The 46,352-nt window shown below is 65.7% G+C and carries 41 protein-coding genes and 1 tRNA gene; 14 read left to right on the top strand and 28 right to left on the bottom strand.

The window, feature by feature from the left end; genetic code table 11:
• Nucleotides 1–173: 173 nt before the first annotated feature.
• The 7 genes from scpA to H8S47_RS14235 form a co-directional block, all read right to left on the bottom strand.
• The gene (gene scpA, locus H8S47_RS14265; RefSeq protein WP_187504494.1) at nt 174–2,444 is read right to left on the bottom strand and encodes a methylmalonyl-CoA mutase; all 2,271 of its coding nucleotides are present in this window, start codon (nt 2,442–2,444) and stop codon (nt 174–176) included.
• 130 nt (nt 2,445–2,574) lie between these two features.
• Nucleotides 2,575–3,360, bottom strand: coding sequence for an enoyl-CoA hydratase-related protein (locus tag H8S47_RS14260; RefSeq protein ID WP_187504493.1), 786 nt, complete (start codon nt 3,358–3,360; stop codon nt 2,575–2,577).
• Between the two features lie 10 nt (nt 3,361–3,370).
• The gene (mce, locus tag H8S47_RS14255) at nt 3,371–3,796 is read right to left on the bottom strand and encodes a methylmalonyl-CoA epimerase (protein ID WP_187504492.1); all 426 of its coding nucleotides are present in this window, start codon (nt 3,794–3,796) and stop codon (nt 3,371–3,373) included.
• Complete coding sequence (locus H8S47_RS14250; protein ID WP_187504491.1) at nt 3,793–4,296, bottom strand: hypothetical protein; 504 nt, start codon at nt 4,294–4,296, stop codon at nt 3,793–3,795. Before H8S47_RS14250 ends, mce begins: the two co-directional genes overlap by 4 nt.
• The gene (locus H8S47_RS14245; RefSeq protein WP_187504490.1) at nt 4,293–4,511 is read right to left on the bottom strand and encodes a hypothetical protein; all 219 of its coding nucleotides are present in this window, start codon (nt 4,509–4,511) and stop codon (nt 4,293–4,295) included. Before H8S47_RS14245 ends, H8S47_RS14250 begins: the two co-directional genes overlap by 4 nt.
• A complete protein-coding gene (locus H8S47_RS14240) occupies nt 4,508–4,795 on the bottom strand; it encodes a hypothetical protein (protein ID WP_187504489.1) in 288 nt (95 codons plus the stop codon). The genes H8S47_RS14245 and H8S47_RS14240 overlap by 4 nt, the downstream gene beginning before the upstream one ends.
• A gap of 57 nt (nt 4,796–4,852) precedes the next feature.
• Complete coding sequence (locus H8S47_RS14235; protein WP_187504488.1) at nt 4,853–6,379, bottom strand: acyl-CoA carboxylase subunit beta; 1,527 nt, start codon at nt 6,377–6,379, stop codon at nt 4,853–4,855.
• Between the two features lie 100 nt (nt 6,380–6,479).
• Between H8S47_RS14235 and H8S47_RS14230 the strand changes: the two genes are divergently transcribed.
• On the top strand, nt 6,480–7,874 hold the full coding sequence (locus H8S47_RS14230) for a helix-turn-helix domain-containing protein (RefSeq protein WP_187504487.1): 1,395 nt from the start codon (nt 6,480–6,482) through the stop codon (nt 7,872–7,874).
• Nucleotides 7,875–8,005: 131 nt separating this feature from the next.
• On the opposite strand, the gene H8S47_RS14225 is transcribed toward H8S47_RS14230, so the two are convergent.
• Nucleotides 8,006–8,407, bottom strand: a complete 402-nt coding sequence (locus tag H8S47_RS14225) for an acyl-CoA thioesterase (RefSeq protein ID WP_328805552.1) — start codon at nt 8,405–8,407, stop codon at nt 8,006–8,008.
• 180 nt (nt 8,408–8,587) lie between these two features.
• Here H8S47_RS14225 and clpB point away from each other — a divergent pair, with 180 nt between their 5' ends.
• Nucleotides 8,588–11,164, top strand: coding sequence for an ATP-dependent chaperone ClpB (gene clpB, locus H8S47_RS14220; protein WP_187504485.1), 2,577 nt, complete (start codon nt 8,588–8,590; stop codon nt 11,162–11,164).
• 230 nt (nt 11,165–11,394) lie between these two features.
• Here the strand turns inward: clpB and H8S47_RS14215 are convergent, their stop codons facing one another.
• A complete protein-coding gene (locus H8S47_RS14215; RefSeq protein ID WP_187504484.1) occupies nt 11,395–11,658 on the bottom strand; it encodes a hypothetical protein in 264 nt (87 codons plus the stop codon).
• Between the two features lie 126 nt (nt 11,659–11,784).
• Nucleotides 11,785–14,724 (bottom strand): TonB-dependent receptor domain-containing protein, encoded by a 2,940-nt coding sequence (locus tag H8S47_RS14210; protein ID WP_187504483.1) that lies wholly within the window; start codon nt 14,722–14,724, stop codon nt 11,785–11,787.
• Between the two features lie 176 nt (nt 14,725–14,900).
• Between H8S47_RS14210 and H8S47_RS14205 the strand changes: the two genes are divergently transcribed.
• Nucleotides 14,901–15,512: a hypothetical protein gene (locus H8S47_RS14205; RefSeq protein ID WP_187504482.1), complete on the top strand. Its 612-nt coding sequence runs from the start codon at nt 14,901–14,903 to the stop codon at nt 15,510–15,512.
• Here H8S47_RS14205 and H8S47_RS14200 read toward each other — a convergent pair.
• The 3 genes from H8S47_RS14200 to xseA are packed head-to-tail and all read right to left on the bottom strand — an operon-like array spanning nt 15,486 to nt 18,013.
• On the bottom strand, nt 15,486–16,367 hold the full coding sequence (locus tag H8S47_RS14200; protein WP_398457569.1) for a M23 family metallopeptidase: 882 nt from the start codon (nt 16,365–16,367) through the stop codon (nt 15,486–15,488). The genes H8S47_RS14205 and H8S47_RS14200 overlap by 27 nt on opposite strands.
• Nucleotides 16,364–16,564 (bottom strand): DUF2093 domain-containing protein, encoded by a 201-nt coding sequence (locus tag H8S47_RS14195; RefSeq protein WP_132897415.1) that lies wholly within the window; start codon nt 16,562–16,564, stop codon nt 16,364–16,366. Before H8S47_RS14195 ends, H8S47_RS14200 begins: the two co-directional genes overlap by 4 nt.
• A gap of 12 nt (nt 16,565–16,576) precedes the next feature.
• The gene (xseA, locus tag H8S47_RS14190; RefSeq protein ID WP_187504481.1) at nt 16,577–18,013 is read right to left on the bottom strand and encodes an exodeoxyribonuclease VII large subunit; all 1,437 of its coding nucleotides are present in this window, start codon (nt 18,011–18,013) and stop codon (nt 16,577–16,579) included.
• Here xseA and purD point away from each other — a divergent pair.
• The 3 genes from purD (at nt 18,012) to H8S47_RS14175 (ending at nt 21,676) form a co-directional block, all read left to right on the top strand.
• Nucleotides 18,012–19,274, top strand: coding sequence for a phosphoribosylamine--glycine ligase (gene purD, locus H8S47_RS14185; protein ID WP_187504480.1), 1,263 nt, complete (start codon nt 18,012–18,014; stop codon nt 19,272–19,274). The two genes, xseA and purD, sit on opposite strands and share 2 nt — an antisense overlap.
• 202 nt (nt 19,275–19,476) lie before the next feature.
• Nucleotides 19,477–20,244: a hypothetical protein gene (locus tag H8S47_RS14180; RefSeq protein WP_187504479.1), complete on the top strand. Its 768-nt coding sequence runs from the start codon at nt 19,477–19,479 to the stop codon at nt 20,242–20,244.
• Nucleotides 20,245–20,389: 145 nt separating this feature from the next.
• Nucleotides 20,390–21,676 (top strand): MlaA family lipoprotein, encoded by a 1,287-nt coding sequence (locus H8S47_RS14175; protein WP_235982903.1) that lies wholly within the window; start codon nt 20,390–20,392, stop codon nt 21,674–21,676.
• A gap of 369 nt (nt 21,677–22,045) precedes the next feature.
• On the opposite strand, the gene H8S47_RS14170 is transcribed toward H8S47_RS14175, so the two are convergent.
• On the bottom strand, nt 22,046–23,347 hold the full coding sequence (locus H8S47_RS14170; protein WP_187504478.1) for a hemolysin family protein: 1,302 nt from the start codon (nt 23,345–23,347) through the stop codon (nt 22,046–22,048).
• 183 nt (nt 23,348–23,530) lie between these two features.
• Here H8S47_RS14170 and H8S47_RS14165 point away from each other — a divergent pair, with 183 nt between their 5' ends.
• Nucleotides 23,531–24,202: an OmpA family protein gene (locus tag H8S47_RS14165; protein ID WP_187504477.1), complete on the top strand. Its 672-nt coding sequence runs from the start codon at nt 23,531–23,533 to the stop codon at nt 24,200–24,202.
• Nucleotides 24,203–24,345: 143 nt separating this feature from the next.
• Here H8S47_RS14165 and H8S47_RS14160 read toward each other — a convergent pair whose 3' ends face one another.
• The 6 genes from H8S47_RS14160 to H8S47_RS14135 form a co-directional block, all read right to left on the bottom strand.
• Entirely contained in the window at nt 24,346–24,693 is a 348-nt protein-coding gene (locus H8S47_RS14160; protein ID WP_187504476.1) for a tRNA-binding protein, read from the bottom strand.
• Nucleotides 24,680–25,354 carry a glutathione S-transferase family protein gene (locus H8S47_RS14155; RefSeq protein ID WP_187504475.1) on the bottom strand — a complete coding sequence of 225 codons (675 nt, stop codon included), beginning with the start codon at nt 25,352–25,354 and terminating at the stop codon, nt 24,680–24,682. The genes H8S47_RS14160 and H8S47_RS14155 overlap by 14 nt, the downstream gene beginning before the upstream one ends.
• A 338-nt stretch (nt 25,355–25,692) precedes the next feature.
• Nucleotides 25,693–30,195 carry a glutamate synthase large subunit gene (gltB, locus tag H8S47_RS14150; RefSeq protein ID WP_187504497.1) on the bottom strand — a complete coding sequence of 1,501 codons (4,503 nt, stop codon included), beginning with the start codon at nt 30,193–30,195 and terminating at the stop codon, nt 25,693–25,695.
• Between the two features lie 20 nt (nt 30,196–30,215).
• Nucleotides 30,216–31,658 carry an NAD(P)-dependent oxidoreductase gene (locus tag H8S47_RS14145; protein ID WP_187504474.1) on the bottom strand — a complete coding sequence of 481 codons (1,443 nt, stop codon included), beginning with the start codon at nt 31,656–31,658 and terminating at the stop codon, nt 30,216–30,218.
• A 151-nt stretch (nt 31,659–31,809) separates the two neighbouring features.
• Nucleotides 31,810–32,619 (bottom strand): undecaprenyl-diphosphate phosphatase, encoded by an 810-nt coding sequence (locus H8S47_RS14140; protein ID WP_187504473.1) that lies wholly within the window; start codon nt 32,617–32,619, stop codon nt 31,810–31,812.
• An 87-nt stretch (nt 32,620–32,706) separates the two neighbouring features.
• Nucleotides 32,707–33,660: a complex I NDUFA9 subunit family protein gene (locus H8S47_RS14135; protein ID WP_187504472.1), complete on the bottom strand. Its 954-nt coding sequence runs from the start codon at nt 33,658–33,660 to the stop codon at nt 32,707–32,709.
• A 112-nt stretch (nt 33,661–33,772) separates the two neighbouring features.
• On the opposite strand from H8S47_RS14135, the gene H8S47_RS14130 reads away from it, so the two are divergent.
• The 4 genes from H8S47_RS14130 to H8S47_RS14115 all read left to right on the top strand — a co-directional run bounded on the left by H8S47_RS14130 (nt 33,773) and on the right by H8S47_RS14115 (nt 38,350).
• A tRNA-Leu gene (locus tag H8S47_RS14130) sits at nt 33,773–33,859 on the top strand.
• A 474-nt stretch (nt 33,860–34,333) separates the two neighbouring features.
• Complete coding sequence (locus H8S47_RS14125; RefSeq protein WP_187504471.1) at nt 34,334–35,407, top strand: hypothetical protein; 1,074 nt, start codon at nt 34,334–34,336, stop codon at nt 35,405–35,407.
• Nucleotides 35,404–35,715 carry a hypothetical protein gene (locus H8S47_RS14120; protein WP_187504470.1) on the top strand — a complete coding sequence of 104 codons (312 nt, stop codon included), beginning with the start codon at nt 35,404–35,406 and terminating at the stop codon, nt 35,713–35,715. The genes H8S47_RS14125 and H8S47_RS14120 overlap by 4 nt, the downstream gene beginning before the upstream one ends.
• Nucleotides 35,716–36,124: 409 nt before the next feature.
• Nucleotides 36,125–38,350, top strand: coding sequence for a GAF domain-containing hybrid sensor histidine kinase/response regulator (locus H8S47_RS14115; RefSeq protein WP_328805549.1), 2,226 nt, complete (start codon nt 36,125–36,127; stop codon nt 38,348–38,350).
• A gap of 185 nt (nt 38,351–38,535) precedes the next feature.
• Here H8S47_RS14115 and H8S47_RS14110 read toward each other — a convergent pair whose 3' ends face one another.
• Both H8S47_RS14110 and H8S47_RS14105 read right to left on the bottom strand, forming a co-directional pair.
• The gene (locus tag H8S47_RS14110) at nt 38,536–39,168 is read right to left on the bottom strand and encodes a DUF1826 domain-containing protein (RefSeq protein ID WP_187504469.1); all 633 of its coding nucleotides are present in this window, start codon (nt 39,166–39,168) and stop codon (nt 38,536–38,538) included.
• Nucleotides 39,165–40,427 carry a GTP-binding protein gene (locus H8S47_RS14105; protein ID WP_187504468.1) on the bottom strand — a complete coding sequence of 421 codons (1,263 nt, stop codon included), beginning with the start codon at nt 40,425–40,427 and terminating at the stop codon, nt 39,165–39,167. Before H8S47_RS14105 ends, H8S47_RS14110 begins: the two co-directional genes overlap by 4 nt.
• Nucleotides 40,428–40,533: 106 nt before the next feature.
• On the opposite strand from H8S47_RS14105, the gene H8S47_RS14100 reads away from it, so the two are divergent.
• From H8S47_RS14100 to H8S47_RS14090, 3 genes are all read left to right on the top strand, one after another.
• The gene (locus H8S47_RS14100) at nt 40,534–40,959 is read left to right on the top strand and encodes a MerC domain-containing protein (protein ID WP_235982902.1); all 426 of its coding nucleotides are present in this window, start codon (nt 40,534–40,536) and stop codon (nt 40,957–40,959) included.
• Between the two features lie 44 nt (nt 40,960–41,003).
• Nucleotides 41,004–41,762: an acid phosphatase gene (locus H8S47_RS14095; protein WP_187504467.1), complete on the top strand. Its 759-nt coding sequence runs from the start codon at nt 41,004–41,006 to the stop codon at nt 41,760–41,762.
• A 201-nt stretch (nt 41,763–41,963) separates the two neighbouring features.
• Nucleotides 41,964–42,458 (top strand): Hsp20 family protein, encoded by a 495-nt coding sequence (locus H8S47_RS14090; RefSeq protein ID WP_187504466.1) that lies wholly within the window; start codon nt 41,964–41,966, stop codon nt 42,456–42,458.
• 101 nt (nt 42,459–42,559) lie between these two features.
• Here the strand turns inward: H8S47_RS14090 and H8S47_RS14085 are convergent, their stop codons facing one another.
• The 6 genes from H8S47_RS14085 to H8S47_RS18680 all read right to left on the bottom strand — a co-directional run.
• On the bottom strand, nt 42,560–42,820 hold the full coding sequence (locus H8S47_RS14085; RefSeq protein WP_187504465.1) for a hypothetical protein: 261 nt from the start codon (nt 42,818–42,820) through the stop codon (nt 42,560–42,562).
• The gene (aqpZ, locus tag H8S47_RS14080; RefSeq protein WP_187504464.1) at nt 42,817–43,677 is read right to left on the bottom strand and encodes an aquaporin Z; all 861 of its coding nucleotides are present in this window, start codon (nt 43,675–43,677) and stop codon (nt 42,817–42,819) included. The genes H8S47_RS14085 and aqpZ overlap by 4 nt, the downstream gene beginning before the upstream one ends.
• Nucleotides 43,678–43,786: 109 nt before the next feature.
• Entirely contained in the window at nt 43,787–44,071 is a 285-nt protein-coding gene (locus tag H8S47_RS14075) for a CsbD family protein (protein WP_187504463.1), read from the bottom strand.
• Nucleotides 44,072–44,111: 40 nt separating this feature from the next.
• Nucleotides 44,112–45,503, bottom strand: coding sequence for a mechanosensitive ion channel (locus H8S47_RS14070; RefSeq protein ID WP_187504462.1), 1,392 nt, complete (start codon nt 45,501–45,503; stop codon nt 44,112–44,114).
• Nucleotides 45,504–45,591: 88 nt separating this feature from the next.
• Nucleotides 45,592–45,957: a hypothetical protein gene (locus tag H8S47_RS14065; RefSeq protein ID WP_187504461.1), complete on the bottom strand. Its 366-nt coding sequence runs from the start codon at nt 45,955–45,957 to the stop codon at nt 45,592–45,594.
• A gap of 129 nt (nt 45,958–46,086) precedes the next feature.
• A partial coding sequence (locus H8S47_RS18680; RefSeq protein WP_214655099.1) for a hypothetical protein occupies nt 46,087–46,352 on the bottom strand: 266 nt, incomplete at its 5' end.

Raw genomic sequence — 46,352 nt, 5'->3', positions numbered from 1 at the left:
CCCGCGGGCGCGTAGCCCCGGCGGGGCCCCCCCCCCCCCCCCCCCCCCCCCCCGGGGGGGGGGGGGGGGGGGGGGGGGGGCGCCCGCCCTCGGCGTCGCGTCCGGCTGATGGCGCGAGCCCACCCCCGGCCCCTCCCGCGTGCAGGAGGGGAGGAGGTCTGGCATTGCATTCGTCATTCGGCGGCTTCCTCTTGCGGGGCCATGTTGTGGCCGAGGAGTTTCAACACGTCCTCGGCGGCCTGGATCAGGTTGGTGCCGGGTCCAAAGATCGCCTGGACCCCGGCATCGCGCAGCGCCTGATAGTCCTGTGCGGGGATAACGCCACCCGCGATCACCTTGATATCCGCGCGGCCTGCCTCGCGGAGATAGCCGATCAGCTCGGGGATCAGCGTCTTGTGGCCGGCGGCGAGTGACGAGGCACCGACGATGTCGACGTCCTTTTCCAACGCGAGCGCGGCGGCTTCGGCGGGGGTCTGGAACAGCGGGCCGGGGACGATCTCGAAGCCCAGGTCGCCGAACATCGACGAGACGAGATTGGCGCCTCGGTCATGGCCGTCCTGGCCCATCTTGGCCACGAGCATGCGGGGTTTGCGGCCCATCCGGCGCTCGGTGGCTTCGACGCCGTCGGTGAGACGGGTCCAGCGCGCGTCGTCCTCGTACGCGCCGCCGTAGACGCCGGAGACGGGGGTGGGCTGCGTGCCGTAGCGGCCGAACACGTCCTCCATCGCGGAGGAGATTTCGCCAAGCGTGGCGCGGGCGCGGGCGCACTCGACCGCAAGCGCGAGGAGGTTGTTCTCAAATCCTCCCCGTTTCGGGGAGGTGGCGGCCGAAGGCTGACGGAGGGAGGCTTCCACGAGAGGGTCCGTTTGTGGGACGCCCCCTCCACCAGCCGTTGGCTGGTCCCCCTCCCCGTTCCGGGGAGGAATTCGCGCGCCTTCGCGGAGGGCGTTCAGGGCGGCTTGGCACGCAGCTTCGTCGCGTACCGCCTTCACCCGCGCGATGCGTTCGATCTGGCCTGCCCGCACCGCGACGTTATCCACGTCGAGAATCTCGATCGCGTCCTGTTCGGCGAGCTTGTACTTGTTCACGCCGACGATGACGTCCTCGCCGCGATCGACGCGGGCCTGGCGGCCGGCGGCAGCTTCCTCGATCATTGCCTTGGGCCAGCCTGCCGCGACCGCCTTCGCCATGCCGCCCTCGGACTGGATTCGCTCGATCAGCGCCCACGCGCCGTCGACCAGCGACTGCGTCAGGCTCTCGATATAATAGCTGCCGCCGAGCGGATCGACGACCTTGGTCATCCCCGTCTCTTCCTGGATCACGATCTGCGTGTTGCGGGCAATGCGCGCGGAGAAGTCGGTCGGCAGCGCGATCGCCTCGTCGAGCGCGTTGGTGTGGAGCGACTGCGTGCCCCCCAGCATCGCCGCCATCGCCTCGATCGTGGTGCGCATGACGTTGTTGTACGGATCCTGCTCGGTGAGCGAGACGCCGCTGGTCTGGCAATGCGTGCGCAGCATCTTCGAGCGCTCATCCTGTGCACCCAGTTGCGTCATCGCGCGGTGCCAGAGGACGCGGGCGGCGCGGAGCTTGGCGATCTCCATGAAGAAGTTCATGCCGATCGCGAAGAAGAAGCTCAGCCGCCCCGCAAACTTGTCGATGTCTAGGCCGCTCGCGACGCCGTATTTCACATATTCCATGCCGTCGGCGATCGTGAAGGCGAGCTCGTGGAGCTGCGTCGCTCCTGCCTCCTGCATGTGATAGCCGCTGATCGAAATGCTGTTGAACTTGGGCATCTCGCGGCTGGTGTAACCGAAGATGTCCGAGATGATCCGCATGCTCGGCTCGGGCGGGTAGATATAGGTGTTGCGGACCATGAACTCCTTGAGGATGTCGTTCTGGATGGTCCCGTCGAGCAGTTTTCGGTCGACGCCCTGCTCCTCGCCCGCGACGATGAAGAAGGCGAGGATTGGGATCACCGCGCCGTTCATCGTCATGCTGACCGACATCTTGTCGAGCGGGATGCCGTCGAAGAGGATCTTCATGTCCTCGACCGAATCGATCGCGACGCCTGCCTTGCCGACATCGCCGGTGACGCGGGGGTGATCGCTGTCGTAGCCGCGGTGCGTGGCGAGATCGAACGCTACCGACAGGCCTTTCTGGCCGGCGGCGAGGTTGCGGCGGTAGAACGCGTTGGAGGCTTCGGCGGTGGAGAAGCCGGCGTATTGGCGGATCGTCCAGGGCCGGCCGGCGTACATCGACGCGCGGACGCCGCGGGTGAAGGGCGCGAATCCGGGGAGGCCGGGGTCGGCGGTGACGTCGTTCGCGGTGTAGAGCGGCTTGACGTCGATGCCTTCCGGGGTCGGCCAGGTTAGGTCGGCGCCCTTTACTTCCTTGGCGGCAAGCGCCTGCCAGTCTGCGAGAGTTGGGTTCGGTTTATCAGTCATTACCTAGCACCTAGTTCCCCGGCGAAGGCCGGGGCCCAGCCCCTCGAATACGCCGCGCGCGGGAGCGCGTTCGATGCTGCGCATCGAGTCTGGGCCCCGGCCTTCGCCGGGGAACGAGAAGAGCGGCGGGTCATCGCCCCGTGAACACCGGCTTGCGCTTTTCAAGAAAAGCCCGGCCGCCCTCCATCGAGTCCGCAGACCCGCGCGCGTCGCGCTGGTTCGCCGCCTCGGCCTGCATCGCGGTGGGGTAATCCGTCTCGTACGCTGCGGTAATCGCTCGCCGCATCAACCCGAGCGCGATCGTCGGCATCGCTGCCAGCCGCTCGGCCAGCGCGAACGCCTCAGCATCCAGAGCGTCGTCCGTAACGACCTTGTGCACCATGCCCCAATCGAGCGCCTTGCCCGCCGGTACGCGCTCGCCGAGCATCATCATCTCCGTCGCCCGCGCGCGCCCGATCAACCGCGGCAGCATCCAAGACGCGCCGCCGTCCGGCACCAAGCCGATGTTCACGAACGCCTGAAGGAAATACGCGCTCTCGCTGGCGACACAAAAATCGGCGGCGAGCGCGAGGCTGCAGCCGATCCCCGCCGCCGGCCCGCGCACCGCGCTCACCACCGGCACCGACAGGTCGGCGATCGCCGCCATCGTCGGATTATAGCTCTCGGTCAGCGCCGCGAACGTCGCCTCGCCCGGATTGTCCGAGCCGAGCGCCCCGCCGCCGACATCCGCCCCCGAACAGAACGCCCGCCCGGCGCCGGCGATCAGCACAGCCCGCGCCCCATCCAGGTCACCAAGCGCCGCGCGCAATTCCTCGAACATCGCCGGCGGTGCGGCGTTCAGCCGGTCGGGCCGGTTCAGCGTCAGCACCAGCACGTCGCCGCGCCGATCGCTCAGGATATGCTCGTACGCGGCCATCAGATCTCTCCTAGTGCGCGCCGGTATCGCCCGGCGTCTCCATCAACTCGACCAGCATGCCGCCAAAGTCCTTCGGGTGCACGAACACGATCGGCGTGCCATGCGCCCCGATCCGCGGCTCGCCCAGCACGGTCGCGCCCTTCGCCTTCAGATCGGCGACGGCGGCGGCGATGTCGGCGACCTCGAAGCAAACGTGATGCTGCCCACCCGCCGGATTTTTCCGCAGGAACCCCGCGATCGGCGAACTCTCGTCATACGGCTCGATCAGCTCGATCTGCGTGTTGGGTGCGTCGATGAAACACACTTTCACGCCCTGCGCGGGCAAGTCGAACGGCTCGCCGATCGCGGTCGCGCCGAGCAGCAGGCGGTACGTCTCGACCGACTTCGCGATCGACGGCGTCGCGACCCCGACATGATTGAGGCGGCCCAGGCTCATGGCGCGTCTTTCGGTGGCGGCGGCGGCGTGGGAACGACACCCAGCGTGTAACCGCACACACCGAGCACCTGCCGGATCATCGCGTCGCCGGTCGGCGCGACGAAGTTAGCCTGCACCGCGAAGTTCGCGCCGTTGGTCGTCTCGACCCGCACCGTCTTCGACTTCACTAGGAACGTCGTCAGCCTGGTGATCGCTTCGGGGTCGGCGGTGTACGTACCGGTCCCCGGAAACTGCCAGTTGTAGGTGAACGCCGGCCCGCCATCGAAGCGCACCGCCACCGGCTTGTCCGTGCCCGACCCGAGCGGCTGCGGCTGGATGAACTGGATCGACACGATCGGCTCCGAGCCGACGTCACACTTCACGACGAACCGCGAGAGCCCGTCATTGCCGGTGACCGATGCGGAGATGCTGCGCACACCCGCCGCGTTAGTGCGATCGGCGAGTTTCCAAGCGGGCGCGGGTGCAGGCGTTACAGCCTGCAGCAGGAGAAACGCGATCATTCCTCGATCCGCCGCTGCTGTCGGCTAGCCGCCATTGCTGCGCCTTCTATAATGCCCTCAAGCCGTGAAATCCGGTCGCGCAGCAATGAGATACCGTCGGCAAGACCATCGATGTCGCCTGCCATCCGGGTCATCCGCACATCGAGTTGGTCCAGGCGTGCTTGCGTAAGGATCACCTGCCGCATCGCACCGAAGATATCGCCGAATGTGCTCATGAACGCACGCCCATGTCACGGAGCAGCGCGTCGATTCGCATATGTGACGCGTCCATCGTCGCGATCATCGAGTCGATCGACGCGTTCATCTTCGGGATCGCCTCGTTGACCTGCTGCACGAGTACGGCAAGCTCGGCTTCCTCGTCCGCTGTCGGCTTGCCGATATACTGACTCGACGCCTCGCGCAAAACATGCCCGACCGACTGGCCGTTGCTGCTCGCAAACGCGTCCAGCGCTGCCTTGTGGTCGGGGGTAGTCAGAAACGTCACGCGTTCGGTCTGCATGTCACGACTCCTTCGCATGACATGATAATGTGCTTATCATAACCGAACAAGCATGACTCACAGCGGGATGTTATCATGCTTCTTCCACGGATTCTCCAGCGCCTTGCCGCGGAGTTTCCGTAGGCCGAGCGCGATGCGGCGGCGGGTCGAGTGGGGCTGGATCACCTCGTCGATGAAGCCCTTCGACGCGGCGACGAACGGGTTGGCGAAACGCGCCTCGTATTCCGCGGTGCGTTCGGCGATCTCTTCCGGAGTCTTGCCGCGGAAGATGATCTCGACTGCGCCCTTCGCACCCATCACTGCGATCTCGGCGGTCGGCCAGGCGTAGTTGAGGTCGCCGCGCAGGTGCTTTGAGGCCATCACGTCGTACGCTCCACCATACGCTTTCCGCGTGATGACGGTGATCTTGGGCACGGTCGCCTCGGCATAGGCGAACAGCAGTTTCGCGCCGTGCTTGATGATGCCGTTATGCTCTTGGGCGGTGCCGGGCAGGAAGCCGGGGACGTCGACGAACGTCACGATCGGGATCTCGAACGCGTCGCAGAAGCGCACGAACCGCGCCGCCTTCTTCGACGAATTGATGTCGAGCACGCCGGCCAGCACCATCGGCTGGTTCGCGACGAAGCCGACCGTTCGGCCTTCGATGCGGCCGAAGCCGGTAATGATGTTGGCGGCATGCGCCGGCTGAGTCTCGAAGAAATCGCCTTCGTCGACCGTCTTCCGGATTAGCTCGTGCATGTCGTAGGGCTGGTTCGCCGACGCCGGGATCAGCGTGTCGAGGCTCTCCTCGATCCGGTCCCATTCGTCTGCGGTCGGACGCTCGGGCACGCCGTCACGGTTCGACGCGGGCAGGAAATCGAAGAAGTCGCGCGCCGCAAGCAGCGCTTCGATGTCGTTCTCGAACGCGTTGTCGGCGACCGACGTCTTGGTCGTGTGCGTCACCGCGCCACCGAGCGCCTCCTGCGTCACGACCTCGTTGGTCACCGTCTTGACCACGTCGGGGCCGGTGACGAACATGTAGCTCGAATCCTTCACCATGAAGATGAAGTCGGTCATCGCCGGGGAATAGACCGCGCCGCCTGCGCACGGCCCCATGATGAGCGAGAGCTGCGGCACGACGCCCGAGGCAAGCGCGTTGCGCTGGAACACCTCGGCATAGCCGCCGAGCGAGGCGACGCCCTCTTGGATGCGCGCGCCGCCGCTGTCATTGAGGCCGATGATCGGTGCGCCGACCTTCATCGCGCTGTCCATCACCTTGCAGATTTTTTGGGCGTGACGTTCGCTCAAGGACCCGCCGAACACGGTGAAATCCTGGCTGAAGACGAAGACGAGGCGGCCGTTGATCGTGCCCGAGCCGGTGACGACGCCGTCGCCGGGGATGACCTGATCCTGCATGCCGAAATCGACGCAGTTGTGCTCGACATACATGTCGAGCTCCTCGAACGATCCCTCGTCCAGCAGCACGTCAAGGCGCTCCCTCGCGGTGAGCTTACCCTTGGCGTGCTGCGCTCCGATCCGCTTGAGGCCTCCGCCGACTCTTGCGGCTTCGCGGCGGCGTTCAAGCTCTTCGATCGTCGATGACATCGTCTCTCCGTCCTGCTGATTGCCTTCACAGAGCGGGATGCGATGGGCAAATGCAATGTTGCAAACTTGTTGGGTGGAGGTTTGCAAACTAGGCGGGGGCATGACCCTCCCCGCACGTCGCCTCTTCGTCGGACACCGCCTGCGCGACCTGCGCCGTGTTCTCGGGATCAGCCAGGCGGCGATGGCGGCGCGAATCGGGCTATCGGTGAGCTATTTGTCGCAGATCGAGAATGGCGACCGGCCGGTGACCGAGGGCGTGCTGATCACGCTCGCGCGCGAGTTTCCGGCGGATTGGGGCAGCATCGACGCGGCGGACGATACCGCACTCCTAATCGCGACGCTGGAGGCGGTGTCGGACACGAGCGTGGAGGCGCCTGCGCTTGACGAAACGGCAGTGCGGCGCGCGGTGAAGCACCAGCCGTTGCTGGCGCAGCGGCTGGTCGCGATGCACGATGCGTATCGCCGCGCGCAGGAGCAGTTGCGCGCGCTCGACGACCGGCTGGTGGCCGGGTCTGGGGCGCCGGGGTTGCTGCCGTGGGAGGACGTGCGCGACTGGTTTCATGCGGCGGGCAATTATGTCGATGCGCTCGACCGGCGCGCGGAGGAGATCGGCGAGGCGCTGGGGGCGGATCGGATCGCGGCGCTGGAGGCTCGGCTGGCGGCGCGCGGCGTGTCGGTCGCGATCTCGGGCGCGCTCGCCGCACCGTTGCGCGACTATGACGGCGCGACTCTGCGGCTCGATGGGTCGCAGCCTGGCGAGACCACCCTGTTCTCGCTCGCGCATCAGGTCGCCCGGCACGAGTTCGGTGACGTGATCGGCGGGATCGTCGCGGCGTCGGAAATGGCATCGGAGACGGCGCGCGCGCTGCTGACCGCGGGGCTGACCAACTATGCGGCCGGGGCGATCGTCATGCCCTACACCCGCTTCCGCACCGAAGCGCGGAGCGTGCGGCACGACATCGATCGGTTGCGGCGGATCTTCGGAACGAGCTTCGAGCAGACGTGTCACCGGCTCTCGACGCTCCAGCGCCCCGGCGCGCTCGGCATCCCGTTCTTCTTCTGCCGCGTCGATATGGCGGGGAACATCACAAAACGGCATTCCGCCACCCGGTTGCAATTCGCGCGTTTCGGGGGGGCGTGTCCGTTGTGGATCGTCCACGAGGCGGTGGCGATCCCCGATCGCATCCTGACTCAGCTGATCGAGACGACCGACGGGATCCGCTACGTCTCGATGGCGAAGGGTCTGGTGAAGCCGTCCGAGACCTACACGCGGCCGGCGCGGCGCTATGCGGTCGCGCTGGGGTGCGAGGAGGCGAACGCGTCGGAGTTCATCTATGCGGATGCGCTGGGGACGGGCGGGATCGCGACGCCGATCGGGTCTTCGTGCCGGGTTTGTTTGCGGACGGACTGCGACCAGCGCGCGTTTCCGCCGGCGGCGAGTGAGATACGAGTCGATCCGGACCGGCGCGGGGCCGTGCCGTATGAGGTGGTGTGAATTTCCCCCTCCCTGGAAGGGAGGGGTCGGGGGTGGGTCGGTTTCTGCATGATCCAACCAGTGAGGCTCAAGCGGACCTACCCACCCCCGCCCCTCCCTTCCAGGGAGGGGAGCCAGAAGAACCAGAAGGATCAGTCCTTCGGAAAGAAATGCTCCACCACGTTGTTCGCCAATCGCGACGGCCGCAGCGTTTCCGCGTCCAGGCAGCACCAGCTCGACTTCACCTCGGCCAGCACGTCCTCGCCGCGCTTGATGATCGTCTCGTAGAACGCCCGCGCGCCCTGGACCTTCTCCAGCAGCACCGTCGCGATCACGTCGTCGTTGAGGAACGCCGGTTTCCGGTACGTGATCTCGTGTTTCAAGGCGACCCACAGGTGCCCGGCGACCGCCTCGGCCGGCGCAAGGCGCTGCCAATGGTCGATCACGGCGGCCTGCACCCACTTCAGATAGTTCGCATTGTTGACATGACCCATGAAGTCGATGTCGGCCGGCTCGATGCCGATGGCGTAGCTATGGGGAATGGCTGTTGTCACGCGTGACATATAGCATGCGAACCTGAACATAGCGATGACGGCGAGGCTTAGATACCGAGAATAAACGCTATTTCAGCCACGCCGCGCACGCCCTAGCATCCGACCAGCGTCGCCTCTTGTGTTGCTCAAATACAACACCATCTCTCGGCCAACACCGAAACAATCCCACAGGAATTCGTCATGAACATCGACAAATTCACCGACCGCGCGAAGGGCTTCCTGCAATCCGCGCAGACCGTCGCGATCCGCATGAACCACCAGCGGATCGCGCCCGAGCATCTGCTGAAGGCGCTGCTGGAAGACGAGCAGGGCATGGCCGCCGGGCTGATCGCAGCCGCGGGTGGCGACGCCAAGCGTGCGACGTCCGAGACCGATCTGGCGCTCGCGAAAATCCCGGTCGTGTCGGGCTCGGGCGCGCAGACCACGCCCGGGATCGACAACGACGCCGTGCGCGTGCTCGATCAGGCCGAGCAGATCGCGAACAAGGCGGGCGACAGCTTCGTCACCGTCGAGCGGCTGCTGGTCGCGCTCGCGCTGTCGCTCAACACCGCGGCGGGCAAGGCGCTGAAGGCCGGCGGCGTGACGCCCGAGGGGCTGAACACCGCGATCAACGGCCTGCGTCAGGGCCGCACCGCCGACACCGCGGGCGCCGAGGACCGCTATGACGCGCTCAAGAAGTTCGCGCGCGACCTCACCCAGGCGGCGCGCGACGGCAAGCTCGACCCGGTCATCGGCCGCGACGAGGAGATCCGCCGCACCATTCAGATCCTCGCGCGGCGGACCAAGAACAACCCCGCGCTGATCGGCGAACCCGGCGTCGGCAAGACCGCGATCGCGGAAGGGCTCGCCCTTCGCATCGCCAATGGCGACGTGCCCGATACGCTGAAGGACCGGCGGCTGATGTCGCTCGATCTCGGCTCGCTCATTGCCGGAGCGAAATATCGCGGCGAGTTCGAGGAGCGGCTGAAGGGCGTGCTCGACGAGGTGAAGGCCGCCGAGGGCGACATCATCCTGTTCATCGACGAGATGCACCAGCTGATCGGCGCAGGCAAATCCGAGGGCGCGATGGACGCGGGCAATCTGCTGAAACCGGCGTTGGCGCGGGGCGAACTCCACTGCGTCGGCGCGACCACGCTCGACGAATACCGCAAATACGTCGAGAAGGACCCGGCACTACAGCGGCGGTTCCAGCCCGTCATGGTCGGCGAACCGACCGTCGAGGACACGATCTCGATCCTGCGCGGACTGAAGGAGAAATACGAACTCCACCACGGCGTGCGGATCACCGACGGCGCTATCGTCGCCGCCTCGACGCTGTCGAACCGCTACATCACCGACCGCTTCCTGCCCGACAAGGCGATCGACCTGATGGACGAGGCCGCCTCGCGAATCCGCATGGAGGTGGAGTCGAAGCCCGAGGCGATCGAGAACCTCGACCGGCGGATCATCCAGCTCAAGATCGAACGCGAGGCATTAAAGCGCGAGACCGACGATGCGTCGGTCGACCGGCTCGACACGCTGGAGGGCGAACTCGTCAACCTGGAGGAGCAATCCGCAGAACTGACGACGCGCTGGAAGGGCGAGAAGGACAAGATCAACGCCGAAGCGCGGGTGAAGGAACAGCTCGATGCCGCGCGGCTCGAGCTGGAACAGGCGCAGCGTTCGGGCGATCTCGCCAAGGCGGGAGAGCTTTCCTACGGCACGATTCCGGGGTTGCAGCGCCAGCTCGACGAGGCGGCGGGGGCGACCAAGGGCGCGATGCTGCGCGAGGAAGTGACCGCCGACGACATCGCCGGCGTCGTCAGCCGCTGGACCGGCATCCCGGTCGAGCGGATGTTGCAGGGCGAGCGCGACAAGCTGCTGGCCATGGAAGCGACGATCGGCAAGCGCGTGATCGGGCAGGCGCACGCGGTGAAGGCGGTTTCGACCGCAGTTCGCCGTGCGCGCGCGGGGTTGCAGGATCCGAACCGGCCGCTCGGCTCGTTCCTGTTCCTGGGGCCAACCGGCGTCGGCAAGACCGAGCTGACCAAGGCGCTCGCCGAGTTCCTGTTCGACGACCCGAGCGCCATGGTCCGCATCGACATGAGCGAGTTCATGGAGAAGCACGCGGTCGCGCGGCTGATCGGCGCCCCGCCGGGCTATGTCGGCTATGAGGAAGGCGGCGTGCTGACCGAGGCGGTGCGCAGGCGTCCGTACCAGGTGATCCTGTTCGACGAGGTCGAGAAGGCGCATGGCGACGTGTTCAACGTGCTGTTGCAGGTGCTCGACGACGGGCGGCTGACCGATGGCCAGGGACGCACGGTGGATTTTAGCAACACGCTGATTATCCTGACGAGCAACCTCGGCAGCCAGTATCTGGCGAACATGGCGGAGGGCGACGACGTGTCGTCGGTCGAGCCGCAGGTGATGGAGATCGTCCGGTCGCATTTCCGGCCGGAGTTCCTCAACCGGCTCGACGAGGTAATCCTGTTCCACCGCCTCGGCCAGTCGCACATGGCGCCGATCGTCGATATCCAGGTGAGCCGCGTCGACAAGCTGCTGGCGGATCGCAAGATCGTGCTAGACCTGACGGACGCCGCGCGGGCGTGGCTCGGTCGTGTCGGCTATGATCCGGTGTACGGTGCACGGCCGTTGAAGCGCGCGGTCCAGCGCTATCTGCAGGACCCGCTCGCCGACATGATCCTGCGCGGCGAGGTGAAGGACGGCTCGACGGTGCACATCGACGAGGGCGACGGGAAGCTGGTTCTGGTGGTCTGAGGCGGGCCGCGATTTCCCCCGCGGCAATCCAGGCAGACGCGGTCGTCGCTGACGACGCGGATACACCATCGCCGGATAGTTAGCGGGAACCTGCTAAAGGACCGTGGTGAAGATAACCGACAAGGTTAGGTTCACCACGGTCCCGTGGTCGTCGCAGCGCATCGATCCGCCGTTTGCCTATCGCGCGGTCCGCCTCCTAGGAGGTTGGACGGAGCAACGGCATGTGCCTATTACTGAGCGCCAGGAGCCGTCAGGGCGGGTAGCATGCTTCGTCCCAGCGTTTGGCTGGAGCGGGCCACCTGGTCCCACTCGGCCTTGCTCATGCAGACCTTACGCCGCGCGATGTTCGATCCCACTTGCGCATAGCGACGGCAGATCGGCTTTGGCTCGTCTTTAGCCGCTTGTGCTGCCGGTTCATTGGACGAGGCGCTAATTTGAAGCGCTGGCGGCGCGCCGGCCATGGTCAACGCCAACAAGATAATGCCGATCGTCATCGCTATTCCTTCGATTACGCCATCTGACATCGAAGACTATCAACGCCGATCGCCACGCTCAAACAAAAACGGAGGCGGGACTGGCCCACCTCCGTCGTATAGTTGGTTAGTCAGATCCGCCTCAGATCAGAACCGAAGGCGGGCACTTGCTGCGAAACGGCGACCCAGGGCGTCGTACGTCGAGGGATAGACGTTGCCGCTGTTGAAGGCGGTATCGCCGATCGACGCACCGACAACCTTCGGCTTGTTGTCGAGCAGGTTCATTGCCGACAGCGTCAGATCGAAATTGTCCGTGACACCGAACCGGGTCGTCAGATCGAAATAATGCTCCGCACCGATGCGCTGGAACTGCTCCAGCGGACCGCCACCGGCAGCAATGTCGTCTGCAAGAGCGAGCGGCTCGTACTTCACCTTATCGACGTAGCGCCACAGCAGCGAGACGTCTGCCGCACCGATGGTCAGCGTGGTCCGCTGGTTGAAGCTGAACTCCGGCTGGATCGAGGCGCAGTTGACGCTGTAGAAGCCGACGCATTCACGGTTGACCGAAGTTGGCGTCGCCTGGAACTTGTTGCTGTTGGTCCAGGTTCCGATGAACGACAATGCGAGCTTAGCAAAGCCCATGTCGGTGCGATAGTTCGCAGCCAGATCGATACCATCCGTCGCGATGCGACCCAGGTTCGAAAGCGGCAGCGCCAAGCCATCGGCGGTACCGTTCAGGCTGCCGTCGATCGGGTCACGCGAGACCGCCTGGCAGGCAGCCGACGTTGCAGCCTGAAGCGGCGTGTAGCAGGCCGAGAACACATCGCCGACCGTCGGGGACGTGATCGCATCGCGAACCTTGATATTGAAGTAATCGACGCTGATGTTGAAGCCGCGGACAAAATCTGGCTGGAACACAGCACCGATCGTCCAGGTATTCGCTGTCTCGACACCCAAAGCAGCGTTACCGCCCTGCGTGACGTTGACCTGACCCGCCGACGGCAAAGGAATGGTACCGATGAGAGCATTGGCCTGAGCCTGCGTGCCACCACCCGCAACGATCTGTGCGGCGCAGACGCCGCCCAGAGCGCTGCCAGCCGTTACACCAGCACCCGCGCAAGGGTCGTTGGCCGAATTACCGAGCCCCGTGACCAGCGGCGAGAACAATTCGCCGATGTTCGGCGCACGCGCCGCCTTCTGGTAGTTACCCCGGATCTTCAGGCTGCGGACGGGCTCCCAGGAGCCGCCGACCTTCCAGGTCCAGTTGGTTCCTGCCGTCGAATAGTCGGAGACACGGCCACCGGCTTCCAGCGTCAGGCTGTGGAAGAACGGCTTGTCCTCGACGATCGGCATGATCAGTTCGCCGAACGCTTCCTTGACGTTGTACTGGCCGGAAACGTCGGGCGATGCCGCGCCGTTGCCCAGCACTTCGTTCGGGCGCTGCGTCAGTTCGTCCGAGATCACCGCGGCGGTGTACTTGCGATATTCGGCACCGAGCGCGAACGAAATCGCCTGCGTTGCGAACGGGCTGGACACGCCGAAATCGCCATTCAAAACGCCGTGAACCTGCGCGATCGTCGTGCGGGTGAGCGTGCTGTTCGTGACACCAAGAAGATAGCCGAGCTGATCGGTGGTGATCGTTCCGGCGTCACCGAACAGGTTGATCGGCACGCAGCCATTGGACGGATCGACGCACGCGGTGGTGCTGGTCGCGAGCGACGCCTGGCGCAAACGTGTCAGCGTGCCGTTGCCGGTCTGACGCTGAACATTCTCGCTCTCGCCGTAGTTACCGCCAAAATCGAAGCCGATCGTGTCGGTGATGTCGCCGCGGACGCCCGCAGTATAGTCGAATACCGTCGTGGTGTAGGTCGACAGGCGCGGCCCGGCCTCGACGAAGCGCCGTGAGGCGTTGGTCGTGAAGGTGCGGTAGTCTGCGCTTCCGGGAGCGGCGGACGCCGCTGCATTACACTGTGCCACGGTCAGACCGTTCGCCGCGCAGATCTGGCCACGCGCGCCGGCCGGCAGGTAGGGATTCGAATAGTTGATCGTCAACGCGTTACCGAACGTACCGGATGACGCGATGACAGTCTGAACCGTGTTCCGCGAGAAGAGGCCACGATTATAAACTTCGATGCCTGGCGTCACTTCATAATGCGCCGCGCCGAACATGTTGTAGCGCGTGAACGGCGTTTGAAAGATGTTCTGCGGGTTGAAGTTGAACAGTGCAAAGGTCGGCACCAACCGACCGGAAACCGGATCGATCTGATTGTTCGCGCCCAGACCCAGGCCGGTGAAGCGCCCGGGAACGGCCGTGCCCGACCCACCCGGCAGACCGGTGTACGAATCGATGTTGTTGATCGAAAAGTCGCGCTCGCCCTGCGTGACCGGGTCAGCCTGCTGGTAGCCGACACTGAACACCGCGTTGCCGCGCCCATCCCCGAAGTTCGCGCCGATCGTCAGATCCGCGCGGAAGACGTTGCCGTCGCCACGCTGCGTGATCTGATTGCTGATATTTGCTTCCACGCCGGAAAAGTCGCGCTTGGTCACGAAGTTCACGACGCCTGCCACTGCATCGGCACCGTAGGTGGTCGAGGCACCGCCCGTCAGGATATCGGTACGTTCGACCAGTGCTAGCGGGATGTTGTTGAGATCGACCACCCCGGACAGACCCGATGGCGCGATACGCTGACCATCGAGGAGGACGAGGTTACGGTTGTCACCCAAACCACGAAGATCGACGGTCGATGCACCGCCGTTGCCGTTGTTCACCGAGCTGCCGATCGAAGGGACGACACCGGGCAGTTCGCGCAGGAACTGTTCGGCGACGTTGGTCTGGCGCAGCTGCAGCTCTTCCGAGGTCACCGAATTGATCGGCGACGACTGCACCAGGTTCGGATTGCGGACCAGCGTGCCGGTGACGACGATATCGCCACCATTCGCAGTCGCGTCCTGGTCGCCAGCCGGCGCGGCGCCGTTGGGCGTGGAGATCTGGCCGGCGTCCTGCGCCTGCGCAGCACCGCTCGCAACCAACGCAATGCCTACCAAGAGACTGGACGCGAGCAAGCGCCCCCGGAAAATGTTCGTCATGCAAAACCCCTTATATCTGCCCGCGCTCTTCGGATTTGCCCCGAATGGTCGCACCTGCGGCATGCCGCGGTTGGTATAAGATTGCTGATATTGGTCCGGATGCACAACGGCGATTGTATCGTCCGTGCCAATTTGTGAACGATTGTACCATTTGTGTCACACTCCGTTCACGCACGGTGATCGGTACGTCGAACGTCGGATACGGCCCTCGACTTCGAGCACCAAAGCCGACAGACAACGGTTTTCCCGCAAAGGCCGGATACAACGACATGGGTTCCTTAAGACCGCTTGGGCTCGCCAGCCTTCTGTTCTCCGTTCCCGCCGTTGCGCAGGATGGCCGGTTGGCCAATCCTCTGACGGACATCGCCCGCTGCCGGACGATCAAGCCCGACGCTAAACGCCTCGCCTGTTTTGACGCGGCCGCCGTGTCGGTGAGCATCGCCGAGCGTTCTGGCGACATTCTCGTGATCGACCGCAAGCAGGTGGTGGCGGACAAGCGGGCGGGGTTCGGCCTGCCCCGGACTCCGACCGACGTCTTCGGAGGAGGCGCCGCGGACAAGGCGACGAGAGTAGACCAGCTGGACTCCACGATCCGATCTGCCGTGCCCTCCAACAGCTTCGGCCGCTGGAACCTGCGACTGGCGGACGGCAGCGAATGGCAGACTATCGACGCGATCCCCGTCCCCCCCAAAACCGGTACCGCGATCGTCGTTAGACAGGCCTCGCTGGGCGGTTATCGTGCGACGATCGGCAAGGGACGCTCAGTTCTTGTGAAGAGATTGCGCTAAGCCCGGCATCGCCCCCGCCACCAGCATCGGGTCGAGTTTCGCATCACCCCATTTGAGACTCCAGTGGAGGTGCGGGCCCGTCGCGCGGCCGGTCATGCCGACGGCGCCGATCGGTTGGCCTTGGCGCACGTGATCGCCGGGTTTCACGTCGATGCGGGACAGGTGCAGGAACGCGCTGTTGAGACCCATGCCGTGGTCAAGCATCAGGAGGTTGCCCTCCAGCGTGAAGGGGCGGTCGGCGGCGAGGATCACGACGCCGTCGGCGGGGGCGGTGACGATCGCGCCGGTCGGCTTGGCGATGTCGGTGCCCGAGTGATAGCTGCCGGGCTCGCCCTTGTAGACGCGTTGCGAACCGAACAGGCCGGATATGCGACCGGTGGCGGGCCAGGCGAACGTTTGCCGCCAGCCCTGCGCATCCGTGCTGCGAGCGCGGGCGGCGACGATCTGCGCGAGTTCGGGCTGGCGGAGTTTCGCGAACACCGGGTCGGGCGCGGGGAATTTCGGGAGCGTGTCGAGGCGCTCGATCCGCCAGGCGCGCGGCGCGATCGTGAGATTTTGCGTAACACTGCGACCATCGGCGAGCGTCGCGGTCAGTGAGGCTTGCGGGCCGGCGTCGCGGTCGAAACCGGCGAGGAAGCGCCCGTCCGGGGATAGCGCGATCGACTTGCCGTCGAGCGCGACCGAGCGCGTACCGGCGGGAGCGGTGCCGAGGATCAGGCCACCCTGGCTGAGCGTGCCGGTCCAGCGGAAGGCGGATTGGCTTGCGGTAGTCGGCGGCGGCGCTTGCTGGGCGGTGGCGCTGGTCGCGGCCAGCAGGACGAGCACCGCCGCGCGGATCACCGCCACTTGGATCACCGGGGCGCCATCGCTTCGCTGGCGGCGGCGGCGGTGGAATACGCCTCCTGACGGGCGACGCTCCAGTAGCGCAGATCCTCGAGCGCGATGCGGTGGCCGGTCGCGGCGCAGGGGACGTGGTCGCCGGGGCTGAGCACGCGGAATCCGTTGGCCATATAATGCAGGCGCGCGGCGCGGTCGGAGTTGGACATCAGCATTGCGGGTCTTCTCTACAGCAGGGTCGGCTGGCGCGGCGCCGGATCGGGCGCGGCCTTCGCCTTGGGGGCAGCATAGGTTTTGGCGGCGGGGCGCTCAAGGCCGGTGTCCGTCACCGCGTCGACCACGCCGTCGCGGAAGTGGAGCGTCAGCGTCCCCGCGTCGCGCGCCGATTTGGCGGAGGCGAGCGTCTCGCCGCCGGGTCGGGCGGTGACGCGGGCATAGCCGCGGTCGAGGATCGCGTCGGGGTTGAGCGACTGGACGAGGCGCCACGTCGCGTCGAGCTGCGCGCGCTTCGCTTCGAGTTTGCGTTCTAGGGTGGCGGGACGGAGCGCGGCGCCGGAGCGGTCGAGGCTGCCGCGTGCGAGGGTCAGGCGACGCTCCAGCCCACGATCGAGCCGCTGGCCGAAGTCGTCAGCGCGCTGGCGTTGCGGCCCGAGCAACTGGTCGCGCTTCGGCAGCAACCGCGCCAGCGCATCGAGCCGCTCGCGGCCACGCTCGACATGACGGCGGGCGCAGCGTTCGGTGCGGTTGCGGTGGCTGTCGATCGTCAGGCGCAGGTCGGCGAGCACCGGTACCGCGATCTCGGCCGCCGCGGTCGGCGTCGGCGCGCGCAGGTCGGCGGCGAAATCGCACAAAGTGGTGTCTGTCTCGTGGCCGACCGCGGAGATGATCGGGATCGTACAGGCGGCGACTGCGCGGACGACGACCTCCTCGTTGAACGACCACAGATCCTCGACCGAGCCGCCGCCGCGCGCGACGATCACGAGGTCGGGGCGCGGCACCGGGCCGCCGGGGACAAGCGCGTCGAACCCGCGGACCGCGGCGGCGATCTCCGCGGCCGAGCCCTCGCCCTGCACCTTGACCGGCCAGACGATGACGTGCGTCGGGCAGCGATCCTCCAGGCGGTGAAGGATGTCGCGGATCACGGCGCCCGTCCCCGACGTGACGACGCCGATCACCTTCGGCATGAACGGCAGCCGCTTTTTCCGCGTACCGTCGAACAGCCCCTCGCCCGCCAGTTTCGCCTTCAATTTCTCCAGCAGCGCCATCAGCGCGCCGGCGCCCGCCAGTTCCATCCGCTCGATGACGATCTGGTATTTCGAGCGCCCGGGATAGGTGGTGAGCTTGCCTGTGGCGATCACCTCGATGCCGTCCTGCGGCACGAAGGCGAGGCTCGACGCATTGCCCTTCCAGATGACGCCGTCGATCACCGCCTGGTCGTCCTTGAGCGACATATAGCAATGCCCGGAGGCGACACGCTTCCAGCCCGAGATCTCGCCGCGCAGGCGGACATGGCCGAACTCGCCCTCGACCATCCGCTTCAGCTTGAAGGCGAGTTCGCCGACCGACATGGCGAGTGCGTTGTCGCCGGGGACTTGCTCGGCTACCAGCCGGCCCATGTTTGCCAACATGTCGCTGGACACATCATCGGAAAAGGGATCGGGCATGAACGTCCTGCTGCTGGGCTCGGGGGGGCGCGAACATGCGCTCGCGTGGAAGCTGGTGCAATCTCGCGGCCTCGATACGCTGTATGCCGCGCCGGGCAACCCCGGGATCGCGCGTGTTGCGACGCTCGTGCCGCTGGATGCGACGGATCATGCCGCCGTCGTGGCGTTCGTGCGCGAGCATGACGTCGGGCTGGTCGTGATCGGGCCCGAGGCGCCGCTAGTCGACGGGCTGGCGGACACTTGCCGCGCGGCGGACATTCCGGTGTTCGGGCCCTCGAAGGCGGCGGCGCAACTCGAGGGGTCGAAGGGCTTCACCAAGGATCTGTGCCTGCGCGCCGGCATCCCGACCGCGGGCTATGTCCGCGTGAAGAGCCGCGCAGAGGCGGATGCCGCGCTTGCCCGCACCTTCTCGTTGCCGGTCGTCATCAAGGCGGACGGCCTCGCGGCGGGCAAGGGCGTGGTTATCGCCTTCAGCACGGCCGAAGCCGAAGCCGCGCTCGACGCGCTGTTTGCCGATGGCGAGGCCGAGGCGGTGATCGAGGAATTCCTGGAGGGCGAGGAGGCGAGCTTCTTCGTGCTGACCGACGGCGTGGCGTTGATGCCGTTCGGCTCCGCGCAGGATCACAAGCGCGTCGGCGAGGGCGATACCGGGCCCAATACCGGCGGGATGGGCGCATACAGCCCAGCGCTCGTGCTGACGCCAGCGCTGGAGAAGCGTGCGATCGACGAGATCGTCGCACCGACGGTGGCGGCGATGGCGGCGGAGGGCGCTCCGTTCTCGGGCGTGCTGTATGCGGGGCTGATGCTGACGCCGAAGGGGCCGAAGCTGATCGAATACAACGCGCGGTTCGGCGATCCCGAGACGCAGGTGCTGATGATGCGCTTCCAGGGCGACCTGCTCGCGACGATGCTGGCGGTGGCGGAAGGACGGCTCGGCGAGATGCCCGCGGCGAAGTTCAGCGACGAGACTGCGCTGACGGTGGTGATGGCGGCTGAGGGCTATCCGGGTACGCCCAAGTCGGGCGGCGCGATCGTCGGGCTGGATTCGGCGCGGGCGGCTGGCGGTACGGTATTCCATGCGGGGACGCGGCTCGAGGACGGCGGACTGGTAGCCTCGGGCGGGCGCGTGCTCGCGGTGACGGCGACCGGCGACGACGTCGCGACGGCGCAGGCGAACGCGTACCGCGCGGTCGAGGCGATCGATTTCGCGGAAGGCTTCTACCGCCGCGACATCGGCTGGCGCGAGATCGCGCGGGGGTGATTCGACTTGATCCTCCCCCGCCAGGGGGAGGTGGCTGGCTCTTGCCAGACGGAGGGGGAGGCATGCGAAACGTACGTTCCGTGTCCTCCCCCTCCGTCACCTTCGGCGACACCTCCCCCTAGCGGGGGAGGATCAGTGAGTCATGGCCGAGGCCGCCAATTACCGCTCGCCGCCTTCCTCGCGTGGCGCTACGAGTATGAGCATGAACGAAACTTCCGCGACCTCCGCCTCGGGCATGAGCCTGCTGCCCGACGGCATCGCCACGCTGACCGCGATCCACTTCACGATCATCGCCGCGGTGGCGGTGCTCGTCGTGATCGGCCTGATCTGGGGCATCAAGGCGAAACGCAGCCGGGTGAAGGCGTCGCGCGACGTGATCGCGAATGCCAAGGAAGCCGGCGTTGCTCCTGTGCCGGTCGAGTCGCCGCGCGCGCCGGCTCCCGAGCCGGCATCCGTCGCGCCGGCTCCAGCCGAGGCGCACGGGGCCGAGCCGCGCAGGGCCGAGCAGTCCCAGACGCAAACGCGAACGGTCGCTCCCACCCCGGCACCATCGCCATCGCCCTCGCCCACGATCGAGCGCACGGCCCCGCCCGCCGCGCCGCAGCCGCCAGTTATCGACGAACCGGCCCCCGCCCCCACCCCGTTGGCGCCCAGCCCGGCTCCCGAACCCGCTGCTCCGGCACCGGCCGAACCCGCCCCGATCGCTCCTCCCGTGTCCGCGCAATCCTATGCCGATGGTCCGGTGACGCAGTTGAAGGGACTCGGCCCCAAGGTCGCGACGCAGCTCGGCGTGCTCGGCGTCACGACGGTCGGCCAGATGGCCGCGCTGTCGGAGAGCGAGGCGCAGTCGATCGACGCACAGCTCGGCATTTTCACCGGGCGGATGGGGCGCGATCGCTGGATCGAACAGGCGCGGTTGCTGGCGGCCGGCGACAAGGCGGGCTTCGAGGCGGTGTTCGGCAAGCTGTAACCCGCGTCGGTCGATCGACCGGCAGCACGACATGCGCACGCGGCGGATGTCGATTGGCTCTATGCCGCGCGGGCCGCGACGGGCATGTCACGCGGTGTCGCACCTCGAAGTATGAGGGCGGTATCAGACAGGGTGATGAGTGCACATGCTGGCAATGATGAGTGCGATGCTGCTGACCACCGCGCCGGTGCTTCCGACGAGCGGGCCCGTGGCGTTGCCCGGCGCGACGCGATCGCCGTTCGCCGGCGATTTCCCCGTACCGGCGTCGATCCCCGTAACACTTCCCGTATCGTTGCCGATATCGATGGCGACGTCCCCTTTGGCCCTGATCGGCTCGCTGTCAGCCGTCGAGTTTTCGCCGCAGGGGCTGCCCACGCAGGCGATTCCTTCGGTCGGCCCGCCACCGTTGCGCACGCCGGCGACCGAGCGTGGCACGCAGACCGACATCATCGTCACCGGTCGCAAGGAGAGCGCGGGCGACCCGCTGCGCGCGGCCAACGCCGAATCGTTCGCGGTGACGCAGAAGGTCGACGACGCGGTGATCGGCCCGGTCGCGCGGACTTACAAGAAGACCGTGCCGAGCCCGATCCGGCGCGGCATCCACAATTTCCTCTACAATCTGCGCGAGCCGATCGTCTTCCTGAACTTCCTCCTGCAGCTCAAGCCGGGCAAGGCGGCGGAGACGGTCGGGCGGTTCGCGATCAACTCGACGATCGGCGCGGTTGGCGTGATCGACATGGCCAAGCGCAAGCCGTTCCGCCTGCCTCGGCGCTCGAACGGGTTCGCCAACACGCTCGGCTATTACGGCGTCAAGAACGGCCCGTTCCTGTTCCTGCCACTGGTCGGACCGACGACAGTGCGCGACCTTCTCGGCGGCGCGGTCGATCGCCTGATCCTGCCGGTCGGCGTCGGCAAGCCCTTCACCAGCGCGACCTACACGATCCCCGCGGGTATCCTGGGCGCGCTCGATCACCGGTCGGAGTTCGATCAGACGCTGAAGGACCTGCACGACAATTCGCCCGATCCGTATGTGGCAACGCGGGCCTTCTATCTCAATCGGCGCCAGGCGGAGATCGACCATCTCCACGGGCGCGTCGAGGGCGATCCGGCGGGCATGTCGGGGCCGCCGCCGAGCGTGGTGCCGTTCGTGCCGAAGTATCTGGAGCCGGGGGCGGCGGCTGATTCGGGGACGGTTTCGGCGGTGCCGGCCGAGAGTTCCAGCGGTGCGCCTGCCCCCGATGTGCCGACGGCAGCGCCCGCGGCAGCTGCTCCCGGTGGCGATATGCCCGCGGCGGCGCCCGCGGCGGCGGCTCCCGGCGTCGATGTACCTGTGGCGGCGCCCGCGACTGCTCCCGGCGTCGGTGTACCTGCGGCGGCGCCCGCGACTGCTCCCGGTGGCGACGCGACCAGCGGATCCGAAGCTCGCCCCTGAACGAAGGAGGAGCCTTACCGCCCCCCCCCCCCGTTCGTGCTGAGTAGAGACCGAGTAGCTCCGGCAGGAGCGTATCGAGGGCTCATATCGAAGCATGGGTTCCGCGCGCCCGTCCTTCGATACGCCGCTTCGACTACTTAGGACGAACGGATGGTGGGGGGTCGGTGCGCCTTCCATAGGCAAGGCATAAGCAAGTAACTCAACCCTGACCACCACCCCGGCGGAGGCCGGGGCCCAGTTGGGGGACGTTGCAAACTGAGGGCAGCGCTCCGTTACCGCGACCTCACCACCTGGGCCCCGGCCTTCGCCGGGGAGGTGGAATACCGGGGAGCGTCTAGCCACTTTTACCCGCTACTTCGCGCCGAACCCTCAGACTTCACTCACCAGCAGCTTGTCGATCCGCCGCCCGTCCAGGTCGACGATCTCGAACTTCCAGCCCTGCTCGACGAAGCTCTCGCCCTCGCCCGGCAGGTGGCGGAACACCGACAGCGCCAGCCCGGCGACCGTCGCGTAGTCGCGGTCCTCGGGCAGGTCGATGCCGAGGCGGTCGGCGAGCGAATCCGCCGCCATCGTTCCCGCCACCAGCAGCGAGCCGTCGTCGCGGACCACCACCGACGGCGCGTCGTCCGGATCCGAGTCCGACTTGAACTCACCGGCGATCGCCGCGAGCAGGTCGGCCGGCGTGACGATGCCTTCGAAATGGCCGTATTCGTCGTGGATCAGCGCCATCGGCACCTCGGCCTCGCGCAGTGCGAGCAGGGCGTCCATCGCATCGATCTGGTCGATCACGACCGGCGCCTTGCGCATCAGCGCGCGCAGGTCGATCGCTTCGCCGCGGAACAGCGCCGCAGCGATGTCGCGCGCCTGGACCACGCCCTTGACCGCATCGATCGAGCCTTCGCCAACCGGCAGGCGGGTGTGCTGCGACGCGAGCAAAGTCTCGCGGATCTCGTCGGGGCCCCAGTCGCAGTCGAGCCAGTCGATCTCGGTCCGCGGCGTCATCACTTCGCGCACCGGGCGATCCGCGAGGCGGACGACGCCCGAGATGATCGAACGCTCATGCTCCTCGATGATCCCCGACTTCGACGCCTCGGCGACGATCATGTGGAGCTCTTCGGCGGTGACGTGCTCTTCCGATTCGCGGTTGAGCCGGAGTAGCTTGAAGATCAGCGCGCTGGTCGAATCGAGCACCAGCACGATCGGCGCGGTGCCGATCGCGAGCCAGCGCATCACCGGCGCCATGAACGAGGCGATCGCCTCAGGCGCCCGCAGCGCGAACTGCTTGGGGACCAGCTCGCCGATGATCAGCGACGCGTAGGTCGTCAGTCCGATGACGATCGCGAACCCGACGGTCTCGGCGGTCGAGGCCGACAGCCCCCAGGCCTGCAACCGCGCGGCGGTCGGCATGCCGAGGCTGGAGCCCGAATACGCACCCGCGAGAATGCCGATCAGCGTGATGCCGATCTGGACGGTCGAGAGGAACTTGCCCGGGTCTGCCGCGAGGACCAGCGCGGCGCGCGCGCCCTTCTTGCCTTGGCGCGCCATCGCTTCGAGCCGAGCTTTGCGCGCGGAGACGATCGCGAGTTCGCTCATCGCGAACACACCGTTCAACGCGACGAGCGCGAGGATGATCGCGACGTCGATCCAGGGGAAGGGGGGAAGCGGTGCCATTGGCTCGCAGCCTCTTTGGAGGACAACGGCCCGTCGCACAACCGTCCTTGCGCATGCTCGACATTACGCCGCCAAGATGGTCAGGCTCGGTTCAGTGCGCAGGCGGAACAATCGTCGCTACACCGGGTTATCGGCCGTATCGGGTATAACGCCGTCATCGATCATGTCTCAGGGAGTTTATCTATGAAAACCAAGATGTTCGCAGGTGCCGCAATCGCCGCACTGATCGCCACCAGCGGCTGCACCACCGATCCGGAGACCGGTCGCCAGACGATTTCAAAGACTGCCTTGGGCGGCATCGGCGGCGCACTCGGCGGCTATCTGCTCGGCGACGTGGTCGGCGGTCGTCGCGACCGGACCGAAAAGCTGCTGGGTGCCGGCATCGGTGGCCTCGCGGGTGCGGGCATCGGCGCGTACATGGACAAGCAGGAGCGCGATTTGCGTGCGCGCACCGCGGGCACCGACGTGCAGGTGATCCGCCAGGGCGACGATCTGGTCCTCAACATCCCGTCGGGCATCACCTTCGCCTATGATAGCGCGACGGTGCAGCCGCAGTTCCAGCGTACGCTCGACCAGGTCGCGGATACGCTGTCGCAGTATAACCAGACCTACATCGACGTGTACGGCCACACCGATTCGACCGGCAGCGACGCGTACAACCAGACGCTGTCGGAGCGCCGGGCGCGCTCGGTCGCGGATTATCTGGCTGGCCATGGCGTCCAGACGGCCCGCATCGGCACGCGCGGTTACGGCGAGACGCAGCCGATCGCGTCGAACGATACCGATGCGGGTCGCGCTGCGAACCGTCGCGTCGAAGTGAAGATCGTCCCGATCACGCAGAGCGACATGCGGTAATAAGCTCCCTTGCGATCCTCCCCCGCAAGGGGGAGGTGGCGCCGAAGGTGACGGAGGGGGAGGACACGGAACAGCGGTTTCCCTTTCCTCCCCCTCCGTCTGGCAAGCGCCAGCCACCTCCCCCTGGCGGGGGAGGATTCTTTTTAGAACAGCCGCCCGCCGTTCGGGACGTGTCCGGTCGGCGATATCAGCACCACCTTTCCGTCCGCGTCGGGGAAGCCGAGCGTTAGGGCTTCGGACATCACCGGACCGATCTGGCGCGGCGGAAAGTTGACCACTGCCGCAACCTGGCGGCCGACCAGAGTCTCCGGGGTGTAATGTTCGGTGATTTGGGCGGAGGAGCGCTTCACGCCGATCTCCGCCCCAAAATCGATCCGCAGCTTGAACGCGGGCTTGCGCGCTTCGGGAAAGGGTTCGGCCTCGACGATCGTGCCGACGCGGATGTCGACCTTCTCAAAGTCGGGATAGGCGATCTGTTCAGAAATCGACATTATCGTAGTGCGCCGGGGGTGAGATCAGCTCCATCCGTTCGGACAGCAGCGGGCGGAAGCTCGGACGGCTCTTGAAGCCGCGATACCAGCGGGCGGTCTGGTCGTGGCCCTTCCAGTCGATCCCGCCGAGATAATCGGTGACCGAGATCTGCGCGGCGGCGGCGAGATCGGCAAGGCTCATGGTCGCGCCGCCGAGCCAGTTCCGGTGATCGAGCAGGTAGTCCATATAGTCGAGATGCCCGACCGCGGCCTTCATCGCCTCCCGCAGGCCCTTGGCGTCGGGCGCGGCGCGGTGCGCTAGACGCTTGACCATGCGCTCGTGGAGCAGAGGCCCGGTCACGTCGCGGTAGAAATGCGTATCGAACCACGTGACCAGCCGGCGAATCTCGGCGCGGTTGGTCGCGGTGCCGTTGATCATCGCCGCCTTCTCGACGGTCTCCTCGAAGAATTCGCAGATCGCCATCGAATCGATGAGGGGGGCGACGCCGCGCGACGCGTCGACCATCACCGGGGTCTGTCCGGCGGGGTTCATGTCCATGAACTCGTCGCGGCGATCCCAAGGCGATTCGCGCACCAGCTCGTAGCCGACCCCCTTCTCGCCCAGCAGCAGGCGCACCTTTCGCGAGAAGGGACACAGGGGGAATTGATAAAGCTGCCACATGCCATCCGTTTAGGCGGTGGGGGGCGGCTGTGTCACTAGCGCGGGTTGGTCGGTGTGGCGTTTGTGGCGATAAGATTTGTTCGCGCAGAGGCGCAGAGGTGTTGCGCTTGTCGCGAAGCGAGCATTTCTCCAACGCGCGTTGGAGTGCAAGCAGCCCGTACCGGGGGAGCCCCCCTCCGCGTCCTCTGCGCCTCTGCGCGAAACCAACTTACTACCCCACCCCGGCGAAGGCCGGGGCCCAATTGGAAAGGTCGCAGTAACGGAGTCCTGCCCTTCGTTAGGGACGTCCCCCAATTGGGCCCCGGCCTTCGCCGGGGTGGTGTTTGTGTGGTGCCGCTCTACTCCGCCGCGACCAGTTCTGCGCTGTCGTCCAGTGGGTGCGACAGGCGCGTCAGCATTTCCTTCGGCACGATTTGCCAGAAATGCGGCGCGACGCGGTCCCAGTCCTCAAGCAAGCCCTTCGACCATTTGCTGTCGGTGGTGTCGGCATGGTCGCGGACCAGGTCGAGCAGGACGTCGGCCCAGTGGAGTGACTTCACGCGGTCCCAGGTGATGTTCTCGGGGTTGGCGCGCTTTTCGAACGTGCCGTCGGGATCGTAGACGAACGCCATCCCCCCGGTCATGCCCGCACCGAAGTTCGCGCCGACCTTGCCCAGCACCACCGCGATGCCGTTGGTCATGTATTCGCAGCCGTTCGCGCCGCAGCCCTCGACGACCACGCTCGCGCCCGAATTGCGCACCGCGAACCGCTCGCCCGCCTGCCCCGCCGCGAACAGCCGTCCGCTGGTCGCGCCGTACAGCACGGTGTTGCCGATGATCGTGTTGTCCTGCGACGCCAGCGGCGAACTCACCGCCGGGCGGACGATGATCGTGCCGCCCGAGAGCCCCTTGCCGACATAGTCGTTCGAATCGCCGAACACTTCGAGCGTGATGCCCTTGCACAGGAACGCGCCGAGGGACTGGCCCGCAGACCCACGCAGCCGGATCGTGACGTGATCGTCCGCCAGTGTCGACATGCCGAACTTCCGCGTGATCTCTGACGACAGCCGCGTCCCCACCGCCCGGTGCGTATTGCGCACCGAATAGGTCAGCTGCATCTTCTCCCCGCGCGAGAACACCGCCGCCGCGTCCTTGATGATCTGCGCGTCGAGGCTGTCGGGGACTTCGTTGCGGAAGGTCGAGAGCGAGAACCGGCGCTGCGAATCGTCGGCATCGACCTTCGCCAGGATCGGATTCAGATCGAGATCGTCGAGATGCTCCGCCCCGCGGCTGACCTGCCGCAACAGCTCGGTCCGGCCGATCACGTCGTCGAGGCTCTTCACGCCCAGCCGCGCGAGGATGTCGCGGACTTCCTCGGCGATGAATGTCATCAGGTTGATCACCTTCTCGGGCGTCCCCACGAACTTCTGCCGCAGCGCGTCGTTCTGCGTGCAGATGCCCACCGGGCAGGTATTCGAATGGCATTGCCGCACCATGATGCAGCCCATCGCCACGAGGCTCAGCGTGCCGATGCCGTATTCCTCCGCGCCGAGGATCGCGGCGATGACGATGTCGCGGCCGGTCTTGAGCCCGCCATCGGTGCGCAGCCGCACGCGACCGCGCAGCCCGTTGAGCGTCAGCACCTGGTTGACCTCCGACAAGCCCATTTCCCAAGGTGTGCCGGCGTACTTGATCGACGTCTGCGGCGACGCGCCGGTCCCCCCGACATGCCCCGCGATCAGGATAACGTCGGCATGCGCCTTCGCCACGCCCGCCGCGACCGTGCCGATCCCCGCCGACGACACGAGCTTCACGCAAACCCGCGCCCGCGGATTGATCTGCTTCAGATCATAGATCAGCTGCGCCAGATCCTCGATCGAGTAGATGTCGTGGTGCGGCGGCGGCGAGATCAGCGTCACGCCGGGCGTCGCATGGCGCAGCTTGGCGATGAACTCGGTCACCTTGAAGCCGGGTAGCTGGCCGCCCTCACCGGGCTTGGCGCCTTGCGCGACCTTGACCTCGATCTCCTCGCACGCGTTCAGATATTCAGCCGTGACGCCGAACCGCCCGCTCGCGATCTGCTTGATCGTCGAGTTCGCATTGTCGCCGCTCGCATACGGCACGAAGCGCGACTTGTCCTCGCCGCCCTCGCCTGACACGGCCTTCGCGCCGATCCGGTTCATCGCGATCGCCAGCGTCTCGTGCGCCTCCGGGGAGAGCGCGCCGAGCGACATGCCCGGCGTCACGAAGCGCTTGCGGATCTCGGTGATCGCCTCGACCTGGTCGACCGGCACGCCCTCCGCGGGGAAGTTGAACTGGAGCAGGTCGCGTAGATACACCGGCGGCAGATCGGACACCCCGCGCGAGAATTGCAGGTAGCTCGTATAGCTGTCGGTCGCGACCGCGGTCTGGAGCAGGTGCATCAGCTGCGCGGAATAGGCGTGCGTCTCGCCGGTGTGGCGCTGGCGATAGAAGCCGCCGATCGGCAGCGTCGCGACCGCCGGATCGAACGCCGCTTCGTGACGATCGGTCGCGTTGACGTGGAGCGACGCATAGCCCTCGCCGCTGATCTTCGCGGGCATGCCGGGGAACAGGTCGTTGACCAGGCTGCGCGAGAGGCCAACCGCCTCAAAATTATAGCCGCCACGGTACGACGAGATGACCGCGATGCCCATCTTCGACATGATCTTGAGCAGCCCCTCCTCGACCGCGACGCGGTGGCGGCGGAGGCATTCGGCGAGATCGAGATCGCCGAACAGCCCGCGCGACTGACGATCGACGATCGCGGCCTCGGCGAGATAGGCGTTCACGGTGGTCGCGCCGACGCCGATCAGCACCGCGTAATAATGCGTGTCCAGGCACTCGGCCGAGCGCACGTTGATCGACGCGTAGGAGCGCAGGCCGCGACGGACGAGGTGGGTGTGCACGGCGGCGACCGCGAGCACGCCGGCGATGCCGACACGGTCCTCGCTGATCGCCTCGTCGGTGAGGAAGATCTCGCTCTTGCCCTGGCGGACGGCCTGCTCCGCCTCGTTACGGATCCGCTGGATCGCCGCGCGCAGCTTTTCGGGGCCACCGCCGACGTCGAACGTGCAGTCGATCTCTGCGACCGCATTACCGAAATGCGCCTTCAACCGCGACCAATGCTCGCCCGTCAGCACCGGCGAATCGAGCACCAGCACGCGTTCGCGCTGGTCGCGGACATCGAGGATGTTGGCGAGATTGCCGAACCGCGTCTTCAGCGACATCACGTGCCGCTCGCGCAACGGGTCGATCGGCGGATTGGTCACCTGCGAGAAGTTCTGGCGGAAGAACTGGCTGATGAGGCGCGGCTTGTCCGAAATCACCGCGAGCGGCGTGTCGTCGCCCATCGATCCGATCGCTTCCTTCGCGGACTCGACCATCGGCGACAGGATCAACTCCATGTCCTCCATCGTCTGGCCTGCTGCGACCTGGCGACGTGCGAGCTCGGCGCGGTCGTAGCGGACGATCGCGTCCTCGACCGAGGGCAGGTCGGCGAGCGTGTGGAATTCGCCGATCATCGCGGCGTAATCCGCCTCGCCGGAGATGCGATCCTTCACTTCGCGATCCTGAAGCAGGCGACCTTCGTCGAGGTCGACCGCGATCATCTCGCCCGGCCCGAGGCGGCCCTTGGCGACGATAGTCGATTCGGGAACGACGACCATCCCGCTCTCCGACCCGACGATCAGCAGGCCGTCCGAGGTCAGCGTATAGCGGAGCGGCCGCAGCGCGTTGCGGTCCATGCCCGCGACCGCCCAGCGGCCATCGGTCATCGCGAGCGCGGCGGGGCCGTCCCACGGCTCCATGACGGACGCGAGATACTGGTACATCGCGGTATGCTCGGGCGGCATGTCCGGGCTGGCGGCTTCGGGGACCAGCATCAGCTTGGCGGTCGGCGCGTCGCGGCCCGAGCGGCAGATCGCCTCGAACACCGCATCCAATGCCGCGGTGTCGGACGCACCGGCGGGGATCACCGGCTTGATGTCCTCCGAATTGTCGCCGAACGCGAGGCTCGCCATGCGGATCTCGTGGCTGAGCATCCAGTTCTTGTTGCCGCGGATCGTGTTGATCTCGCCGTTATGCGCGAGGCAGCGGAACGGTTGCGCCAGCCACCATTGCGGGAAGGTGTTGGTCGAATAGCGCTGATGGAAGATCGCGACGCGGCTCTCGAAGCGCTGGTCGCACAGATCGGGGTAGAATACCGACAGCGATTCCGCGAGGAACAGCCCCTTGTAGATGATCGACCGGCACGACAGCGAACAGATGTAGAAGCCCTGGATCTGCGCCGCGATCACGCGCTTCTCGATCCGCCGGCGGACGAGATACAACGTCTTCTCGAACTCGGCGGCGTCCTGCTCTTCGGGCAAGGGCCCGGCGATCATGATCTGCTCGATCTCGGGGCGCGTGGCCTGCGCCTTCTGGCCGATCACCGACACGTCGACCGGCACCTGGCGCCAGCCATAGATGGTGTAACCTGCCTCGATGATCGCGCTCTCGACGATCGTCCGGCAATCCTCCTGCGCGCCGAGGTCGGTACGCGGGAGGAAGATCATGCCGACCGCGAGCCGGTTCGGGCGCACCTTGTGCCCCGACGCGGCGACCGCATCGTCGAAGAACCGCAGCGGCAGGTCGATATGGAGGCCTGCGCCATCACCCGTCTTGCCGTCCGCATCGACCGCACCGCGGTGCCACACGGCCTTCAACGCATCGACCGCCGACTGCACGACGCGGCGCGACGCGCGCCCATCGGTGGCGGCGACGAGGCCCACGCCGCACGCATCGCCCTCGAACTCGGGACGGTACATGCCTTCAGCAGCGAGGCGGGCGCGTTGATCGATCATCGGAAAACCCTGTTCGTTGCTCATGCCGCGACCTTCGCGTTCGCCGCCTTGGTCTTCAGCCATTTGTGCATCGTCGCGGCGACATCGCGGCCGTCGCGGATCGCCCAGACGACGAGGCTCGCCCCGCGGACGATGTCGCCCGCCGCGAACACGCCGTCGAGGCTCGTCATCAGCGTCTTGCCGTCGACCAGCACGGTGCCCCAGCGGCTCACGCCCAGTTCCGGTGTCGCGAACAAGGTCGGCAGATCCTCGGCATCGAAGCCGAGCGCCTTGATCACGAGATCGGCGTTCACCGAATAATCGCCGGCGGGATCAGGTTCGGGTGCGCGGCGGCCGCTTGCATCGGGGGCGCCGAGCCGCATCTTCCGGACCTTGACGCTCGATACCGTGTCGCCACCGTCGAAGCTCTGCGGCCCGGAGAGCCAGACGAACTCGACGCCCTCCTCTTCGGCATTGGCGACCTCGCGCTGCGAGCCAGGCATGTTGGCGCGGTCGCGGCGGTAGAGGCACTTCACCGACTTCGCGCCCTGGCGGATCGCTGTACGAACGCAGTCCATCGCGGTGTCGCCGCCACCGATCACGACGACGTCCTTGCCCTCGGCGTTGAGACTCCCGTCGTCGAATGCGGGGACGGCGTCGCCGAAGCCCTTGCGGTTCGAGGCGACGAGGAAGTCGAGTGCCGCGACCACGCCGTTAGACCCGCCGCCGGGCAGGTCCATCGCGCGCGACTTGTAAACGCCGGTCGCGATCAGCACTGCATCGTGGCGCTGGCGCAGATCGTCGAGGCTCGCATCGTGGCCGACCGCGAAGCCTTCGTGGAAGACGATGCCAGCGGTCTTGAGCCGCTCGACGCGCCGCATGACGATCGGCTTTTCGAGCTTAAATCCGGGGATGCCGTAGGTGAGCAACCCGCCCGCGCGGTCGTAGCGATCATAGACGTGCACGTCATAGCCATGCCCGCGCAGATATTCCGCCGCGGTCAGGCCTGCCGGGCCCGCGCCGATCACGCCGACCGACTGGCCGCGCGATCTACCCGGCACCAGCGGCTCGACCCAGCCATTCTCCCAGGCGGTGTCGGTGATGAACTTCTCGACCGATCCGATCGTGACCGCGCCGTGGCCCGTGAATTCGATGACGCAATTGCCTTCGCACAGCCGGTCCTGCGGACAGATGCGCCCGCAGATCTCGGGCATCGTCGAGGTCGCGTTGCTCAGCTCATATGCCTCGCGCAGCCGGCCTTCCGCGGTGAGGCGGAGCCAGTCGGGGATATGGTTGTGCAGTGGGCAATGGACCGAGCAATAGGGCACGCCACACTGCGAACAGCGCCCCGCCTGCTCCTCGGCGGGCTCAACCGCGTATCGCTGCGCGATCTCGCGGAAATCCTCCTGCCGCTCATCCGCGGTACGCTTCGCCGGATAGGATTGCTCCCGCCCAACAAACTTTAGCATCGAATCGTTCGCCATACATGCCTCCGACAGCCGCGTTATTGCGCTGCGGGAAGCTTGTCACGGCTAAAACAGCATTTAGGTTAGCTTTACTGACCTATAAAAACGGAATGGCAACTCGATTTTTCAAGAACCGATCGCAATTACGGTTATTTGTTCCGAATCGGACTTACTTGCTCAGGAGCCAGACCAGTGCGGCCGAACCGGCAGCCACGCGGTACCAGGCGAACGGGACGAAGCCATGCTTGGTGACGATCCCAACGAACCACTTCACCACCAGCAACGCGACGATGAACGACACCGCGGCACCGATCGCGATCGCGCCCAGCCCGACACCGCCGCCGCTCGCAATCGCATCGCGGTTCTTCAACAGTTCGAGCGCGCTCGCACCCAGCATCGTCGGGATCGCGAGGAAGAAGCTGAACTCCGCCGCGGTGCGCCGCTCGACGCCCAGCGCCAACGCGCCAAGGATGGTCGCGCCCGACCGGCTGACGCCCGGGATCATCGCAAGACACTGGAGAAAGCCGATCCCGATCACGGTCTTCAGCGGAATGTCCGCGACGCCGCTGATGTCGCTGCGCGGCGCGAACCGCTCGACCGCGAGGATCGCGAAGCCGCCGACGATCAGCGCAATCGCGACGACCTCGGCATTGCCGAGCAACGCCTCGATATACTTATGCAACGCCAACCCGATCACCGCGGCCGGAATGAACGCGACGACCAGGTTGCGCAGGAACAGCCACGACTTGGGCTCGCGCTTGATCAGCCCCATACCGACCGCCCAGAACGTCCGCCAATACAAAACGACGATCGCGAGAATCGCGCCGAGCTGAATGACGACGTTGAACACCTCCCAGCGCCCTGCGTCATAGCCGAGCAGCCGGGTGGCGAGGATGAGATGCCCGGTCGACGAGACGGGCAGGAATTCGGTGATCCCCTCGACGATGCCGAGGAGGATGACGGTAAGAAGTTCGGTCAAGCAGGCGCTCCGGCGTCGCAGGTTTCAGAAAGAGGCGCGGGTTTCAGAAAAGGCGCGGGTGTTGGAAGCAGCGTAGCACGAGAAGGCTCAGCTTGTGTGGACTTCCGCCCGCGTTTCGGCGCGCCGACCGAACCGTCCAGCCTTGCGAAAGCGCACCAGCCAGCCGGGCGCGACCGTCGACAACGGCGTCGCCTCGATTCCGAACGCCGCTAGGCCGTCGGTGCCGGTGACGACATTGTCGCTCTGCAACATCGTCCACTGATCCTTGGTGATCGGCATACCCGGCAGGAAACCGGCCTTGGCGATCATCGCGCCGGCAAAGTCCGGCAGCTCGACGATCGAAGGATTACGGCCGATCGTCTTGGCGATCCAGCGGATCAGATTGCCCATCGTGATGATGTCGGGCCCGCCGAGTTCCAGCGCCTGCCCGCCGAACGTCTCGGGCGCCGACGCCGCCGCGACGATCGCATCGGCGACATTGCCGACGAACACCGGCTGGAACTTCGCCCCGGCGCGCAGCACCGGCACCACCGGCGCCTTGGCGATCATGCCGGCAAAGCGATTCACGAACTGGTCTTCCTGGCCGAACACGATCGATGGCCGCAGGATCGTTGCGGTCGGGAACGCCGCAAGCACGGCCGCCTCGCCCTGCCCCTTCGACTTGCCGTAGGCCGAGGCGGACTCCGGATCCGCTCCGATCGCCGAAACATGCACCAGCGCGCCGACACCGGCCTCGGCCGCAGCCTTTGCGACCGTCTGCGCGCCGAGCGCCTGGATCCGCTGGAAATCGCCCGCGAGCACGCCGACCAGATTCACCACTACATCCGAGCCGTGGACCGCATGCGCGATCGTCTCGGGCTTGGTGACGTCGGCGCCGACGAACTGTGTCTGGCCGAGCCCGCCGAGCGGTTTCAGGAAGAAGGCCTGCCGCGGATCGCGCTGCGCGATGCGGACGCGGGCGCCCGTCGCCAGCAGCGCCTGTGCGACATAGCGGCCGACGAAACCGCCGCCCCCGATCAGCGTCACCAGTTTGTCGTTCATCGCCGTCCGTCCACTTTGTTTTGCCTGCCCATTCGCGAATAACCCCTTGCCCCAGCAAGAGGCGTGTTGACAAGCATCGCGACCCTCCACTAGAGGCGCCCTCCTACCCCGTGCCCGGATGGCGGAATTGGTAGACGCACCAGCTTCAGGTGCTGGCGATCGCAAGGTCGTGGAGGTTCGAGTCCTCTTCCGGGCACCAGGGTCCCCCCGTTGTTGGGGGGCCCATGCGATCCCTCATAGATCGACCAAGGCGCGGCTTTTTCCTGCGGCGAAACGGCTATGGAAAAAGCACGGCACGTCAGCGCCTCAATTCATATTTCCAATCTCAAGCCCTTCGTCCTGGCTTTCTGAGTTGGATCCACGGCCCTCTGCGTCGACGCCCATCTACGTTCCACGCTGGCGCGCGCCATTGACGACTTTACCGAACTCGACAGCATGTTCGCAATGCAGACAGTAAATTCTGCTCTTTTGGAAAATGTATCAATAGATAGCGCTACCTCACGCTATTGAGTCCAGCTGCTCTAGCAAACCTTGGCGACCGCAAATTTCCTAATATGAGAAATTTCCGGCAGCCGCTTGTTCAACGATTTCATCCTGCCGAAGTATTGCAGCTTGCAATGTTGGATTTCTTTGCTCAGCTGATCTTGCTGCACGAGTAGGTGGGGGAAGCAGCATGGATCAGACAACGAACGGCGAACACAAGTCGGGGTTCTCGCACTGGTTGCGAACCGGTAGTCTGCCGACAGCGTTGAGCCCCGAGGGTGTCGAACTCAAATTCAATCCATGGCACGATCCTGAAGACGGTCGGTTCACATTCGCCGGCGCAGGAAGACATTATGGCTCGAGCGGCGCCGATCCGACAGGCGAACCGAGCATGGGTGATCGCGGCAAGTCGCGCGCCGCCAGACCCTCAAAGTCGGAAGCATTGCGGGTCGGCACGCGGATAGGCGATGGCCGGCGTAGAACGGAACCCAGGCCATCCGGGGGTCACCCCCAAAGCGACGCTGCATCGCGGCCCGGTAGACCGCCGAACCCGGTCGTCGAATTTGTCGGTGGCGTCGGTGAAGGGCTTTACGACGTCGGGAAGGAAACGGTGACGGGGGTTCACGGGGCACTGACGACAAATCCGGTGACGACCATTCGCAACGCTGGCGGCGGGATTGCAGGCATGATCGATACTGCTATCGCTGCCGAAGACACGCCTGCTCGTATCCAGGTTTCGCGAGCAGCGGAGGCAGTCGCCAACGCCTCGGCACGCGATATCGGTCATGCCACGGGGACGGCCGCCGGAAACGTTGCATTAGCGGTCGCGCCGGGGGCCGCGCTCTCCAAGGTCTCCGCATTGCGCAGTCTTCGCCTAGTGAGACCGCGCATAACCTACGCTCCGCCACAGATCGGCTGGGTGAAAGAGGTGGTCCGGTCCGAAAAACCTTGGAAAGCGTATAACGACGCTGCGACCGGCTCGCGAGCCGGTCAGGCACCTACATTGATGCGAACGATGGCTGATGGCTCGAAGAGGCCCGTAAAGTTCGACGGCATCCAGGGCGATTATGTGATCGACCGTAAATGGTCGGTCAGGGATATGCCTCGCGCTCGAGCTCAGATTTTGCGGCAATCCGAGGTGTTGGCGCAACATCGCCTGATCGGAATATGGGAAGTGCCCACTTCTGCCCAGAGAACCAAAGCTCTCAAGCTTCTCAAGAAGATGAACGTGACTAACATCAAAGTGAAGGTGGCGAAGCCATGATAGCCAAGCAGGTTGCGCGCATTATCGCGGAGTATGTCGTGTTTCTGGAGCTGACCGACGAGGAAGAGTTGAACCTTGATACTGCCGTCGAGGCGTCTGAGGTACTCGGGGCCCAGCTTGAGGTGCTAGACAAGGGCTTCCTCCGGGAATTGGTCGATGCCTTCGCTGTTATCGCTGCGGAATATAGTGGGAAAGCGCAAGAGGTGGTGCGCAATATCCCGTATGGTTTCTATCTCGAAGAAACGCTCGCTGCCGACGATCCGGTGAGACTGGCCGAGTTGGAAGCGTTGCGCGATGCGAGGGATTGAACGCGAGGGCACCGGGGCGAGATCTGAAGATCACGCGATCCCGGTCCCGCGAACTCTCGATGAGTGGCGTTCGATACGAATTGTCCAACAATCTGGGTGCCCGATTTTGTCCGCCGTGGGACACCAAGCTTCCCCGTCCTCTAGGACGCGGGCAAGCGACTGCGGCAGGATCGCTCGATCTTTCGCCGATAGGCGCGGAAACCTTCGGCCGGACTTGCGGGGCGCCGGTAGTTGCGACCTGCATTACGCTTAGTTCACGACCCCACGCGCGACACGCCGTTCCGCCAACCAAGTGATTGCGTCGGCGCCTATAATCCCGTCATGAATCGAAGCGACGCGACCGAAACTTGACGCTATCGGTTGGCGGACAGCGGATGCCAGCCCGGCATCGAAGGCATGGGGATCGATCGTGGGCGACATTCCAGCGTTTCTGGACTCCGGTGGAGACCTTGGACGCGCGATCGCCGCGCGCGACTGGTCGAATTCGCCGCTCGGTACGCTGGAAACATGGCCGCCGCATCTTCGTACGGCGACCGCGATCATGCTGCGATCGCCCTTGCCGATGGCCCTGCTGTGGGGCGCCGACGGCATATTGCTATATAACGACTTGTATGCCGAGATTGCCGGCCAGAGCCATCCTGCGATCCTCGGTCGTCGCGTACGCGATGCCTGGCCCGAGGCGGCCGCGTTCAACGAAGCCGTCGTCCGCACCGTCCTGGCCGGCAGGACGCTGACCTATTCCCGCCAGGAAATGACGCTGTACCGCAACGGCTCGCCCGAACAGCTCTTTTTCGATCTCAATTATTCGCCGGTCCCGAGGCCCGACGGCACGCCCGACGGTGTGGTCGCGGTGGTCGTCGACGTGACCAAGACGGTCGGCATGGAACAGGAACTGCTCGCCGAGACGCACACGCTCGAAACGTTGAACCAGACCGGTGCCGCGCTGACCGCCGAACTGGAGCTAGAACCGCTCGTGCAGATGGTGACCGATGCGGCAGTAAAGCTCACCGGCGCGCAGTTCGGCGCGTATTTCCACAACCTGATGGACGAGACCGGCGAGCGGCTTCACCTCTTCACGCTGGCGGGGGCGCGACGGGAGGATTTCGAGGCGCTCGGCCGGCCGCGCGCGACCGCCGTCTTCGGCCCGACATTTCGCAACGAGGGGGTCATTCGGTCGGACGATATCCTCGCCGACCCCCGCTATGGGCGCAACGCACCCTATTCGGGCATGCCGCCAGGCCATTTGCCGGTCCGCAGCTACCTCGCCGTGCCGGTTGTGTCGCGATCGGGAGAGGTGCTCGGCGGGCTGTTGTTCGGTCATTCCGAAACGCATCGGTTCGGCGAACGCCACGAGCGGCTGATCACCGGCATCGCCGCACAGGCGGCGATCGCGATCGACAATGCGCGGCTGTTCTCCGCCGTCCAGGAGATCAACACGACGCTGGAACGGCGGGTCACGGAACGTACGGAAGACCTGACCCGCGCGCACGATGCACTTCGCCAGGCGCAGAAAATGGAGACCCTCGGGCAACTGACCGGCGGCATCGCGCATGATTTCAACAATCTGTTGACCGTGATCCGCGGGTCGACCGACCTGCTCAAGAAGCCGGGGCTGAGCGAGAGCCGCCGCGATCGATATATCGACGCGATCTCGCAGACCGCCGACCGGGCGACCCGGCTTACCAGCCAGCTTCTCGCCTTCGCCAGGAGATCGTCGCTGACCCCACGCGTGTTCGACGTGGGCAGTACGATCCGAAGCCTCAACGAGATGATGGAAATGCTGTCCGGCGCATTGATCGAGGTGGATCTTCGCCTGCCCGACACCGTGTGCCTGGCGAATACCGATGTCAGCCAGTTCGAGACCGCGATCGTGAACATGGCGGTCAACGCTCGCGATGCGATGGGCCAGCAAGGGCGGCTGACGATCACGGTCGAGCCGCGGAGCGTCATCCCGCCGGTCCGGGGCCACGAGGCGCGCCACGGCGACTTCATCGGCATCTCGATCGCCGATACCGGCGCGGGCATCCCGACCGAGCATATCGAGCATATCTTCGAACCCTTCTTCACCTCCAAGGACGTTGGCCATGGCACCGGTCTCGGCCTGTCGCAGGTCTTTGGGTTCGTGAAGCAGTCGGGCGGCGAGGTGACCGTCACCAGCGAGCCCGGCCACGGCGCGACCTTCACGCTCTTCCTTCCCCGCGAGCGGACCGAGCGGATCGCCGAAAGCGTCGAGACCCCGAGCGGCGAAAGCGACGGCACGAGCATCAGGATCCTGGTGGTCGAGGACAATCCGGAAGTCGGTGCGTTCGCGACCGGCGCGCTCCACGATCTCGGCCACGACGTCGTGCTCGCGCGCAATGCGGCTGAGGCACTGGCCCAACTGGACCGCGAACACGACACCTTCGATTTCGTGTTTTCGGACGTGATGATGCCCGGCATGAACGGTATCGAGCTCGCCCGCGAGATACGCCGCCGCCGGCCTTCGCTACCGGTGGTCCTGACCAGCGGCTACAGCGAGATCCTGTCGCGGGAGGGGGCGGGCGAGTTCACGCTCCTGCGCAAACCCTATTCCATCGACAGCCTGAGCGCAGCGTTTCCGGCCCCGCGAAACGACACCGAAAAGGCGCAGGCGTGATCGGCATCGCACGACACTGCAGAGGAAGGATCGCTGGGGCCGCTCGACCAAATATCTGAAGGATCCGGTCGAACGATTCTCGGCGAAGTGGTTCACGCGTGACACGGGCGGAACTCGATCCCGATCACGCGCTGCCGGACCGCGACCGGAGCAACAATGTCGCGCAGGCGGAGGCTCCGTCCGCCTTACTGTGAGGGGCTCGACAGTCCTGAGCCCGGATCGATCACGAGCAGCAACCGCGTAATGCCCGTGGCGGCGATCGGGGGCGAACGGTGGAGTATGACCGGCTCCTCCGCCCAGACCCGCCCCTTGAAGAGCCCGACATCGCCAATTCGCAGTTCGCCTTCGGGGACCTGCGGCTCGGCGTTCGCATGCACCCACTGCGTGCCGGGGCCGACCAGCGGCATGAGCAACCGCACCGTGACCTGATCGGCGTGAAACTTGCGACAGGCGTCGGTCTCGATCACGTCGAGGCGGATGCGCAGTGCGTCGCAAGCCATCAGAGCAGCGAAATCCGAAGCGAGCGGCACGATCGCCTCGGCCAGCGCGACGACATCGGGATAACCGGCCGACCTCAGCGCCTCGGGGATCGCCGGTGCCAGCGCCACGACCGGCACGTCCTGATCGACGTCCGCAATCGCGTCCCAGTCGAGCCCCTTGAGCCCCTCGAGCCCCTCGAGCCCCCGTGCTGCCCGACGCTGCCAGACCGCAAGATGCACATCGGGATCCAGGATACGCTGTAGCACCACCTGATCGTCGCCCATCACGACCGCGCCGTCCCGCGACATATTCTCGTGCAGCGCCCGTGCCGCGCTCACTCCGCCGCCTCCAGCACCTGCTCGCCCCAATCCGGGAACGGATCCCGCAAGCCCATCCACAGCTCTGGCGTGTAGACGCAGACCGGCATGAGGCAGGCATCGAGCCGCTTGCGGATCGCCGCTTCGTCCATGCCGATCCCGATGAACACGAGTTCCTGCCGTCGATCGCCCCAGATCTGGTCCCAATGCCCCGCTACGAACCGTTCGAACCGCTCGTCGACCGGCCATTGCGACTTTGGCACGGTCGCCCACCAGCGGCCCATTCGCGACGTCATGGTCTCGCTTCCGGCGACGGCCAGTTCGCCGACCCAGTCGGGCCGCGTCGCGAGCCAGAAATGGCCTTTCGCCCGAACGACGTGATCGAGCCCGCCATCGACGAGGAAGTCGTGGAGGCGGACCGGATGGAACGGCGCGCGTGCGCGGTAGACGAAGCTCTCGATCCCGTATTCCTCGGTCTCGGGCTGGTGATGCGCGTAACCGTAAAGCTCCTTGGCCCAGAGCGGGTTGCGCGCCGCCTTCTCCTCGTCGAACAGCCCGGTATCGAGGATCGCGGCGAGTGATATACGGCCGTGGTCGCAGGTGACGATCCGCGCGTCGGCGTTGAGCGAAGCGACCAGCTTCTTGACCACCGCCAGTTGCTCGGCGGACACCGCGCTCGCCTTGTTGACGAGCACGACATCGGCGAACTCGATCTGCTCGACCAGCAGGCCGACCAGGCTGCGCGTATCCTCGTCCCCGAGCGATTGCCCGCGATCGGCGAGGAAATCCCGGCTCGAATAGTCCTTCAACAGATTGAGCGCATCGACCACCGTGACCATCGTATCCAGCCGGGCGACATCGCCCAGCGACACGCCATCCTCATCGCGGAACGAGAAGGTCGTCGCGACCGGCAGGGGCTCGGAGATGCCAGTGCTCTCGATCACCAACTGGTCGAACCGCCCCGCCTCCGCCAGCGCGCGGACCTCGGCGAGCAGGTCGTCCCGCAACGTGCAGCAGATGCAGCCGTTCGACATCTCCACCAGCGTCTCTTCGCTGCGCGCGAACGCGGCATCGCCTCCGCGGACGAGATCGGCGTCGATGTTCACTTCGGACATGTCGTTGACGATCACCGCCACGCGCCGCCCTTCGCGGTTGGCGAGGATATGGTTGAGCACTGTCGTCTTGCCGGCTCCGAGAAATCCCGACAGCACGGTTACGGGTAGCCGATGATCGCTCGTCTTGGCGTCGGCACCATCATCGGGAGAAGCGATCGTTTTCATCGTGCCCAAATTTCCACCTTGCGAATCATGATATGATGTATCATCGCCATATGGCTGTCATCGATCGCGGTTAAGGTCAAGCCGCGCGGCAGAAGGAGATATCGTGATGCGACACCCCGACGAACCGGCGATCCCGGTCCTGCGCCCCGCCCCTGGCCGAGACATGCTCGACGGCTTGGCTGTATGCGCGTCGATCGTCTGCATGGTGCATTGCCTGGCGCTTCCGTTGCTGCTCGCGGCGTTGCCGGCGATCGCCATATGGTTCGATCCGGGCGAGACGTTCCACGTCACCGTCCTCGCCTTCGCGGTCCCGACCAGCGCGCTGGCGTTGATCGGCGGATGGCGCCTGCATCACGCCATCCCCCCGATGATATTCGGGGCTGGCGGACTCGTACTGATGACGCTCGGGATCGTCTTCGGCGGACGCGCGGCGATCGAGACCATGCTATCCGTCAGCGGCAGCCTGATGCTCGCGTTCGCGCACGTCGCCAACTGGCGCAGACGCTTCACGCATGCGGCGGCAATTGCGTGATGCGACGCCCGAACCTCTCGAACACGGCCCTTGCAGCTGCACTAATGTTGCTCGGCGGTGCGGCCATCGCGCGGGTCGAAAGGACAGAGGCACGATCGGGGTATCTCACCCCCGGCGCGTTCGACGTGCTCGCAATCTTGCCGGCCGCACCCCGACCCGGCGATCCGCGCGCCATCGCCGACCGTGCGATATTCCGGGCGACGCGGGCGCTTGTCGGCACTGCGCGTTGGGCGATGGCGACCAACGACGTGAAGCTCGCGCCCGCCGACATGATGCGCGATTTCAGCTGCGCGACGGGAATCATGCTCACTCCGCAGATCGCGCCGCGCACCGCCACGCTGATCGCTCGCGCGTCGTTCGACACCGCACGCGGCACGGGGATCGCCAAGAATTTCTACAAGCGCCAGCGCCCGTTCCTGATCGACCAAGGCACGATCTGCCAGCCCGCTGCAGACGTCGCGGACAGCTATGACTATCCCTCGGGGCACACCACCGCAGGCTGGACCTGGGCCACATTGCTCGCCGAACTCGCCCCGGATCGCGCCACCCCGATCCTGGCCCGCGGCCGTGCGTTCGGCGAAAGCCGCGTGGTCTGCGGCGTCCACAATGCGAGCGCTGTCGAGGGCGGGCGCCTGTCCGCATCGGCGACCCTGACGGCGGCGCGCGACGTTCCGGCGTTCAAGGCCGATCTCGCTGCGGCGCGCGGCGAAATGGATGCGCTCCGTCGCGATCCGAGGACGCCAAAACCGGCGCCCGCACAATGTTCGCGGGAAGCGGCGCTGATCGCTCAACGGATCGACTGAACAATATCCTGGCTCGATCCTCCGCCTGCCCCTCAGCCGTTCACCGGCGCAAGCCAGAAAAAATTTCGCGCGAAAATCTTGACGCTCGCGGGCCGAAAATTATTTTTGCTCTCGCCGGACGCGTTGATCGGTCCGGTGACTGAGGGCACCGGCTCTCCCGGTGCTCCTCGTGCTCAGATTGCTCATGAGGAGGATTTGGATATGAGGACGAACTTCGATTTTACGCCTTATCGTCGGTCCACCGTCGGCTTCGACCGATTGTTCGACCTGTTGGAGGCGACCGCGCGGACCGAGACGGTCGATGGCTATCCGCCGTTCGACATCGAACGCGAGAGCGAGGACAGCTATCAGATCACGCTCGCAGTCGCCGGGTTCCGCCCCGACGACATCGAGATCGTCGCGCAGAACAACCAACTGACGGTCAGCGGACGCAAACCGGATGACCGTGACGAAGGCCGCTTCGTCCACCGCGGGATCGCGACGCGCGCGTTCGAGCGGCGGTTCCAGCTGGCCGATTTCGTCCAGGTGCAGACCGCGAGCTTCGACAACGGGCTGCTGCGGATCGCCCTGAAGCGCGAGATACCCGAGGCGATGAAGCCACGCCGGATCGAGATCACGGGCACCGCGGCCAATGATCGCGCGCGCGATGCCGAGGTCCGGATCGAGGATCATCAGGCGGACCGCAACGCCGCCTGATAGGTCTTGAGTGATCGAAGTGGCGGTTGCCGGCGAAGATTCTGGCAACCGCCCCTTTTTTGTGTGCGCGATGCGGGCCGGTAGGCGAGCGGTATCCAGGGTCAGCGCGGCGGTGGCGGCTTGACGTGGATATCTGCCGCGGACGGTACGATATGGTTCGGCCGCGACGATAGCCGCAACCAGCCGCCGCGCAGGACCACCAGTGCCGCGGCGGCCGCGACGACGACCAGCCCGAGTTCGATCTTTCGGAGCGTGTCGCGGTTGCGCTCCTCGGTATTCCACAGGCCTTCCCATTCCTCGTCCGAACGGGGCTCGTGATGGGCTTCGTCGAAGTCCGCATCGTAATCGCTGTGATCGATCATGCGCGGCCCCCTTCCATGCGGGCGCCCGCAGGGGTGCGATCGTCCGCGACGAGCAGCTCGACCGGGGTATCGCCGATCGGGCCGGGCGACTGATCCTCGTCGGTGTGCGCGAACAGCCAGCGGCCGAGCAACCCGGCAACGGCGGCACCGGTCAGCGGTGCGAGCCAGAACAGCCAGAGCTGCGACAGCGCCCAGCCGCCAACGAACAGGGCGGGGCCGGTGCTGCGCGCGGGATTGACCGACGTATTGTCGATCGGGATCGAGATCAGGTGGATGAGCGTCAGCGCGAGGCCGATCGAGAGCGGCGCGAACGCTGCGGGAGAGCGCTCGTCGGTGGCGCCGAGAATGACGGTCAGGAAGCCGGCGGTCAGGATCGCCTCCGCGAGAAACGCGGTTGCGGCGCTGTAACCGCCCGGCGAATGCGCGCCATAACCATTGGCCGCGAACCCGCTGGCGACCAGATCGAACCCGGCCGTGCCGGACGCGAGTGCCGCAAGCGCCGCGCTGGCGAGGATCCCGCCGACGAGCTGCGCGAGGACATAGCCAGGCAGATCGCGCGCGGGAAACCGCCCGGCGATCGTCAGGCCCAGGCTGACCGCAGGATTGAAATGCCCGCCGGAAATGAAGCCGACGGCAAAGGCCATCGTGAAGACGGTCAGGCCGAAGGCGAGCGAAACGCCGACCAGACCGATCGAACCGGGAACATCGGTGCCGGCTGCCAATACGGCGGCTCCGCAACCGCCAAGAACCAACCAGAAAGTCCCGATCGTCTCGGCTGCCAGACGGCGCGCGGTCGCGATCGGACGGGGGCGCCGCGCTGCTCCGGCAGCGGCGCGAAACTGTGACGCTTCGGTCATCCTCTAGTGCCTCGTACAGGACGCCTCGACGTGCGTCTCTGATCCTCGAAAATGGGGGCGGCGGAGGCTTAGGTCATCCGCCGCCCCTTTTGGGCTTAGCCCGTACGGCTTACTTGCCGCGGAGCGTGTTGATCAGCGCGATGCCGAGGACGCCGGCAACCGCTGCTGCGGTGAAGGGGCGCTCCTTCGAGAACTGGCGCACATAGTCGACGAGCGGACGGATGTTGTCCTCGACGACGTCCTTGGCCTGACCGACGGTCTTCTGGACGGTGCCGCCCAACTGATCCGCAACGCCTTCGCTCTTGAGCGACTTGTCGCCGGTCGCGGTGCCGAGAGCTTCCTTGGCCTTGCCGCCGAAATCGGTTGCTGCGCCTGCGAGGGTATCGGTGTTCATGGATAGTCTCCTTGGTTGATAATGGTTTGAAGAGAGGTAATCAGAAACGAGGCGTGTCGGTAACGTCGCGCGCGTCGTTACGATCCTCGAACGATCCGGATTGCGCACGGTTCATCGACTCTGCCGTCGTTTCTTCGCCGAGCGAACGCTTGGTGGCGACATTGTCGTCGGCCTTGGCTCCATCAAGCATACGCTTAACCGCACTCCCCGCCGCATCGCGACCGCCCAACCCGAACGCCAGCGCAAAGGCTACCGCGATCGCACCGAGCAGCAACCCGAACGCCAGGTTGATGATGTCGTCGGCCAGGCCCATGAAACGCAGGCCGATCGCCGTGCCGAGCACGATGATCGCGATCCGCACGACAGGCGCCGCGACCCGCGTGCCCTGGTCGCCGTTACGCTCGATGGCATGGGCCACGAAGCGCGCGATGACGACCGATGCGAAGATGATGATCGCTCCGAACACGACCTGTCCGAACAGCGTCAGCACCTCGGCCATGATTTGCGAGCCATAGGCGAAGTTCAGCTGGCGGAAGGCTTCCATCAGGCCGAAGATCAGGATCGCAACGAAGGCGCCGGTACCGACTGTCTTGGACGGCACGAACGAAGGTCCGGTTGCGCTAAGCTCGCGGTTCTCGACATTGCCGAAGATGCCGATCGAACCAACCGTCCGATCGAAACCCGTCGTTGCCAGGAACTGCGTCAGCAGACGCGACGCGAACTTGGCGATGACATAGGCCACGGCGAGGATCATGCCGGCGGCGATGACGTGCGGGATCGCATCGAGGATGATGCGCAGCATGGCGGTCGCCGGCTGCGAGATCGCCGCGATGTTCAGCGTGTCGAGCGCCGCGATCGACACCGGGATGATGATCAGAGCGAACACGATGCCACCGATAGTCCGGGGCAGCATGGTCGGATCGCTCGGCTTGGTTGCACCGACATGCGTCGAGAAACGCTCGACATGGCTGGCCGTGATGACCGCCTCGACGGCCTTCTTGGCGACCTTGGCGAGCACATAGCCGAGGAAGAAGATCAGCGCGGCGCCGATGATCCGCGGTACCGCCTGACCGAAGCCCTGCAGCATGTCGCCAAGCGGGCCGGTCGCGCCGGCGAGACCCAGCGGCTGCGTCGCGAGGAACAGCGCGATCAGCAGGACCACCCAATAGGCCGCATCGCCGACCTGCGCGCCGATCGTGGTCGGGTTCCGCGGGTTGGCGTTGGGCTCGTTGGCGTGGATCGCGAGCGGCGTCTTGTTGACGAGCTTGGCGACGCCCCACTTCACGGCGCGGGCGACCGCCCAGCCGATCACCAGGATGATCAGCGCGGCGATGATCCGCGGCGTCCAGATTTCCACATAGCTCCAGGCTTGCGCCCCGAAGTCGCGGGTGTTCGATACGACCGTATCGCCCGCATAGGTTACGTCTTGCATGATAGTGTCCCTAAAAGCCCTCTACGGGGCTTGGTCCCGGACGGTACGTGGCACCGTGCGTATGGACGCTGCGTCCGATTTTGTTGCTTCAGAGCGGCGACGCCGGATCGGCCAGGATGCCGCACGCAGCGGCGGCCTTGCCGACTTCTAGCGGTACCTTGGGATCCTTGACCTGCCCCGACACGCGGATGAAATCGCCCACGGTCAGGCGGCCCGGCGTCGTGTCGCCTTCGCGCGATGCCTTGGCGGCACGACCGAGCTGCTGGAGCTGCCCGAGCGACAGGTTCGCCTCGAGCCGATCGCCGACGCACTGCGACTGCGCCGGCTGGAAGCCATAGCCCTCAAGCGAGGTGGCGATCTTTGCCGACGGATTGACGCACGCGGATAGCGACACTGCGCCGATCCCGACCGTGAGAAGCCCTGCGATGCGTGCAAAACTGCGATGCTGAGTCATGATAAGCCCCTGTCTTCGGGCGCCATGCGGCCTCCGTCCGATCGGACAAAAAACCCATATTTCCCAAACGCATAACCCGCGTCGGACAGGATGTATCCCAGGTAGAGAATACGTAGATATAGGGTATTTTCATACCAGACGAACCATCGCCGAGCGGACAAGCAGCGCCAAGTTAGGAGTGGAAAGCTGGCGAACCCGGTACAGATCGCGCAGATTGCTGGAGCATTCGTAGAGCGCAAGGGGGGCCGAGCGAACTCGGAAGCCGTGCGCGATCGTCGGAAATTTGCTCCGTGGGTGCGAATTTGCCGCCATGGTTGGGCCGGTCGGATGCGCTTGAGCCGGAACGCGAAAAACCCCGGAGCTGGTGCTACGGGGTGTTTTGGTATGTGGGAATT

The organism is Sphingomonas albertensis (assembly GCF_014358075.1).
Lineage (GTDB): Bacteria > Pseudomonadota > Alphaproteobacteria > Sphingomonadales > Sphingomonadaceae > Sphingomonas > Sphingomonas albertensis.
Note: the sequence above shows the minus strand (reverse complement) of the source record. Positions and strands in the feature narration are given on the sequence as shown.

What these genes read in the sequence shown, in the direction of transcription:
- scpA (WP_187504494.1), bottom strand. Translation starts at nt 2,444, where the DNA reads ATGACTGATAAACCGAACCCAACTCTCGCAGACTGGCAGGCGCTTGCC.
- H8S47_RS14260 (WP_187504493.1), bottom strand. Translation starts at nt 3,360, where the DNA reads ATGGCCGCGTACGAGCATATCCTGAGCGATCGGCGCGGCGACGTGCTG.
- mce (WP_187504492.1), bottom strand. Translation starts at nt 3,796, where the DNA reads ATGAGCCTGGGCCGCCTCAATCATGTCGGGGTCGCGACGCCGTCGATC.
- H8S47_RS14250 (WP_187504491.1), bottom strand. Translation starts at nt 4,296, where the DNA reads ATGATCGCGTTTCTCCTGCTGCAGGCTGTAACGCCTGCACCCGCGCCC.
- H8S47_RS14245 (WP_187504490.1), bottom strand. Translation starts at nt 4,511, where the DNA reads ATGAGCACATTCGGCGATATCTTCGGTGCGATGCGGCAGGTGATCCTT.
- H8S47_RS14240 (WP_187504489.1), bottom strand. Translation starts at nt 4,795, where the DNA reads ATGCAGACCGAACGCGTGACGTTTCTGACTACCCCCGACCACAAGGCA.
- H8S47_RS14235 (WP_187504488.1), bottom strand. Translation starts at nt 6,379, where the DNA reads ATGTCATCGACGATCGAAGAGCTTGAACGCCGCCGCGAAGCCGCAAGA.
- H8S47_RS14230 (WP_187504487.1), top strand. Translation starts at nt 6,480, where the DNA reads ATGACCCTCCCCGCACGTCGCCTCTTCGTCGGACACCGCCTGCGCGAC.
- clpB (WP_187504485.1), top strand. Translation starts at nt 8,588, where the DNA reads ATGAACATCGACAAATTCACCGACCGCGCGAAGGGCTTCCTGCAATCC.
- H8S47_RS14215 (WP_187504484.1), bottom strand. Translation starts at nt 11,658, where the DNA reads ATGACGATCGGCATTATCTTGTTGGCGTTGACCATGGCCGGCGCGCCG.
- H8S47_RS14210 (WP_187504483.1), bottom strand. Translation starts at nt 14,724, where the DNA reads ATGACGAACATTTTCCGGGGGCGCTTGCTCGCGTCCAGTCTCTTGGTA.
- H8S47_RS14195 (WP_132897415.1), bottom strand. Translation starts at nt 16,564, where the DNA reads ATGCTGATGTCCAACTCCGACCGCGCCGCGCGCCTGCATTATATGGCC.
- purD (WP_187504480.1), top strand. Translation starts at nt 18,012, where the DNA reads ATGAACGTCCTGCTGCTGGGCTCGGGGGGGCGCGAACATGCGCTCGCG.
- xseA (WP_187504481.1), bottom strand. Translation starts at nt 18,013, where the DNA reads ATGCCCGATCCCTTTTCCGATGATGTGTCCAGCGACATGTTGGCAAAC.
- H8S47_RS14180 (WP_187504479.1), top strand. Translation starts at nt 19,477, where the DNA reads ATGAACGAAACTTCCGCGACCTCCGCCTCGGGCATGAGCCTGCTGCCC.
- H8S47_RS14175 (WP_235982903.1), top strand. Translation starts at nt 20,390, where the DNA reads ATGCTGGCAATGATGAGTGCGATGCTGCTGACCACCGCGCCGGTGCTT.
- H8S47_RS14170 (WP_187504478.1), bottom strand. Translation starts at nt 23,347, where the DNA reads ATGGCACCGCTTCCCCCCTTCCCCTGGATCGACGTCGCGATCATCCTC.
- H8S47_RS14165 (WP_187504477.1), top strand. Translation starts at nt 23,531, where the DNA reads ATGAAAACCAAGATGTTCGCAGGTGCCGCAATCGCCGCACTGATCGCC.
- H8S47_RS14160 (WP_187504476.1), bottom strand. Translation starts at nt 24,693, where the DNA reads ATGTCGATTTCTGAACAGATCGCCTATCCCGACTTTGAGAAGGTCGAC.
- H8S47_RS14155 (WP_187504475.1), bottom strand. Translation starts at nt 25,354, where the DNA reads ATGTGGCAGCTTTATCAATTCCCCCTGTGTCCCTTCTCGCGAAAGGTG.
- gltB (WP_187504497.1), bottom strand. Translation starts at nt 30,195, where the DNA reads ATGATCGATCAACGCGCCCGCCTCGCTGCTGAAGGCATGTACCGTCCC.
- H8S47_RS14145 (WP_187504474.1), bottom strand. Translation starts at nt 31,658, where the DNA reads ATGGCGAACGATTCGATGCTAAAGTTTGTTGGGCGGGAGCAATCCTAT.
- H8S47_RS14135 (WP_187504472.1), bottom strand. Translation starts at nt 33,660, where the DNA reads ATGAACGACAAACTGGTGACGCTGATCGGGGGCGGCGGTTTCGTCGGC.
- H8S47_RS14125 (WP_187504471.1), top strand. Translation starts at nt 34,334, where the DNA reads ATGGATCAGACAACGAACGGCGAACACAAGTCGGGGTTCTCGCACTGG.
- H8S47_RS14120 (WP_187504470.1), top strand. Translation starts at nt 35,404, where the DNA reads ATGATAGCCAAGCAGGTTGCGCGCATTATCGCGGAGTATGTCGTGTTT.
- H8S47_RS14105 (WP_187504468.1), bottom strand. Translation starts at nt 40,427, where the DNA reads ATGAAAACGATCGCTTCTCCCGATGATGGTGCCGACGCCAAGACGAGC.
- H8S47_RS14100 (WP_235982902.1), top strand. Translation starts at nt 40,534, where the DNA reads ATGCGACACCCCGACGAACCGGCGATCCCGGTCCTGCGCCCCGCCCCT.
- H8S47_RS14095 (WP_187504467.1), top strand. Translation starts at nt 41,004, where the DNA reads ATGTTGCTCGGCGGTGCGGCCATCGCGCGGGTCGAAAGGACAGAGGCA.
- H8S47_RS14090 (WP_187504466.1), top strand. Translation starts at nt 41,964, where the DNA reads ATGAGGACGAACTTCGATTTTACGCCTTATCGTCGGTCCACCGTCGGC.
- H8S47_RS14085 (WP_187504465.1), bottom strand. Translation starts at nt 42,820, where the DNA reads ATGATCGATCACAGCGATTACGATGCGGACTTCGACGAAGCCCATCAC.
- aqpZ (WP_187504464.1), bottom strand. Translation starts at nt 43,677, where the DNA reads ATGACCGAAGCGTCACAGTTTCGCGCCGCTGCCGGAGCAGCGCGGCGC.
- H8S47_RS14075 (WP_187504463.1), bottom strand. Translation starts at nt 44,071, where the DNA reads ATGAACACCGATACCCTCGCAGGCGCAGCAACCGATTTCGGCGGCAAG.
- H8S47_RS14070 (WP_187504462.1), bottom strand. Translation starts at nt 45,503, where the DNA reads ATGCAAGACGTAACCTATGCGGGCGATACGGTCGTATCGAACACCCGC.
- H8S47_RS14065 (WP_187504461.1), bottom strand. Translation starts at nt 45,957, where the DNA reads ATGACTCAGCATCGCAGTTTTGCACGCATCGCAGGGCTTCTCACGGTC.